The organism is Rhodoplanes sp. SY1, from assembly GCF_046000175.1.
Lineage (GTDB): Bacteria > Pseudomonadota > Alphaproteobacteria > Rhizobiales > Xanthobacteraceae > Rhodoplanes.
Map to the genome: position 1 here is coordinate 1 of NZ_JBEOMB010000015.1, position 40,519 is coordinate 40,519.

36 protein-coding genes and 1 tRNA gene are annotated in these 40,519 nt (G+C 69.6%); 22 read left to right on the forward strand and 15 right to left on the reverse strand.

Annotation, left to right across the window (positions count from 1 at the left end):
• Positions 1 to 14 precede the first annotated feature (14 nt).
• Positions 15 to 1,403, reverse strand: a complete 1,389-nt coding sequence (locus ABTU92_RS05690) for a S49 family peptidase (RefSeq protein WP_408088516.1) — start codon at positions 1,401 to 1,403, stop codon at positions 15 to 17.
• Between the two features lie 111 nt (positions 1,404 to 1,514).
• On the opposite strand from ABTU92_RS05690, the gene ABTU92_RS05695 reads away from it, so the two are divergent.
• The gene (locus ABTU92_RS05695; protein ID WP_408088518.1) at positions 1,515 to 2,207 is read left to right on the forward strand and encodes an endonuclease NucS domain-containing protein; all 693 of its coding nucleotides are present in this window, start codon (positions 1,515 to 1,517) and stop codon (positions 2,205 to 2,207) included.
• Positions 2,208 to 2,245: 38 nt separating this feature from the next.
• Here the strand turns inward: ABTU92_RS05695 and ABTU92_RS05700 are convergent, their stop codons facing one another.
• On the reverse strand, positions 2,246 to 3,850 hold the full coding sequence (locus tag ABTU92_RS05700; RefSeq protein WP_408088520.1) for a phage portal protein: 1,605 nt from the start codon (positions 3,848 to 3,850) through the stop codon (positions 2,246 to 2,248).
• A gap of 125 nt (positions 3,851 to 3,975) precedes the next feature.
• Between ABTU92_RS05700 and ABTU92_RS05705 the strand changes: the two genes are divergently transcribed.
• The 6 genes from ABTU92_RS05705 to ABTU92_RS05730 all read left to right on the forward strand — a co-directional run bounded on the left by ABTU92_RS05705 (position 3,976) and on the right by ABTU92_RS05730 (position 12,710).
• A complete protein-coding gene (locus ABTU92_RS05705) occupies positions 3,976 to 5,958 on the forward strand; it encodes an N-6 DNA methylase (protein WP_408088522.1) in 1,983 nt (660 codons plus the stop codon).
• Positions 5,955 to 7,289, forward strand: a complete 1,335-nt coding sequence (locus ABTU92_RS05710; RefSeq protein ID WP_408088524.1) for a restriction endonuclease subunit S — start codon at positions 5,955 to 5,957, stop codon at positions 7,287 to 7,289. The genes ABTU92_RS05705 and ABTU92_RS05710 overlap by 4 nt, the downstream gene beginning before the upstream one ends.
• Before the next feature lie 2 nt (positions 7,290 to 7,291).
• The gene (locus ABTU92_RS05715; protein WP_408088526.1) at positions 7,292 to 7,948 is read left to right on the forward strand and encodes a DUF4433 domain-containing protein; all 657 of its coding nucleotides are present in this window, start codon (positions 7,292 to 7,294) and stop codon (positions 7,946 to 7,948) included.
• Between the two features lie 63 nt (positions 7,949 to 8,011).
• The gene (locus tag ABTU92_RS05720; RefSeq protein WP_408088528.1) at positions 8,012 to 8,659 is read left to right on the forward strand and encodes a DUF4433 domain-containing protein; all 648 of its coding nucleotides are present in this window, start codon (positions 8,012 to 8,014) and stop codon (positions 8,657 to 8,659) included.
• A gap of 17 nt (positions 8,660 to 8,676) precedes the next feature.
• On the forward strand, positions 8,677 to 9,732 hold the full coding sequence (locus ABTU92_RS05725) for a macro domain-containing protein (RefSeq protein ID WP_408088530.1): 1,056 nt from the start codon (positions 8,677 to 8,679) through the stop codon (positions 9,730 to 9,732).
• Complete coding sequence (locus tag ABTU92_RS05730; protein WP_408088532.1) at positions 9,729 to 12,710, forward strand: type I restriction endonuclease subunit R; 2,982 nt, start codon at positions 9,729 to 9,731, stop codon at positions 12,708 to 12,710. Before ABTU92_RS05725 ends, ABTU92_RS05730 begins: the two co-directional genes overlap by 4 nt.
• A 10-nt stretch (positions 12,711 to 12,720) precedes the next feature.
• Here the strand turns inward: ABTU92_RS05730 and ABTU92_RS05735 are convergent, their stop codons facing one another.
• The 11 genes from ABTU92_RS05735 to ABTU92_RS05785 all read right to left on the reverse strand — a co-directional run bounded on the left by ABTU92_RS05735 (position 12,721) and on the right by ABTU92_RS05785 (position 20,641).
• Positions 12,721 to 12,936, reverse strand: a complete 216-nt coding sequence (locus ABTU92_RS05735) for a hypothetical protein (RefSeq protein ID WP_408088534.1) — start codon at positions 12,934 to 12,936, stop codon at positions 12,721 to 12,723.
• Entirely contained in the window at positions 12,933 to 14,903 is a 1,971-nt protein-coding gene (locus ABTU92_RS05740) for a phage terminase large subunit family protein (protein ID WP_408088536.1), read from the reverse strand. Before ABTU92_RS05740 ends, ABTU92_RS05735 begins: the two co-directional genes overlap by 4 nt.
• An 11-nt stretch (positions 14,904 to 14,914) precedes the next feature.
• Positions 14,915 to 15,631, reverse strand: a complete 717-nt coding sequence (locus ABTU92_RS05745) for a hypothetical protein (protein ID WP_408088538.1) — start codon at positions 15,629 to 15,631, stop codon at positions 14,915 to 14,917.
• Positions 15,632 to 15,840: 209 nt separating this feature from the next.
• Positions 15,841 to 16,386: a transcription termination/antitermination protein NusG gene (locus tag ABTU92_RS05750; protein ID WP_408088540.1), complete on the reverse strand. Its 546-nt coding sequence runs from the start codon at positions 16,384 to 16,386 to the stop codon at positions 15,841 to 15,843.
• Positions 16,380 to 17,723, reverse strand: coding sequence for a helix-turn-helix domain-containing protein (locus ABTU92_RS05755; protein ID WP_408088542.1), 1,344 nt, complete (start codon positions 17,721 to 17,723; stop codon positions 16,380 to 16,382). The genes ABTU92_RS05750 and ABTU92_RS05755 overlap by 7 nt, the downstream gene beginning before the upstream one ends.
• A gap of 34 nt (positions 17,724 to 17,757) precedes the next feature.
• Entirely contained in the window at positions 17,758 to 17,973 is a 216-nt protein-coding gene (locus tag ABTU92_RS05760) for a hypothetical protein (RefSeq protein ID WP_408088544.1), read from the reverse strand.
• Positions 17,970 to 18,146 (reverse strand): hypothetical protein, encoded by a 177-nt coding sequence (locus ABTU92_RS05765; protein ID WP_408088546.1) that lies wholly within the window; start codon positions 18,144 to 18,146, stop codon positions 17,970 to 17,972. Before ABTU92_RS05765 ends, ABTU92_RS05760 begins: the two co-directional genes overlap by 4 nt.
• Complete coding sequence (locus ABTU92_RS05770; RefSeq protein WP_408088548.1) at positions 18,143 to 19,414, reverse strand: MT-A70 family methyltransferase; 1,272 nt, start codon at positions 19,412 to 19,414, stop codon at positions 18,143 to 18,145. The genes ABTU92_RS05765 and ABTU92_RS05770 overlap by 4 nt, the downstream gene beginning before the upstream one ends.
• 131 nt (positions 19,415 to 19,545) lie before the next feature.
• Complete coding sequence (locus tag ABTU92_RS05775; protein WP_408088550.1) at positions 19,546 to 19,986, reverse strand: hypothetical protein; 441 nt, start codon at positions 19,984 to 19,986, stop codon at positions 19,546 to 19,548.
• Entirely contained in the window at positions 19,983 to 20,309 is a 327-nt protein-coding gene (locus ABTU92_RS05780; protein ID WP_408088552.1) for a hypothetical protein, read from the reverse strand. Before ABTU92_RS05780 ends, ABTU92_RS05775 begins: the two co-directional genes overlap by 4 nt.
• 68 nt (positions 20,310 to 20,377) lie before the next feature.
• Complete coding sequence (locus ABTU92_RS05785) at positions 20,378 to 20,641, reverse strand: hypothetical protein (protein WP_408088554.1); 264 nt, start codon at positions 20,639 to 20,641, stop codon at positions 20,378 to 20,380.
• 54 nt (positions 20,642 to 20,695) lie between these two features.
• Here ABTU92_RS05785 and ABTU92_RS05790 point away from each other — a divergent pair, with 54 nt between their 5' ends.
• From ABTU92_RS05790 to ABTU92_RS05810, 5 genes are all read left to right on the forward strand, one after another.
• Positions 20,696 to 21,079 (forward strand): helix-turn-helix domain-containing protein, encoded by a 384-nt coding sequence (locus ABTU92_RS05790; RefSeq protein ID WP_408088556.1) that lies wholly within the window; start codon positions 20,696 to 20,698, stop codon positions 21,077 to 21,079.
• Between the two features lie 349 nt (positions 21,080 to 21,428).
• Entirely contained in the window at positions 21,429 to 21,860 is a 432-nt protein-coding gene (locus ABTU92_RS05795) for a hypothetical protein (protein WP_408088558.1), read from the forward strand.
• Complete coding sequence (locus ABTU92_RS05800) at positions 21,857 to 22,105, forward strand: hypothetical protein (RefSeq protein ID WP_408088560.1); 249 nt, start codon at positions 21,857 to 21,859, stop codon at positions 22,103 to 22,105. The genes ABTU92_RS05795 and ABTU92_RS05800 overlap by 4 nt, the downstream gene beginning before the upstream one ends.
• A gap of 180 nt (positions 22,106 to 22,285) precedes the next feature.
• Positions 22,286 to 22,711: a helix-turn-helix domain-containing protein gene (locus tag ABTU92_RS05805; RefSeq protein WP_408088562.1), complete on the forward strand. Its 426-nt coding sequence runs from the start codon at positions 22,286 to 22,288 to the stop codon at positions 22,709 to 22,711.
• Positions 22,712 to 23,355: 644 nt separating this feature from the next.
• A complete protein-coding gene (locus ABTU92_RS05810; RefSeq protein ID WP_408088584.1) occupies positions 23,356 to 24,975 on the forward strand; it encodes a recombinase family protein in 1,620 nt (539 codons plus the stop codon).
• Here ABTU92_RS05810 and ABTU92_RS05815 read toward each other — a convergent pair.
• Positions 24,932 to 25,008 (reverse strand) — tRNA-Met (locus tag ABTU92_RS05815). The genes ABTU92_RS05810 and ABTU92_RS05815 overlap by 44 nt on opposite strands.
• Before the next feature lie 433 nt (positions 25,009 to 25,441).
• Here ABTU92_RS05815 and ABTU92_RS05820 point away from each other — a divergent pair.
• The 4 genes from ABTU92_RS05820 to ABTU92_RS05835 all read left to right on the forward strand — a co-directional run bounded on the left by ABTU92_RS05820 (position 25,442) and on the right by ABTU92_RS05835 (position 32,749).
• The gene (locus tag ABTU92_RS05820; RefSeq protein WP_408088564.1) at positions 25,442 to 26,074 is read left to right on the forward strand and encodes a DUF2760 domain-containing protein; all 633 of its coding nucleotides are present in this window, start codon (positions 25,442 to 25,444) and stop codon (positions 26,072 to 26,074) included.
• Positions 26,075 to 26,183: 109 nt separating this feature from the next.
• Positions 26,184 to 28,031, forward strand: coding sequence for an Hsp70 family protein (locus tag ABTU92_RS05825; protein WP_408088565.1), 1,848 nt, complete (start codon positions 26,184 to 26,186; stop codon positions 28,029 to 28,031).
• 156 nt (positions 28,032 to 28,187) lie between these two features.
• On the forward strand, positions 28,188 to 31,064 hold the full coding sequence (locus ABTU92_RS05830; protein ID WP_408088567.1) for an Hsp70 family protein: 2,877 nt from the start codon (positions 28,188 to 28,190) through the stop codon (positions 31,062 to 31,064).
• Between the two features lie 155 nt (positions 31,065 to 31,219).
• Complete coding sequence (locus tag ABTU92_RS05835) at positions 31,220 to 32,749, forward strand: 3-hydroxyacyl-CoA dehydrogenase (protein ID WP_408088569.1); 1,530 nt, start codon at positions 31,220 to 31,222, stop codon at positions 32,747 to 32,749.
• 183 nt (positions 32,750 to 32,932) lie between these two features.
• Here ABTU92_RS05835 and ABTU92_RS05840 read toward each other — a convergent pair whose 3' ends face one another.
• Positions 32,933 to 34,144, reverse strand: coding sequence for an ABC transporter substrate-binding protein (locus tag ABTU92_RS05840; protein ID WP_408088571.1), 1,212 nt, complete (start codon positions 34,142 to 34,144; stop codon positions 32,933 to 32,935).
• 593 nt (positions 34,145 to 34,737) lie between these two features.
• On the opposite strand from ABTU92_RS05840, the gene pstS (ABTU92_RS05845) reads away from it, so the two are divergent.
• The 6 genes from pstS (ABTU92_RS05845) (at position 34,738) to ABTU92_RS05870 (ending at position 40,452) form a co-directional block, all read left to right on the forward strand.
• A complete protein-coding gene (gene pstS / locus ABTU92_RS05845; protein WP_408088573.1) occupies positions 34,738 to 35,781 on the forward strand; it encodes a phosphate ABC transporter substrate-binding protein PstS in 1,044 nt (347 codons plus the stop codon).
• A gap of 116 nt (positions 35,782 to 35,897) precedes the next feature.
• The gene (gene pstC / locus ABTU92_RS05850) at positions 35,898 to 36,875 is read left to right on the forward strand and encodes a phosphate ABC transporter permease subunit PstC (RefSeq protein WP_408088575.1); all 978 of its coding nucleotides are present in this window, start codon (positions 35,898 to 35,900) and stop codon (positions 36,873 to 36,875) included.
• Positions 36,872 to 37,783 (forward strand): phosphate ABC transporter permease PstA, encoded by a 912-nt coding sequence (pstA, locus tag ABTU92_RS05855; RefSeq protein ID WP_408088576.1) that lies wholly within the window; start codon positions 36,872 to 36,874, stop codon positions 37,781 to 37,783. Before pstC ends, pstA begins: the two co-directional genes overlap by 4 nt.
• 9 nt (positions 37,784 to 37,792) lie before the next feature.
• Complete coding sequence (gene pstB, locus ABTU92_RS05860; protein WP_408088578.1) at positions 37,793 to 38,623, forward strand: phosphate ABC transporter ATP-binding protein PstB; 831 nt, start codon at positions 37,793 to 37,795, stop codon at positions 38,621 to 38,623.
• Positions 38,624 to 38,642: 19 nt separating this feature from the next.
• Positions 38,643 to 39,704, forward strand: coding sequence for a phosphate ABC transporter substrate-binding protein PstS (gene pstS / locus ABTU92_RS05865; RefSeq protein ID WP_408088580.1), 1,062 nt, complete (start codon positions 38,643 to 38,645; stop codon positions 39,702 to 39,704).
• 79 nt (positions 39,705 to 39,783) lie between these two features.
• Complete coding sequence (locus tag ABTU92_RS05870; protein ID WP_408088582.1) at positions 39,784 to 40,452, forward strand: hypothetical protein; 669 nt, start codon at positions 39,784 to 39,786, stop codon at positions 40,450 to 40,452.
• Positions 40,453 to 40,519: the final 67 nt, after the last annotated feature.

Consider the following 40,519-nt stretch of genomic DNA (forward strand, 5'->3'; position numbering starts at 1 on the left):
GATCGGGAACCGCTCTAGCGCTTCGCGCGGGCGATCTCGACGTCGACCGCGGCGGCGAGGCCGGAGGCCGGCTTCGGGGCGCCGGCCGGCGGGGCGCCGAGCACGGCGGCGGGGGCGACGGCGGCGAGCGCGGCGAACGGATCGGGCTTCTGGGCCTCGGCCTTCGGGGCGGCCTTGAGGGCCGCGACCGCCTGGTCGGCCGGCATCGCGGTCTCGAAGGCGAAGTGGCGGGCGAGCGCGTCGCGGCTCTGCGCCTCGGCGTGGCCGAGAATGCCGGCGATGCGGCTGCGCTCGGCGGCGATGCCGCGGGTCTCGCCCTCGCCGACGCCGATCGCCCGGCCCTCCTCGCGGGCCACGGCGAGCGGATCGCTCGCGGGCGCGGCCGAAAGTGTGGCCGGCTGCGATCCGCCGGCAGCGCCGGGCGGAGCCGCAGCGGGCGCCGCTGCGCCGGGGACCGGCGTCGCAGCCGCCGGCGTGCTGGTCTGTCCTGACATCGAGGCACCTCCTGGTTGGAACCGGCGGCCGGCGCCGGAGAGCGCGCCGATCACCCGGTCGAGGCGCTCGACCCGGTCGGCCAGCTTGTGGGTGATCGCCTCACGGTCGCCGGTACGGGGATCGAGGGCGCGGAACACCCGGGCCTCTGTGGCGAGCGCGAGATCGGCGGTGAGCTCGGGCCGGCCGTCGGCGACCGCGCGGGCGAACATCAGGCGCAGGTCGTCGACCTCGGCCTGGATGGCGGCGCGCACGCTGTCGGGCAGCGGCGCGAACGGATGGCCGTCGACCTTGTGGCGGCCGCTCGCGATCACGGTGACGTCGATGCCGGCCTCGGCGAGCAGCCGGGAATAGTCCATGTGCAGCGTGTAGACGCCGATCGAGCCGACCTGGCTCAGATCGTCGGCGAGCACGATCTCGTCGGCCTGGGCGGCGAGCCAGTAGGCCGCCGACGCGCCGAGGCTGCCGACATGGGCGACCACCGGCTTTGCGGCTCGCGCCTCGCGGATGGCGGAGGCGGCCGCCAGCACGCCTTCGACCACGCCGCCCGGTGACCCGATCGCCAGCACGATGCCGCGCACCGCGGGATCGACGGCGGCGCGCCCGACCTCGCGGACGATCGCGCCGTAGGAGGTGTATGACGCGCCCTCGCCGAAGAAGTCACCGCGCGACAGCAGCACACCGGAGATAGAGACCACGGCGACGCCGTCGACCGCGCGGAAACGCGGCGCGTCCCCCTGCCCCGACGCGGGCGACGCGGCTGCGAGCAACGCCTGGTCGCCAGCGAGCCGGCGCTCCGCTTCGAGGACGGCGTCGCGAACGGCGAGCGCGTGCGGTTCGTAGACGAGCAGCGGCCGCGCCGAGAGCGCCGCCGGCCAAGGCGCGGCGGCTGCCTTATAATCTGGTCCCATGCGTTCAAACCACAATCAAGGAAACTGCGTTCGACTTTGCTTCAGCCATTGGTAATCGTTCACACCCACAATCGCAGAACTCGAAGCTGCCAATCCCGAGCGAGACCTGAAATGTCGATCAAACGCCATTTTGTTGTTCTGCCGCGGCAAGATGGTGGAATCGATACGTATCCGATGAAGGACTGGTTGAGACTCCACCCCGAGCGGATGCCGCCGAACCTCAAGTCTAACCCCACTGACAGTACATCTCACAAAATCAGATCGGAGTTGCGGAAGCTCGGTTGGATCATGGAGGAAACGCCGAGCGAGGTTCGGATGACCCCGCCCCCCGGAATAGACATCGGGGAAGGTGGGTCCAAAGACTCCGAAGAAAATGAAGAACCGACGTTCTCTTTCGAATACCAACTTCGCGACTTCATCGCCGACAACCTGAGCACCATCAACATCAATGGAAAGTCGTTACGGCTCTACGAGGACGACAACGGAGAGGGTGTCGAGTATCGCACCGCCATCGGGCCGATCGACATTCTCGCAACCGATAAGGATGGCTCGTTCTACGTCTTCGAGCTGAAGCGAGCCAACAGCCATGATCGCGCGATCGGGCAGCTTGCCAGATACATGGGTTGGCTGAAGCAAACGATCGGGACCAATAAAGACGTCTTCGGCGTCATCGTATCGAAATCAGTCGGCAATCAGCTGCGGTTCGCAAGAACCGTCGTCCCAAATGTATTCTTGTTCGAGTATCAGATTTCGTTCAACTTGAAGCCGGCCCACGAGATTCCTATCGGCAAGAAGTTCGAATGAGCGCTCCGTCTCCATCGCTCACTCGTTGCCGTTCTGCTCTACGGTGAAGGCGCTTCGTCAGGAACCGCCCCCCTGATCACGTCAGGCCGATCGCGGCGGTTCTCGACCAGCGTCCCCGCCTCCAGCCCATACTCCTCCTCCAGCCGGCGGGCGGCGGCGAGCTCGCGGGCGCGCTGGCGGAGGTTTTCTTCCCAGTCGAGGCCCTGCTCGGCCGCCTCGCGCTCGAGGGTCGAGACGCCGAGTCCGATGCGGACGGCGGCGGCATCGGCTTCCTTCAGCGGGTCGACCCAGCCGCGGCCCGGCATGCGCCAGCGGCAGCGGGTCCACGCCGCTTTCGCTTCCGCGAAAGCGGGGCTGCCGGCCGGCAGCGCGACCCGGCCGCGCACCACCGCCTCCTCCAGCCACCGCACATAGACGGGCTGGGCAAAGTCGGTGGCGTAGAGGGCGGCACGGCGGGAGAAGCCGCGCCAGACCTCGAGCAATGCTGCGCGGGCGCTCGAATAGTTGACCTGCCCCCAGTCGGCCGAGAGCTGTTCGTAGGAGAGCCCGAGCGCGGCGGCGACATGGCGCAGCCCCGCCCGCACGAAGTGCTCGAACACGGCGTTCGGGTGGGTCGGCGGCGTGTGCTCGGCCCGCTCGCCCGGATAGAGGAAGTTGACGGCGGCGCCGGGTAGATGGATCGGCGGGGCGTCTTTCCAGTAGCCGAGCTTTCCGGCGAGATAGCCCGCGATGGCGCCGTCGAGCGCCTTCCCGTCGCCGGCGCCGAGCGCCTCGGCGAGCGCCTCGTGGTCGAACGGCGAGGTGATGAAGGTCGCCATCGAAGCATTGAGGAGCGCGGCCTGCAGCTCGGTCTCGTCGTAGCGGCCGAGCATGCGCAGCTTCTTCACCACCGGCGCGAACAGCGGCACGCCGCGGATCTGCCCGGCCTCGCGCGCCTCGTAGGCGTGCGCCACCAAGCGCCGGCCGTTCACGCTGCGCGGCAGCCGGGCGAAGGTGCCCGACGCATAGCCGAGCCCGTCGGCCGGATGGGCGACGCGGACGTGGTAGGCGACCGGCTCGCCGGTCGGCCCGAGCTCGATGCCCTGCCGGAACGCTGTGGTCTCGGCGGCGAAGTCGGGCTGCGCCAGGCGGGCCGGATGGATCATCTCGACCGCGGTCGCCCAGGCGCCGCCGCGCGGCAGAAACGAGATGGCGGCGAGCGCCTCGCCGTCCCGCACGCCGTGCCGGTACCCGAGCGCCAGGAGGCCGCCGAAGCCGAGGCGCTGGCCGGCGTCGCAGCTCTCCGGATCGCTCGCCCACTCGTCGAAGGCCTCCTCGATCGAGCCGGCGAGATCGGCCGCCTGCTGCTCGGTGAGCCCGAGCCGCCGGCGCGGCAGGGTGACGTTGAGCCCCCACCCCGCCCCGATCACGTTGTCGACCAGCCGGTCCATGCCGGCCGAGGCCCAGCCGTCGTTGCGGGCCTGGTCGGCGATGCGGTCGGTCAGCAGGTCGCGGTCGGCCTGCGGCAGCGCCGTGACCGGCGACACCCGTCGCGGCCACCACGCCACGAGATCCTGATGCGTCCGCGACGCCCCGACGAACGGCGCCTCGGCCCGCGGGCGCAACGGAGCACCGGAGGGGTCGACGAGGGAGTGGAAAGGCATGATGACTCGATCGACCAGCAGCGCTATCACCGGTTACGTTGCGGAATCAAAAGCCTGACGTACGCTTGCACAGTAGTCACAAGCCTCACGGAAGTCGTTCGCAAATAGAACGGACAGCAACCATCATGACCAATGGCGATCTCGGTTGGATCACCAACTTTATCTGGGGCATCGCAGACGACGTGCTGCGCGACCTCTATGTGCGCGGCAAGTACCGGGACGTCATCCTGCCGATGACGGTGTTGCGCCGGCTCGACGCGGTGCTCGAGCCCAAGAAGCCCGACGTGATCGCCATGAAGGCCAGGCTCGACAAGGCGGGCATCACCAACCAGGACGCCGCCCTGCGGCAGGCCGCGGGCCAGGACTTCTACAACACGTCGCGGTTCACGCTGCGGGATCTGCGCGGCCGGGCGAGCCAGCAGCAGCTCAAGGCGGACTTCGAGGCCTATCTCGACGGCTTCTCGCCCAACGTCCAGGACATCCTGGAGAAGTTCGAGTTCCGCAACCAGATCCCCCGCCTCTCCAAGGCGGATGCGCTCGGAACCCTGATCGAGAAGTTCCTCGACCCCGCCATCAATCTCAGCCCCACCCCGGTGACCAACGGCGACGACTCGGTGAAGCACCCGGGTCTCGACAACCACGCCATGGGGACGATCTTCGAGGAGCTGGTTCGCCGGTTCAACGAGGAGAACAACGAGGAGGCCGGCGAGCACTGGACCCCGCGCGACGTCGTCAAGCTGATGGCGCGGCTGATCTTCCTGCCCGTCGTCGACCGCATCGAATCGGGCACCTACCTGCTCTACGACGGCGCCTGCGGCACCGGCGGCATGCTCACGCTCGCGGAAGAGACGCTGGACCAGCTCGCCGCCGAGCGCGGCAAGCAGGTCTCCACCCACCTGTTCGGCCAGGAGATCAACGCCGAGACCTATGCGATCTGCAAGGCCGACATGCTGCTGAAGGGCGACGGCGCGGCGGCCGACAACATCGTCGGCGGGCCGGAATGGTCGACGCTCGCGCGCGACGCGTTCCCGTCGCGGGAGTTCGATTTCATGCTGTCGAACCCACCCTACGGCAAGAGCTGGAAGGGCGACCTCGAGCGGATGGGCGGCAAGGACGGCATCAAGGATCCGCGCTTCGTCGTCACCCACGCGGACGATGCCGAGTACAGCCTCGTCACCCGGTCGAGCGACGGGCAGATGATGTTCCTCGCCAACATGCTCTCGAAGATGAAGCACGGCACGCCGCTCGGCAGCCGCATCGCCGAGGTGCACAACGGCTCGTCGCTGTTCACCGGCGACGCCGGCAGCGGCGAGAGCAATGTGCGGCGCTGGATCATCGAGAACGACTGGCTGGAGGCGATCGTCGCGCTTCCGCTGAACATGTTCTACAACACTGGCATCGCGACCTATGTCTGGGTGCTGAGCAACCGCAAGGCGGAGCCGAGGCGCGGCCGCGTGCAGCTCATCGACGCGACCGCGTGGTCGAAGCAGCTGCGCAAGAACCTCGGCAAGAAGAACTGCGAGCTCGACGAGCCGGACATCGACCGCATCGTCGAGACGTTCCAAAAATTCGAGGAAACCGAGCAGTCGCGCATCTTCGACAACGCGGCGTTCGGCTATTCCAAGGTGACGGTCGAGCGGCCCTTGCGGGCGCGCGGCATCGACGGGGCTCGCGCCTACACGCCGAAGGAGATCAAGGCGCTGAAGGACGAAGGCCGCATCGCGGAGGACGGGCTGCCGGTGATCCGCCGCATCCACAAGGGCGGCAAGGCCAAGGCCGATCCGCTGCACGGACTGTTCCGCCTCACCATCGCCGGCAAGCCGTGCGTGGTCGAGTACGAGCCCGACAGCGAGCTGCGCGACACCGAGACGGTGCCGCTGACCGAGCCCGGCGGCATCGCGGCATTCATCCGCCGCGAGGTGCTGCCGCACGCCCCCGACGCCTGGGTCGACGCCGGCAAGACCACCATCGGCTATGAGATCAACTTCACGCGGTACTTCTACAAGCCGCAGCCGCTGCGCTCGCTCGCCGAGATTCGGGCCGACATTCTCGCCGCGCAGAAGGAGACCGAAGGCCTGCTGGAGCAGATCATCGGAGCCGCACCGTGATCGAGGGACTTCGGCCGTATCCGGACATGAAGCCGACCGGGCTGGCGTGGCTGCCCGAGGTGCCGGCGCATTGGGACGTGCGGCGGAACGGCCGGCTGTTCGGAATTCGTAAGGAGACCAGGTATCCGGACCTGCCCATTCTCGAAGTCTCGCTTCGGACCGGCGTGCGGGTTCGCGACCTGGAGAACGGCCCCCGCAAGCAGCAGATGACGGACCGGTCGAAATATCAGCGCGCGGCCAAGGGCGACCTCGCCTACAACATGATGCGCATGTGGCAGGGCGCCGTCGGTGTAGTGCCGACCGATGGCCTCGTCAGCCCGGCCTATGTGGTCGTTCGGCCGCGAGAGGACACCTTCGCACCTTACTTCGCCAACCTGTTCCGAACAGCGGCTTATATGCGCGAGGTCGAGACCTACTCCCGCGGCATCGTTCCGGATCGCAACCGGCTCTACTGGGAGTCGTTCAAGCAGATTACCTGTTGTGTTCCACCTGCGGAGGAGCAGCAGCTGATCGTGCAATTTCTGGACTGGCACGGGGCACAAACAGCCAAGCTGATCCGAGCCAAGAAGAAACTGATTACGCTTCTGAATGAACAAAGACAGTTGATTATCCGACGAGCGGTCACTGGCGGATTCGACGCTGCTGTCGCGCGCAAGCCCTCGGGCACCGATTGGCTCGGCCAAGTACCCGAACACTGGCAGGTGAAGCGACTCAAGTGGGCAACACGGCTCCAGCGCGGATACGATCTGCCCGCAGAAAGACGAGTTTCGGGGCCTTATCCGGTGGTCTCATCCGGCGGGGTTATCGACCATCACGCAGAGACTCGCTCGCGCGGCCCGGGCGTCGTCATGGGACGATACGGCTCGACAAACGCCGTATTCTACATCGAGAAAGATTTCTGGCCTCACAATACATCCCTCTTTGTAACGAATTTCCATAACAACTATCGACTCTGGTGCTATTATCTACTGTGCACGATTTCAAAGGCAGACCACTCCGGCAAATCAGCAGTCCCTGGTGTCGATCGGAAGGACTTATTCGATATCATCGTTCCGGTTCCTCCTTATGAGGAGCAGATCGCAATCGTCCGGGGAATTGAACGTCTATCTCAAGAGCTAAATGAAACGATTTCACGGTTCGAACATGAGGTTGCGCTAGTTCAAGAACTGCGCATGCGCCTGATCGCCGACGTCGTCACCGGAAAGCTCGACGTTCGCGCGGCGGCGGCGAGCCTACCAGAGACCACAGAGGTTGAGACCGTCGAAGACCTCGACGAGGATGACCTGGAAGAATCCGTCGGCGAAGTCGATACCGAGGAGGCCGCCGTCTGACGATGCCGCAGCCGCCCGCACACCCGAAGATCTACCACATCGTCCATGTCGATAGACTGGCGTCGATCGTCGCTGACGGCTGCCTGTGGTCCGATACTGTGATGGTCGGGCGAGAAGGGACCGGCACGACCATTGGAATGAACACCATCAAGGTGCGCCGACGCTCGCTAAACATTCCGTCGCATCCTGGAATCCACGTCGGCGGTTGCGTGCCCTTCTATTTCTGCCCGCGGTCCGTGATGCTTTATATACTCCACCGCGCGAACGCCCCTGACCTGTCATATCGAGGCGGCCAACAGAACATTATTCATTTGGAAGCGGATCTCCACGCGGCTGTTGCCTGGGCGAATAAGCAACAGAAAAAGTGGGCGTTTACGCTTTCAAACGCAGGTGCTGAAAAGTTTGAGAGCCGTTCCGATCTCAAGCAGTTGAAGGAGATTAATTGGACGGCGGTCAACGCGCTAAAATGGAGCGGTACCGGAGTCTGCTCACTGATGAACGATAAGCAAGCTGAATTCTTGGTCGAAGACTCGTTCGCTTGGAGCCTCGTGGAGCAAATTGGAGTTCACAGCCGAGCGATCGCGCAACGCGTCGAGGAAGCTCTCAAAGGCCAAACGCATCAGCCCTCGGTTTCCGTAAAGCCAGACTGGTACTATTAGTATGCGGTCTATAGCGCCCAGTGGGATCGGTGATCGAAGGCCTCGTGGGGCGAAGCACTGACGATGCCACAGCCTCCTGCACACCCGAAAATCTACCACATCGTCCATGCGGACCGGCTGCCGTCGATCATTGCTGACGGTTGCCTGTGGTCCGATGCGGTGATGGTCGGGCGGCAGGGAGCGGGCACGACGATCGGGATGGGCACTATCAAGGCGCGGCGGTTGCGGCTGCCGGTGTCGTGCCATCCGGGGACCAGGGTCGGTGACTTCGTGCCGTTCTACTTCTGCCCGCGCTCGATCATGCTGTTCGTCATCCACTGCGCCAATGCCGAGGAACTCGCCTACCGCGGCGGACAGGGGCCGATCGTGCATCTGGAGTTCGACCTCCACCGCGTCGTTGCCTCGGCGGAGGAGACCGGCCGCCGGTGGGCGTTCTCGCTGTCAAATGCCGGAGCGACCTATACCCAGTTCCGATCGGACCTCGGGCAGCTCGACGAGGTGAACTGGCCTGCGGTCCACAACAGGGACTTCCGGTCGGCCGACGTGAAGGAAGGCAAGCAGGCCGAGTTCCTGGTCCACGAAAGCGTCCCGTGGTCGCTGATCGAACGGATCGGCGTGCAGTCGCAGGGCGTTGCCCAGCAGGTTTTCAACACAATCCGAGGAATCGACCACAACCCAAGGGTCGAAATCCGCAGTGATTGGTACTACTGATTCGGTATGGTGCCGCGATGATCGAATTCCGGACCGGAGACATTCTTCAGGCGGACGCGGAAGCGCTCGTCAACACGGTGAACTGCGTCGGCGTCATGGGGCGCGGCATCGCGCTCCAGTTCAAGAATGCCTTTCCGGCGAATTTCAAGACCTATGCGGCCGCCTGTGCGCGCGGCGAGGTGCAGCCCGGGCGGATGTTCATCGTCGAAACCGGCCAGCTAGCGCCGAAGTACATCGTGAACTTTCCGACCAAGCGGCACTGGCGCAGCAAGAGCCGGATGGAGGACATCGACGCCGGCCTCGCGGCCTTGGCGGACGAGATCCGGGCGCGAAAAATCCGGTCGATCGCGATCCCGCCGCTCGGCGCCGGGCTGGGCGGGCTCGACTGGCGCGCCGTGCGGCCCCGGATCGAGGCGGCGCTCGGCGGGCTCGACGGCCTCCGGGTCGTCGTCTTCGAGCCGCATGCCGCGGCCGACGCCAAGCCGGTCACGGCCTCCCGTGAGGTTCCGCGCATGACCGAGGGCCGGGCCGCCCTGGTCGGGCTGATGCATCGCTATCTCGGCGGGCTGATGGACCCGTTCGTCACTCTGCTTGAGGTGCACAAGCTGATGTACTTCCTGCAGGAGGCCGGGCAGCCGCTGAGGCTGAGCTACACGAAGGGGCTTTACGGCCCCTATGCTGAAAACCTCCGTCATGTGCTGCGGGCGGTCGAGGGACATCTCGTCTCCGGCTATGCCGACGGCGGCGATGCCCCCGAGAAGCCGCTGGAGCTGGTGCCCGGCGCCGTCGGGGACGCGGACGCGTTCCTGGCGCAGCACGCCGAGACACGGGCGCGGTTCGACCGGGTGGTCGATCTCGTGGAGGGCTTCGAGACACCGTTCGGCCTCGAGCTGCTGGCGACCGTCCATTGGGTCGCCGCCCGCGAGGGGGCCGTGCAGCTCGACGCCGCGATCGCGCACACCTACGCCTGGAACGAGCGGAAGAAGCGGTTTTCAGCCGGACAGATCGAGCTCGCCCTGGACGTGCTCGCCGCGAAGGGGTGGCTCGGTTCCCATGATCCCGTGAGCGGATGACGACGGACACGACCGAGAAGGGGCTCGAAGCCCTGATCGTCGCGCAGATGACCGGCCGGACGGGACCGGACGAGGGCGGATTCGCCGAAGATCCCGAGCCCTATGTCGGGCTGCACAACTGGCGGCTCGGCAATCCCGCCGATTACGACCGAGCCTGGACCATCGACCTCCCGCAGTTTCGCGCCTTCATCGCCGCCACTCAGCCGCCGCTCGTCGAGGCGCTAGACCTCGACCACGACGGTCCGACCCGGCAGAAGTTTCTGGCCCGGCTGCAGGGCGAGATCGGCAAGCGCGGCATCGTCGACGTGCTGCGTCACGGCCTGAAGCACCAGCAGCACGAGATCACCGCGTTCTACGGCACGCCGTCGCCCGGCAATGCCAAGGCGGCCGAACGCTTCGCCTCCAACCGGTTCTCGGTGACCCGGCAGCTCCGCTACAGCGCCACCGAGACCGCCAACGCGCTCGACCTCGCGTTGTTCGTCAACGGCCTTCCGGTCGTGACCTTCGAGCTGAAGAACAGCCTCACCAAGCAGACCGTCGAGGACGCCATCGAGCAGTACCGGCGCGACCGCGACCCGCGCGAAAAGCTGTTCGAGTTCGGCCGGTGCGTCGCGCATTTCGCCGTCGACGACGCCGAGGTGCGATTCTGCACGCACCTGAAGGGCAAGGCGTCGTGGTTCCTGCCGTTCAACCGCGGCTGGAACGACGGCGCCGGCAATCCTCCCAACGAGGGCGGGATCAAAACCGACTATCTCTGGAAAGACATCCTGACGCCGCAGGCGCTGACCGACATCCTGGAGAACTACGCCCAGATCGTCGAGAAACGCGACCCGAAGACCGGCAAGGTGAAGCGCGAGCAGGTGTTTCCGCGGTATCACCAGCTCGGCGTGGTCCGTGCGCTGCTGGCCGATGCGCGGCAGCATGGCGTCGGCCAGCGCTACCTGATCGAGCATTCCGCCGGCAGCGGCAAGTCCAACTCCATCGCCTGGCTCTCGCACCAGCTCGTCGGGTTGCGGAACGAGCAGACACCGGTTTTCGACTCGGTGATCGTGGTCACCGACCGCCGCATCCTCGACGAGCAGATCCGCGACACGATCAAGCAGTTCGCGCAGGTCGGCGCCACCGTCGGGCACGCCGACCACTCGGGCGATCTTCGCCGCTTCATCGAGAGTGGCAAGAAGATCGTCATCTCGACGGTCCAGAAGTTTCCCTTCATCCTCGACGACATCGGCACCCTGCACCGCGACCGGCGCTTCGCCATCGTGATCGACGAGGCGCATTCCAGCCAGGGCGGCAGCACCGCGGCGGCGCTGAACATGGCGCTGTCCGCGGCCGGCGCGGCGGAAGAGGAGGAGACCATCGAGGACAAGATCAATCGCATCATGGAGGCGCGAAAGCTCCTGCCGAACGCGAGCTACTTCGCGTTCACGGCGACGCCCAAGAACAAGACGCTGGAGATTTTCGGGACCGCCGTTCCGGAGGAGGGTGCCGTCAAGCACCGCCCGTTCCACAGCTACACGATGAAGCAGGCGATCCAGGAAGGGTTCATCCTGGACGTCCTGAAGAACTACACGCCGGTCGACAGCTTTTACCGGCTGGTCAAGACAATCGAAGGCGATCCGGAGTTCGACACCAAGCGCGCGGCCAAGAAGCTGCGGCGTTACGTCGAGAGCCACCACCACGCGATCCGCCTCAAGGCCGAGATCATGGTCGATCATTTTCACGAGCAGGTGCTGGCGGCCGGCAAGATCGGCGGTCAGGCGCGTGCGATGGTGGTGACCGGCGGCATCGAGCGGGCGATTCAGTATTTTCATGCCATTCGCGACTACCTGACGGAGCGCAAGAGCCCGCACCGGGCGATCGTGGCGTTCTCGGGCGAGCACGAGTACGGCGGCGTGAAGGTGACCGAAGCGTCGCTGAACGGCTTTCCGTCCAAGGATATTCCCGACCGGATCGAGGAGGACCCGTACCGGTTCCTGGTGTGCGCCGACAAGTTTCAGACCGGCTACGACCAGCCGCTCCTGCACACCATGTATGTCGACAAGCCGCTGTCCAGCGTGAAGGCGGTGCAGACGCTGTCGCGGCTCAATCGCGCACATCCCCAGAAGTACGACGCCTTCGTGCTCGACTTCCAGAACGACGCCGAGAGCATCCGCAAGGCGTTCGAGCCGTACTATCGGACGACGATCCTCAGCGACGAGACCGACCCCAACAAGCTGCACGACCTGAAATCCGCGCTCGATGCGGCCGAGGTGTATGGCACGGCTCAAATCGACCAGTTCGTGGCGCTCTATCTCGATGGTGCCGACCGCGACAAGCTCGACCCGATCCTCGACGCCCGCGTTGCCGTCTACAAGGAGCATCTCGACGAGGATGGACAGGTCGAGTTCAAGGGCCAGGCGAAAGCGTTCGTCCGCACCTACGGCTTCCTGTCGACGATCCTGCCCTATACCAACGCCGAATGGGAGAAGCTGTCGATCTTCCTGAGCTTCCTCGTGCCCAAGCTGCCCGCCCCGAAGGAAGAAGACCTCTCCAAGGGGATTCTCGAAGCGATCGACATGGACAGCTACCGGGTCGAGAAGCGCGCCGCCGAGCAGGTCCGGCTTGCCGACCAGGACGCCGAGATCGACCCGGTGCCGACGGACGGCGGCGGCCGGCGGCCAGAAGCGGAGATCGACCGCCTCTCGAACATTCTCCGGTCGTTCAACGAGATGTGGGGCAACATCACCTGGGAGGACAGCGACCGCGTCCGCCAGCTGATCACGAAGGACATCCCGGACAAGGTCGCCGCCGACACGGCCTACCAGAACGCCAAGAAGAACTCGGACAAGCAGAATGCCCGCATCGAGCACGACAAGGCGCTGTCACGGGTCATCGTCAACGTGATGAAGGACGACACCGAGCTGTTCAAGCAGTTCAGCGACAACCCGGCCTTCCGCCGCTGGCTCGCCGACACGGTGTTCGGGCTGACCTACTGACAGGTTGATCTTACGGCACTACCGCCCTCCCCCTCGTCCGCCCCGCCCTCCCCTCCCGCACCCCCTCCAGTTCCGCGATCCGCTGCCGGATCTCGGCCGGCGAGGCCGGGCGGAGCGTCACCTCGCGCTCGCCGTCGCGGACGCCGGTGATGCTGCCGCCGGTCAGAGTGCGGGAGAGCTCGCCGCGCAGCGCCGCAAGCTCGGCCTCGATCTCGTCTCGATTCATCGTCCCCTCGTCGCGTGCCGGGCGATCTCGGCCATCAGGGCGGCTGCGCCGGAGGCGCCCTGCCCCGCCGTCGCTGCAGCGACCCCAGCGCTCTCGGCCGGCGCCGCCGGCGCGCTGCCCAAAACATCCTCCAGGCTGAGCTGCGCCTCGGGCGGCGGGGTCTCGCGCTCGGCCTCGAGGCGGTCCCAGATCGCGTCCGGGAGCCCGCGGACGCCCCATTTGATCGCCGCGGCCTCGGCCTGCAGGTGGGCGTCGAGCGCCTCGTTGGCCTGGGCGGCGTCCTTGGTCCAGCGATACTCGGTAAAGCCGTGGCGCTTGAACGGGGTGCGGCGCTCGGCCGTGAACTGGCGGAAGAACTCGTCCTCGAGCCCGCGCGGAAAGGCGACGTGGCCGTCCTCCATCGGGTCAGTCTTCAGGGCGTTGCGATATAGCGCCATCTTCAGCACGCTGGTGCCGAAATTGTAGAAGCGCGAGGCGTATTTCAGGAGCTTGCCGGTGCGCAGATTGCGCTCCTTGCGCACGCGGGCGAGCAGCGGGGCGGAGTCCGGCGCGACGCCGCGCACCATGATGAGCTGTGAGGCCGGATGGGTGCGGGCAAAATCCCACACGTCCTCGGTCCAGGCGTTGCCGTCGATGGCGGCGAGGTCGAGGCCGAGGGCGCGGCCGGCGGCATTGAGCCAGGTCTGCTTCAGGAGCGCGTCGAGCCGCGCCCGGCAGGTCGCGTCCGTGATGTGGCCGGGGATCACCTGGTGGTCGATGACGAAACGGCGGTGGCGGCGGCCGAAGCCGACGAGCTGCCACTCGACGCGGTCGCCCTGGCAGTCGATGCCCAGCGTCAGCACCAGGGCGCCGGCCGGCACCTCGCCGCGGGCGTAATGCGACGTCGCGGCACGGTCGCGCAGCGCCTCGAAGGGCGGCGCCTCGCCCTGCGCCCGCCAGGCGCGGCCGACCGTGTCGTTGAGGAAGGTCTGCTCGGCCGCCGGGTCGCCCTTGGCCTTGAACCACTCCAGCGCGATGCGGGCGAAGGACTGCAGCAGCGAATAGGCCGACCAGATCCAGAACGAGCGGTGGGTGCGCCGCGCCGACGGATTGTGGGCGCGCCACTCGCCGGCCCGCACCATCGCGGCGCGGTGGTGCTCCTCGATCGGGAAGCCGCAGGCGACGCAGGTGAAGTGCGCGGCCTCGGGACGGGCGGGATCGAAGGTCGCGAGCATGTTGTCCCAGTCGAGCACCTGGAAGGCGCCGCACTGCGGGCACGGGACGTGGAAGTGCTCCTGCGAGCCCTGCTCGAACGCCTTGGTGATGCGGCAGCCGGGCAGCACCAGCGGGGTCGAGGTCTTCAAGACCTTGGCGAACTCGTGGGCGCGGCTCCGGTTGTCGGCCTGCGCCTCGGGATCGCCGGCGAGGTTCATGTCCCACTTGGCGAGGTCGTCCTGCACCTGGCGGCGGACCGTGACCTGGCTGAGCGAGGCGGGCGAGTTGGCGCCCGAGATCAGGATGGCCCCTAGCCCGTCGGCGCGCTCCTTGTAGAGGACCGAGTCGAGGACGTCGCGCGAGCGCTGCGGGAACAGGGCGCGGAGCGAGGCGGTGCCGCGCAGCATCGGGGCGAGCTTCATCTTCGACCAGCGCCGGGCGTTGTCCTCGGTCGGGTGGGTGAAGAGGAGATCGCCCGGGTCCATCGCCATGGAGCCGAGGGTGAAGATGTTGGCGACCACGGTCTTGCCGATCTGGGCGGAGCCCGCGAGCGTGACGGTACGGCAGGGATCGTCCGGCGACAGGGCGCGGAGGATCTCGTCGAAATACGGGAACAGAGCGCGGTTGTAGGGGCCGGGGAACGGGCTCTCGCGGTCGGAGAAGACGATGTTGGCCTCGGCCCAGGCCAGATAGTCGACCGGCGGCGGCGGCTCGAGCACCTGCGCGGCCGCCTCGGCCGCGAGGCGCGTCGGGTCGGCGAGCAGGATGGGCATGGGCCTGGTCGCTATGGCGCGACGGCGTTGGTGGCCGGTGTCGGTGGCGAGGTCGGCGGCTGCGGGGCCGACGGGTCCGCGTCCTCGATCAGCGGCGGCAGCTCGGCCGCGCGGGCGCGGGCGGCGGCCGCCGCCTTGGCGCGGATGGTGCGGAACTCGGCGCGGAGCGCATGCAGCACGTCGCGCTGCTGCAGCTGGTGGCGCGCCGCGATGGCGGTGGCGAGGTCGACCAGCGCGCCCTCGAACACGGTGAGCATGTCGCGGGCGAGGCGCACCATCTCGGCGCGGGTCTGGTCTGCCAAGACGTAGCGGCCGGCGCGGGCGGCCTCCTCCTCGGCGCGCTTGCGGTTCTCGCGCTCGATGCCTTCGAGCTTGGCCTGGCGGATGCGCTCGTCGATCGGATCGACGGCGGAGCCGACGGGCGCGGTCGGCGGAGCCGGTGGGGCCGCGAACGGCAGCACGTCCGCGGGCGCCGCCGTCGCGTCGGTCGCCGCGGCCGGCGGAGCCAACCGCGTGCCGATCCCGTTGCCGAGCCGCTGCCCGATGTCGAGCCGCCGGCGCAGCTGCTCCTGCGCCACCGCGACCCGGATGCCGGCACCCCGCCCCTCGCCCACCAGCGCGGCGCCGTCGAGCTTGCCCTCGCGGATGTACTGGCTGACGCGGCCAGCCGACACCCCGATCAGCTGCGCGAACGCCCCCTTGCTGATCACCTCCGGGGCAACCGTCATGACGCGACCGAGACTTGAGGCCTCGAGGCTCCGACTTGAGCCGAGTTGAGGCTCGTAAACGCCCCTCAAACTACAGACCCGCCGCGGGTCGCCCGGGCGCGGGCGTTTGATTGGCCGGAAGGACCCGTGGCTTGCGGTCGGGAGAGAGGGAAGCGGTTCGAGGCGGCGGGCGATCTCGCCATGCGTCCGCCGGTAGCGAGACTCGATCGCTACGTCGGCGAGACCTGGTCGGTCGTGAGACCCTTCACCAGGGTCGGGCCGCCGAGAATGTCGAGAAGGACGGCGATTCGGCCGGTGTCGTCAAGCGACACCAGGCGCGCCCACAAGCCGGCGAACGGTCCGGTCACGAGCCGGACCGGATCACCGGGCGCGATCCCGAACGCCTTGCGGGCGGCGCCGAGATTGTGGGCGAGCTCGTACTCGTGCCCGACCAGGGCGGCGAGGAAGGCGCGGTCGATCACGGCCGGCCGGTCGTAGGCCGCCTCCAGCACCCGCCGCTGCCCCGGCACGGTGCGGATGATCCGCCACGCCTGCGGCCGCGCCGCCGGCCAGCCGGCGAAGACGTAGCCCGGGAAGAGCGAGCGGCGCACCTCGCGGGTGCCGCTCGTGTGATTGCTCCGCCGCGCCACCGTGAAGCGCGGCCAGTAGGCCGACAGCCCGGCCCGCACGATCTCGCTCGCGCACAGCGCCTCGCGGCCGCCGACCGTCTGCACGCATCCCCACACGAGATCGTCGTCGTCCGTCAGCCTCAACATGACGATGCCCCGTCGAGCTTCAGAAACTCCTCGCCGGCCGCCTCGGCCTGCGCCTCCAGCGACGTTCGTGATGGTGACACTCGCCCGGGCGGGCCGGTCGCGGCGACGGCGTTGCCTCGGGCGGGCGGCCACGGGTCGGGCAACCGTGCGCCGTGCCACCAGACCGGCGCCTCGAACGGACGGCCCGACCCGTCGCGATGCGTCGTGAAGGCGCCGGGCACGCGCTCGCGGTCGGCGTCGAGCCTCACGCCGAGATCGCGCAGCCAGTCGGTCCACCTCGCCCATTGCGGCGAGCCGCGATCGACGATCGGCCAAGTCTCGCGCGGCGTCCCGGCGAAACGCGCCAGCGCGAGCGCAAAGGCCGGCAGCGGCGGACACCAGGCGCCGGTCGTGCCGGCGTGCTCGGTCGGCCGCGGCATCGCGCCCCGCCGGATCGCGGCGAGCACGCTGCGCGCCTGCCACTCCGGCGAGCCGACCACGACCCAGACCGGCCGCGGCTGCTCGGGCGGCGCGTGGCGCCCATATTCCGGCCACAGCGCGCGGTCGCGCAAGTAGCGCTCGGGCGACACCAGGGCGGGCGGCCGCTTCGGGCTGCGGTCGCGCAAAGCGCGCGCACCGCGGGCGCCGCGCAGGGCGACGGCCCGCTCGGCGTCGTCGAGCGCGGACGCCAGGCGCACGACCTCGGCGGGTCGGTTGCTGACCACCGGATAGGTCGCTCGGAACTCGCTCAGCCACGTCTCGATCGCCGGATCGTCCTGCGGCGGCTCGGCGTCCTCCCCTCGGACAGCCTGCGGCGTCGCCCCGCCCGGGAGGGGGGCTTTGGGGGGAGAGTCTGGTGGTTCAAGTGATGGTTCTCGGGGTCGCACCAGTGACACCCTCCCCGTGTCACAGCCGTGCGACCCTCCCCGTGTCAGATCGATACCCTCCCCGTCGCAATCTGCGACCCTCCCCCCCGTGTCAGATTGCGACCCTCCCCCCGCGCCCGGGGAGGCCTGCTCGGCGGCCGGCGCGACCGCCTCGTCCGGCTCGTCGACCTGATCACGATCGCGCCGCACCACCTGGTCGGGCCGCACGTCGAGCCGCAGCCGGATCTCGTCCGAGGTCCGGCGGCCGTCCGGCTCGTAGCGGGCGAACCGGACCAGGAGCTGATCCTGCTCCAGCTCCTTCAGACGGCGCTGCACGGTCGCGCGCGATTGCGAGGTGTCGGCCGCCAGCCGGTCGATCGACGGCCACGCCCGGCCGTGCTCGTCGGCGTAGTTGCCGATCGCGACGAGGGTGAGCTTCGGCGACGGTCCCACCGGCAACGCCAACGCCCATGCGACGGCCTGAACGCTCATCGCAGCCTCCCGTCCTCGAACGACGATGGTCCGCTCATCGCGACGCGGTCCGAACCGACACGCACTCGCACGGCGGCGTCCGATCGCCCGCGATCCGGATGCGCCGGCCGTCCCGCCAGAACTCCGTCCACGGCCGCAGGCCCGGCTCGTGGCGCGTCACCTTGACCAGTGCGCAGGACCAGCAGACGCGCTTGGTCGCGTAGATCTCGCGATAGGGATCCGACCAGGTGTGGCGCGCCTCGCCTCTCATCCGGTCGGTCCGTCGTGCTCGCAGTCGCGGCAGCTGCCGTCGCACCACCACATCAGGCTCGACCACGCGCCGTGCACGGCGCCGAGATCGGCGATCCATCGCCAACCCGCGGCGAGGCGGGCGATCAGATCGTCGTGGCGCACGAACCGGAAGACGCCGGTCATGATCCTCACGACACCGCCCTCCCCGCCTCCGTCGGCGCCCGCATGAACGGCGCCTGCCCGTCCGGGCGGCGGCGCAGGAAATCCGGGATGTCGAGCGGGTCCGCCGCGTCGACGGGATCGCGCGACGTCACGCGAGGTTCTGCCGGCGCGCCGTCGGCCTCCGGCTCGACCACCTCGCCGGTCTCCGGATCGAACGGCGCGGGCCCCGTGGTCGTTGCGGCGTTGCGCTCGGGCTCGCGGAACGCGAGCTCGTCGCCCCAGGTCAGCCAGCCCGGACGCTCGCGGCGGGCGAACAGCTCGAGATACGGCCCGTCGACCAGACGCCCGATCCGATCGTGCACGGCGTCGGGCTTTCGCGAGTGCTCCATCACGGGCGCGACGATCAGCTGGGCGACGCCGGCGTCGCGGCGCCGCGGCGCGCCGCGGGTGGCGAGCCACGCCTGCTCCGGATTGGCGCGCGTCCAGTAGCCCTGGCCGAAATGCCAGGCCTCGCCGGTCTCGCTCTGCTTCACCCAGGTGAAGGCGCAGGTCTTGTGGACGAAGCCCCAGGCCTCGATCAGATCGAGCGCCAGCCGCGGCGCCCAGTCGACGATCCACATCACGAGCAGGCAATCGTCGGCGGCGAGCGCGGCGACCGGTAGCGTCGCCATGGCGGCGAAGTCGTCGGTCGTGTAGTGGGCGCTCGCCGAGCGGCCTTCACCACGCGCCGAGCGGGTGACGAACCGCCAGGCCGGATCGGCCAGGATGGCGCCGGCCCGAAAGCCGCTCGCCGCCAGCCGGTGCAGATCGTCGACGGTTCCGCCCCGCAGCGTGCGGGCCGCATGGGCCGCCTGGCGATCGGCGACGGCCTGATCGCGCGACAGATCGAGCGCGACACGCGCGCCGCGGCGCGCCATGTCGGCCCGCATCCGCTCGACCATCGCCTCGAACGCCTGCTCGGCGATCCCGGCGACCTTCTGGGCGCGCGACGACAGTTTCCGGTCGATGCCGACCGCGTCGAGGGTCACACGCGGGAATTGTTTCGTCTCGGCACATTTCTTCGGCGGCTGGCCGCGGCCGATCTGACCGGCATCCTTCGCCGCGCGGAGAAGCTCGCCGAGGCGGCGCTCGGCCCGCACCCGGATGGTCGCCGCGTCGATCTCGAGCTGCAGGTCGCGCGCCTGGCGGGCATAGACCCGCATCGCCTCGGCGGTGTCGCGGATCGTCTTGGCCTCGTCGACACGCCGGCAGTCCGCCAGCGCCCGGCGGGCCGCCTCCCAGCGGGCGAGCGCCGCCATGGCGGGTCAGCTCCGGCCATCGGGGTGGAGCGACGCGGGCACGGCACGCCGCGTGCTCCACCCCGACCGCCGCGCCCGGGCCGGCCTCGGGCCGGGCAGCGGGACGATGGGGCGCCTATACGGCGCCGAGGTCATGGACGGTCTCCGCGCCGGCCCGGCGCGGCCTCCGCGATCGCGTCGTCGGGCGCGCCGCTCTCGACCCGGTTCACAGCTGCATCGGCCTGGGCAGTGGCCGCCCGGCGCGCATCGATCTTGTCTCCGATCCGCGCATCGGCGGTGCGGACCGCTTGGTCGAAAACCTTGCGCAACGCGCTCAGCGCCGGCCGGTTGGCGGCGAGCTGGTCGGCCGTCAGCCCGCCCAGCATGAGGACGCCGCGCGAGAGATGGCTCACCGCGGCGGGCGCCCCCCGGTTCCAGTCGCGCACGAAGCGGCCGAAGAACGTCTCCACGGCGGCCCGCATCGGCGGGTTCTGGTCCGCGGCCTCGTCGGCCGCGCTTCGGCCCGAGCCGCAACCGTCCATCAGATCCGGGGCGACCGGGCGGACGGCACCGTTACGGCGCGGCCGGCTCACGGCTCGTCTCCGCGTTCGAGCCGCTCCAGCTCGCGCTTCGCCAGGATCACCCGTTCGCGCGCCCGGCCGATGCGCTTCTCGCGGCGATGGACGATCCAGTGGAGCGGCGGATGCGGCGCCGCGTTCATGCCGGCCTCGTAGAAGGCGTCGCCCTGCTCGGACCACAGCAGCGCCCAGAACGCCTCGAAGGACGGCGACTCGCCGGCGAGCCAGAGCTCGGCGGTGCGCGGATGCACGCCGGCCGCGGCGGCGAGATGCGCGGCGGTGTTGCGGGGCCACAGGCGCTTCGCCGTCCCGGCGACGATGGCGGAGGACCGAACCATGCTGCGGAGCTTTCCGCAGCCCGCTTCGGTCGATTTCTTGGACCTCGGCCGCGGATCGGGGTTTGTCTTCACGCCGCGCCCTCCCGCAGGAAGGGGGTCAGATCCGCGGGCGCCGGCACCATCTGCCACAGCGCGGGCGGCGCCGTCGCGCCGCGCGCCGCCAGGACGGCCGTCAAGGCCACGTAGGTTCGCGGCGGCATCCGGCCGGCGACGATCCAGTTGCACACCCCCGAATAGGAGATGCCGATCAGCCCGGCGACCGTGTCGTGTCCGCCGACGGTGCAGACGACGTCTTCGACGGTGGTGAGGATTCGCGCCATGACGAGCACCATTCCTCAAACATTTTGAGTCTACAAGTCTCAAGAATGCGAACTGGAGCCTCAAGAATGCTGAGCCGCATAATGCCGGCCATGAAGTCTCGCCAGCCATTGGGGAATCGGCCGGAACGCCGGACCCGCGCCCCTGTGAATCCCGAGGATCCGCGCGAGGTCGGGCGGCGGCTGCGGCTGATCCGCGAGCACGTCCTGAGGTACCGGACCATCAAGGAGATGGCCGATCGGCTCGGGATCGCCGAGAACCGCTACGGCAATTACGAGCGCGGCTCGCCGTTCCCGATGGACCAGGCGCTCAAGCTTATCAAGGTGGTCCCGGGACTCGACCTCAACTACATCTACACGGGCCGGTTCAGCGCCGGCCTCGACTACGGGCTGGTGCGATTGATCGAGGAGACCGAAGCCTCCGAGCCCGGCACCGCGGCGAGGCGCGGCTGACGGCGCGTCGACCGGAAGTAGTCCCGCACCAGCTTTTCCGCGATCGCCAGAACTTCGAGCGCCCTGTCCCGGTCCTCCGGCAGCTGCGTGACGAGAGCGAACGCGATCCGCTCCAGGCCCATTGCCCCTCCCCGCGACGATTGATCACCTTCTCCATCGCCGGCTAGCCGACCTCACGATCGTAGCATCGGTCGGGCAAACAACCCACCTGAACGCATTAGTTGTGGCGCAATCTCACAATCGAGGTGAGCGGAGGCTTAGCACCGGTACTCAAAATTTTTTAGAGTCCGTCTTCACAACTAAAATTTTTTGAGTGAAGATCGTCGGACCGCCGAAGCGGGAGCCCGCCATGCCTCCTCGATCACGTGTCTGCGCCACGCCGCATCCGATCGCGTCTCCGGCGGACCAGGCTCCGGCCGCTCCGAACCGGGTGCCGCCGCTCGCCGCCCTGTCCCCGGCGATGCGGCGGACGCTCGTCACCCTGCTCGCCGGGCCGCTGGAGCGGCGCCCGCGCGGCTGGTGCCGCCCGGGCTCGACCCATGTGGTCGCGTTCCCGGCCGCGATGGAGCCGCTCGCCCGCAAAGCCCTGGTGCTGGTGACCCGGCCCGGCGTCCACGAGCGGGCGCGGCTCACCGCGCGGGGAACCGCGTGGGCGCGCGCCGCCGCGGCCCGCGAGGCCGACCTCCTGCTGGCCGGCGCGCTCGCCGGATACGACTGGCTGTTCGAGCGCGCGCTGAAGAGCCTCGCGGCAGCGACGCCGGACGCGAGGCGCGCGCCATGACGCCCGACGAGATCGTCGAGATCGGCCAGGACATCGCCGCGGCGCTCTATGCGCGCAGCCGGGAGGTGTGCCGCGAGGCCCGCGCCGCCGGGTTCGACGACGACTTCGTGCGACAGATCGAGGCCCTGTTCCGGCTCGCCGCCGAGACGGCGGTGTTGCGCGCGGTCCGTCGCGGCGCGCTGGAGCGCGCCGAGGTCGGCCCCCCCGGAGTCCCGGCCGCGCCGGTGCCGGAACGGGTGCACTGATGGCCGGGCGCCCCGCCCGCACGGTGGCGAGGATCGCTCCCCAGCGAACGCTTGGTCTTGGACCGCAGCGACGGATCTCCTTGACCACGACGGGAGACTGGCGCCAGTTCGCCTCACATTTCGCGTTCAATGCGAATCTACACCTTTTACGTCGAAAAAGTGCATTTACGAGGTCCAGCCATGCCGAAGAAGTCTCCCAATCCGATCGATCAGCATGTCGGCAGCCGGGTGCGGATGCGCCGGCTCATGGTGGGTATGAGCCAGGAGAAGCTCGGAGACGCGCTCGACCTGACGTTCCAGCAGGTCCAGAAGTACGAGAAGGGGACGAACCGGATCGGCGCCAGTCGGCTGCAGCAGATCGCCGGCATCCTGCATGTCCCGGTCGCCTTCTTCTTCGAGGGCGCGCCGGAGCTCGACGACGACGACCGGCCGACCGGTGTCGAGAGCGTCTCGCCGGCCGTCGTCTCGGACTTTCTGGCGACCGTCGACGGCCTCGCCCTGACCCGCGCCTTCATGCAGATCGCCGACCCGAAGCTCCGGCGCAGCATCGTCGCCCTGGTCGAGGAGATCGCCGGGCCGTCGCCCGAGACCGCCCGTGCCTCGTGAGCGAGACAGGTTCGAGCCACATCCCTCAGAGGCGCTGAGATGGGCCGGCCGCGCACCGTTCCCGAGCGCGGCGACGTGCCGGCCGGCATCGTCGCCCAACGGCTCGGGCTCACCATGATGCCCGAAGAGATCGCCGAGGTCGGGCAGGATATCGAGTCCGCCCTCTACGCCCGCGGTCGTGAAGAGCACCGACGCGCCATCGAGGCCGGCTTCGGAGGCGAGTTCGCTGAACAGATCGCGACCGTGTTCTTCCTCGCAGCCCGCGTGGCGTTGCTCCGATCGCTGCGGCTCGCGAACTTGTCGATCAGCGGGGACGGGGCCGTGTCATCCGTGTCATTCCCGCCGTCGACCTTGCCCGAACAGGTGCACTGATGGCGGCGGGCTCGCACGTCGGACGGCAAGGAGCACCGTGTCAGGGCACACCGCACCGCCGGCGAATCCAACGTGCCGCGCTGTTGCCCGCACAGCGCGGCCGACCGCGGTTCGATCGAGATCGCATAGGCGTCCGAGGCTGACCCCGATGCCCCTTCGGCCCTGCCGCATAGCGCCTCCGCCCGACCTCGAGCCCGAGGTGGCCCGGGTGGTCGAGGCGCTTGCACGCATGGCGGTAAGGCGGGATACTGCCGCCCTCCGAGGGTTGTACGATGGCGCGGCGCGGAGCGATTTACGCACGGTACTCCAGCGACCTGCAGAGCGACCGGAGCGTCGACGACCAGGTCGCGCTTTGCCGTGACTTCGCAGCCCGCAACGCTATCGACATCGTCGGCACCTACGACGACCGCGCCCGCTCGGGAGCCAGCGTGCTCGGCCGCACCGGCCTGCTGGACCTCTTGAGCGACGCGCGTACCGGCGCGTTCGAGGTCGTGATCGTCGAGGCCCTCGACCGCATCTCCCGCGACCAGGAAGACCTCGCCGGCATCTTCAAGCGGCTGTCGTTTCTCGGCCTCGAGATCGTCGCGGTGCACGAAGGCGTAGCTGATCACATCCAGGTTGGGATCCGCGGCCTGGTCGGCGCCCTCTATCTTCACGACCTCGCCCACAAGGTCCGGCGCGGCATGGCCGGCGTCGTCCGCGAAGGACGGCACGCCGGCGGCCGCGCCTACGGCTATCGGCCGATCCCCGGGAAGCCGGGCGAGATGGAGATCATCGAGGCCGAAGCCGCAGTCATCCGTCGCGTATTCGCCCGCTACGCTGCGGGCGATACGCCGCGGGAGATTGCCGCCGCGCTCAATGCCGATGGCGTGCCGCCGCCGCGTGGCCGCTTCTGGCGGGCTTCGGTGATCAACGGGAACAGGAAGCGCCAAAACGGGATCCTGCAGAACGAGGTGTACGCCGGAAGGCTGGTGTGGAACCGGGTCAGGATGATCAAGGATCCGGACACCGGCCGTCGCGTGTCGAGGCCGAACCCGGAAAGCAAATGGCAGCGCACCGACGCGGCGCATCTCCGGATCGTCGACGACGAAGCCTGGCAGGCCGTGCGGGCTCGCGACTCCTACAGGCCGCAAGCGCCGCACCTCGCCCGCCGGCCTCGCCGAGTGTTTTCCGGTCGCTTGAAGTGCGGAGCGTGCGGCGCCGGGATGTCGATCAAGGACCGGGACAACGGTCGGCGGCGCATCATGTGCAGCCAGGCGAAGGAAGCCGGCGCGTGCGACCATCGCCGGGCCTATTACCTGGACGACATCGAGAACCGGGTGATCGAAAGCCTGCGCCGACGGCTCGGCAGCAAGTCTGCCATCGAGCACTTCATTCGGGTCTATAACGACGAGCGGAGCCGCGAACATGCCGTGGCCTTCGCGGCGCGCTCGAAAGCCGAGGCGCGCCTGGCCGAGGCACAGCGGACGCTCGACCGGGCGATCGACGATCGCATTGCCGGCCGCCTCAGCGACGAGGAGGCCGACCGGCGCTTGCCGGCGCTTCGAGCCGAGCGGGACGGGTTCAAGGCGGCGCTGGCCGCCACCGACGAACCGCCCAAGGTGGTGTCCCTGCATCCCACGGCGGTCGAGCAGTATTTGCGGGACATCGACCGTCTCGCGGACCTGATCGCGAACGATCCGGACGCCCACGACACAGATCTGGCGGACGCCGTCCGGTCGATGATCGACAGCGTCGTGGTCGAGCCGGCGCCCGCCCATACGCCTCCAGAGCTTGTGGTGAACGGCTCGCTCGCCCGGCTGACCGGTACCGGTTTGTTCCCACAGGCGAGGCTTACGGGGGGATCGATGGTAGCGGAGGAGGGACTCGAACCCCCGACACGCGGATTATGATTCCGCTGCTCTAACCAGCTGAGCTACTCCGCCGCCGTCGGCCGGACCTCGCGAGCCGGGCCTCGATGCGCGAGCGCTGCGAGGCACGGGACGCCGGTCGATCCCCGTCGAGCGATGCCCGATCGGGCCGGCTCCCCGGACGATCCGCGCGGCGTCGTAGCCTGACGGAATCGCATCGGGGACGGCTCCTTAGCACACCGTCCGGACCGCGCGCCACCCCTAGGACATCGGATTCGATTTGCCAAGAGGTTTGCCAAGGGGGATGCGGCCGAGCTCGGCGCGTGGCCGACTTGCTCCGCCGGTCCGGGGGGCGCACCCCGCATGGGCCATGCGGCTCCCTCCGCCGCGCCCGCATTCCGCGCGAAATGCCGCGCCGGGCGTGCCCGCCCGGCCGTGCGAGCCCGGTGGCTGCACGGCCCGCCCTGGTATAGATTTCGGAGGAATTTCGTCCGCCAAAGGTCATACCATGCGTAAGGTCTCGATCATCGTCGCCGCCGCCCTGGCGGTGCTGACCATTGCGATCCTCGTGCTCGATATCGTGCTGCCGGCCTACACGGGGATTCTTCACGCCGTCACGCTGCCGCTGATCGCCGCGCTCGCGGTGTTCCTGCTGATCGCCATCCTGCTCGACCGCGGCCGGCGCACCGCCGTCCCGGCCACGGCACCCGCCCCTGCCCCGACGCCCGCCGCCGCGCCGGCGCCGCCCGACAACCGGCACGCGGCCGAGGTGGTGAGCTTCCTCGCCGTGCTGCAGGAGAAGGGCCGCCTCGTCGATTTCCTGATGGACGACATCACCGGCTACTCGGACGCCCAGGTCGGCGCCGCGGCGCGCGTCGTCCACGAGGGCTGCAAGGCGGCGCTGGCCGAGCATCTCGTCGTCAAGCCGATCCGCACCGAGAGCGAGGGCGACAAGGTGGTCGTCCCGACCGGCTACGCGGCCGACGACTACCGGCTGGTCGGCAAGATCACCGGGCAGGCGCCGTTCACCGGCACGCTCGTCCATCACGGCTGGCGGGTCGAGCGGGTCGAGCTGCCGCGCCTGATCCGCACCACCGACCGGCTGCCGACCATCGCGCCCGCCGAGGTCGAGCTCTCCTGACGCGGCCCCGGCCGCGCGCCCTTCGGCGACGCCGCGGTAGCGGCATCATCGGCGCCGTGCCGATTGCCCGTCGCGATTTCGAAAAGACCCTTTCCATGGATTCTTTGCCATGACGAACCCGACCCCGCGCTACAGCCTGGGCATCGATCTCGGCACCACCAACAGCGCCATGGCGCTCGCCGAGGCGGACGGCGCCGGCACCGACGTCGTCGCCGTCACCCAGATCCTCGGGCCGAACCAGATCGGCGAGGCGGCGACGCTGCCGTCCGCCCTCTACATCCCGCATCCGGACGAGTTCCCGAAGGACGCGTTCCCGCTGCCCTGGCGATCCAAGAAGGACAGCGATCCGGTCGTCGTCGGCCGCTTCGCCCGCGACCACGGCGCCCTGGTGCCGGACCGGCTGATCACCTCGGCGAAGTCGTGGCTGTCCAACCCGCACATCGATCCGCGCCAGCCGGTGCTGCCGTGGGGCTCGGAGATCGCCGAGACGAAGCTCTCCGCCTTCGATTGTGCGCGCCGCTGCCTCGCCCACATCCGCGAGAGCTTCGCGGTGGCGATGGCGCCGCGCGGCATCGCGCTCGCCGACACCCAGGTGGTGCTCACCGTGCCGGCGTCGTTCGACGACGTCGCCCGCAACATGACGGCCGACGCGGCGGCGGCCGCCGGCTTCGGCGACGTGGTGCTCTTGGAGGAGCCGCTCGCCGCCTTCTACGCCTGGACGGCGCAGACCGGTAAGGACTGGCGTGCCCAAGTGCGGCCCGGCGACATCGTGCTGGTCTGCGACATCGGCGGCGGCACGGCCGACTTCAGCCTGATCGCCATCGCCGAGAAGGACGGCGTGCTCGACCTCGAACGCATCAGCGTCGGCGAGCACATCCTGCTCGGCGGCGACAACATGGATCTGGCGCTCGCCTACACGCTGCGCGCCGTGCTGGAGGACGCCGGCAAGACGCTCGGCGACACCCAGTTCCTCGCCCTCTCCCACATGGCGGGCCGCGGCAAGATCGCGCTGTTCGAGGACGATGCGCTCCAGGAATTCCCGATCTCGGTCCCGGGCCGCGGCTCCAGCCTGCTCGGCAAAACGCTGTCGGTGACGCTCGACCGCGCGACGCTGGAGCGCGTCGTCGTCGACGGCTTCTTCCCGCTCACCGCGATCGACGATCTTCCACGCACCACACGACGGACGGGGCTGCAGGAGTTCGGCCTGCCCTACGCGTCGGACCCGGTGATCAGCAAGCACCTCGCCCGGTTCCTCACGCGCAGCCGCGAGAACGTCGAGGCGAGCGAGGCGCTCCAGACGCTGGTCGGCGCGGGCGCGTTGTCACGTCCGTTCATCGCGCCGACCGCGGTGCTGTTCAACGGCGGCGTGTTCAAGTCGGCGGCGGTGCGCAAGCGGCTCCTCGATCTGCTCGCGTCGTGGACCGGGGGCGCCGCGGTGCGCGAGCTCGCCGGCGATCAGCCCGACCTCGCGGTCGCCAAGGGCGCCGCCGAGTACGGGCGCAACCGCATCACCGGTAAGGGCCTGCGCATCCGCGCCGGCGCCTCGCGCTCCTATTACATAGGCCTCGAGACCTCGATGCCGGCCGTACCGGGCTTCAGCCCGCCCCTGAAGGCGCTGTGCGTCGTGCCGCAGGGCATGGAGGAAGGCACCGAGGCGTTGATCCAAGGCCGCGACCTCGCCCTCGTCACCGGCGAGACGGCCGAGTTCCGCTTCTTCTCGTCGGAGGTGCGGTCGGGCGACGTGCCGGGCCAGATCGTGCCCAACGCCGAGCGCGAGCTTCTGGAGATCGCCTCGCTCGAAGTCGACCTCGCCGCCGCCGGCGACATCCCGCTCGGCCAGGCCGTGCCGGTGCAGATCAACGCCGTGGTCACCGAGCTCGGCAAGCTCGAGCTGTGGATGAAGCACACCAACTCCGACCGCCGCTGGAAGGTGGAGTTCGTGGTGCGGACGGAGTGACGAAGGCCTCGCGCCTCATGGTGAGGAGCGCTCCGCGGGAGCGCGTCTCGAACCATGAGGCCACCGCTTCGACGTGGCCGCCCCCGCCCTTCGAGGCGCCCGCTGCGCGGGCTCCTCAGGACGAGGGCGGAGAGATGATCGTGTGAAAGTATCGCGATGGCCCAGCCTCGGTTCTGCATCGGCATCGATCTCGGCACCTCGAACTCGGTGCTCGCCTTCGCGCCGCTCGGCGACGATCGCGAGGCCGCCGTGCTGGCGGTGCCGCAGCGCGACACGCCGGCGACCGAGGTCGACGCGGCGACGTTGCCGTCGTTCCTCTATCGCCCCGAGGCGGCCGTCGCGGCGCAGGTGACGGGGCAAGGGCAATGGCGCGGCGACACCGGCGACTGGATCGTCGGCCGGCTGGCGCAGCGGCGCGCCGGCGAGGTGCCGGGCCGGGTGGCGCACTCGGCGAAATCCTGGCTGTGCCATCACGGCGCCGACCGCACCGCGCGCTTCCTGCCGTGGGGCTCGGACGAGCTGAGCGAGGCCGAGAAGATCTCGCCGGTCGCCGCCTCGGCCATGATCCTCGCCCATCTGCGCGCCGCCTGGAACCGGCGCTTCGGCGAGCGCGGCGCGAGCTTCGCGTTCGACGCCCAGGACATCACGGTCACGGTGCCGGCCTCGTTCGACGCCGCCGCCCAGACCCTCACGCTCGACGCCGCGCGCGAGGCCGGCTTTCCCGCGCATGTGCGGCTCTTGGAGGAGCCGCAGGCGGCGTTCTACCGCTGGCTCGACCGCCACGCCGAAAGCGACGCCGCCTGGCAGGCGCTCGCCGGCACGGACACGACGACCGGCACGACAACCGACAAGACGGGCGCCGCGCCCCGCCATGTGCTGGTCGTCGACATCGGCGGCGGCACCTCGGACTTCTCGCTGTTCTCCGTGACGCCTCCCCAGGACGGCGGCGCCCCGGCGATCGAGCGCATCGCGGTCAGCGACCACATCCTGCTCGGCGGCGACAACATCGACCTCGCCATCGCGCATCTGCTGGCGCCGCGCTTCGGCGCCGGCACGGGCGTGGTCCCGACGACGCCGCGCGAGCTGTCGGCGCGCCAGTGGGACCATCTGATCGCCGCCTGCCGGGCCCTGAAGGAGCGCGTGCTGTCGAGCGACGGCCCGCCCGACGAGGCGTTCCCGGTGTCGGTGCCGGGCCGCGGCTCGGGGCTGCTCGCCGGCGCACTCTCGGCGACGCTGACCCGGGCCGAGCTCGACACGCTGCTGATCGACGGCTTCTTCCCGGACTGCTGGGCGACCGCCAAGCCCAAGCGCACCGCCGGCGGCGTGAAGGAGTTCGGCTTGCCCTACGCGGCCGATCCGGCCGTCACGCGCCATCTGGCCGCCTTCCTGACCGGGCGCCCCGCCGTCGACGCCGTGCTGTTCAACGGCGGCACGATGAAGCCCGCGCATCTGCGCCGGCGGCTGGTCGATCAGATCGCCGCCTGGCAGGAGGGCCGCGCGCCGGTCGCGCTCGACAGCGACGACCTCGACCTCGCCGTCGCGCTCGGCGCCGCCTCGGCCGGCCGACGGCAGCGCCGCGGCGCCGGCGGCATCGCGGCCGGGGCGGCCCGTGCCGTGTTCCTGGAGGTGCATCGCCGCGGCGGCGACGGCATCGCGGGCGGCCGCTCGCTGGTCTGCGTGCTGCCGCACGGCGCCCCGACCGACGCGAGCTACGAGGTGGGCGATCTCGATCTGCGCCTGCGGCTCGACCGGCCGGTGCGCTTCCAGGTCTACACTTCGACGCGCGAGGAGGACCGCGAGGTCGGCGACGTGGTCGCGCCGACCGAGGACTTCGAGACGCTGCCGCCGCTGGAGACGGTCGCCACCGTGAAGCGGTCGAACGCCGGCGACGCCGGCGCGACCGTGCCTGTCGCCCTGAAGGCGCGGCTCAACGAGCTGGGGCTCCTGCAGGTCGCCTGCCGCAGCCTCGACCCGCGCATCCGCGAGACCTGGCCGCTGGAGTTCAATCTTCGCCCGGCGCCCGGCGCAGCAGGCCCGGCGGCGTCCGCGTCCGCGAGCAGCGCGTCCGTGGCGGACGAGGCCCCTGCCCTCGGCGTCCCGCCGGAGAAGCTGACGGAGGCGAAGCGTGCCATCGGCGCGCTGGCGCAGCCGGCCGGCAAGAAGCAGAAGATCTCGGCCCAGCGCATCCTCGACGCCTTGGAGAAGGCGCTCGGCCGGCCGAAGGGCGAGTGGAGCGGCGTGCTGCTGCGCGAGATGTGGGCGACGCTGGAGCAGCACGAGGCCGCTCGCGCCCTCTCGGCGGATCACGAGGAGGCGTGGCTGATCCTCGCCGGCTTCCTGCTGCGCCCCGGCTTCGGCGTCACCATGGATGCGAGCCGCATCGATCGCCTGTGGGCGATCGTGCGCGGCGGCCTGCGCTTCGCCGGCAAGCGCAGCAAGCTGCAGGAGTACATCCTGTGGCGTCGGCTCGCCGGCGGGCTCGACCGCGCCCGCCAGGAGGCGCTGCTCGACGCCGAGCAGGACCGGCTGCTGCAGCCGAAATCGGCACCGGCCGAGCTGATCCGCATGGCCGGCGCCTTCGAGCGGCTCGGCCAGGAGCAGAAGGCGGCGCTGGTCGAGGCGATGCTGACGACCGTTGTGGAGCTCGCCGCCGAGCAGAAGGATTGCGCGCCGTGGCTCGCGGCGCTCGGGCTGCTGCTCAACCGCACGCCGTTCCATGCCGGCCCCGAGACCGTGGTCCCGCCCGATCTGGTCGAGGCGACCTGGGACGCGCTGCGCCGGCTCGACTGGGCGAGCCCGAAATTCGAGGAGGCGCAGACCCTGTTCCTGCGCGCCGCCCGCGCCGTCGACGATCCGCGTCTGAACCCGCCGCGCTCGTTGCGCGAAGCAATCGCCGGCAAGCTGGAGAAGAGCGGCGTGCCGGCCGCCCGCACGGTGCGGCTGCGCGAGGTCGTCCCGGTCCAGCAGGCCGACCGCGCGAGCCTCTACGGCGAGGCCCTGCCACCCGGCCTCATCCTCGGCGACGGCGGGTGATGATCATGTCCGCGCGGGACGATCCGATCGGTTCTCCGCTGGTCCCCGCGAAGGCGCAGCTCGGCAGGACAGGACCTGCCGGATCCTGATAAGGAACGTCCCGCTCGTCGCTCGCCGTCCGGGCGCAGCCAATCAGAACATTGGGGAGGAAGTCGATGAACCAGGATGGAGCCGCCCTGCCGTCGAACGTGCCGGTCGCCGTGATCGGGGCCGGGACCATGGGCAGCGGCATCGCGCTCGTCGCCGCGCGGGCCGGGCATCCGGTGCTGCTGCACGATGCCGCGCCGGGCGCGATTCAGCGCGGCGTCGACGGCCTGCGCCGCGATCTCGACCGGCTCGTCGACAAGGGCAAGATGTCGGCACAGGAGCGCGACGCCCAGCTCGGCCGCATCACGGCGCTGCCGAACATCGACGACATCGGCCCGGCCGGCTTCGTCATCGAGGCGATCGTCGAAGACTTCGGCGTGAAGCGTGATCTGTTCCGCCGGATCGAGGCCGCCGTCGCGCCCGACGCGATCCTCTCCACCAACACCTCGTCGCTGTCGGTGACGGCGCTCGCCGCCGTGCTGGACCGGCCGGAGCGATTCCTCGGCGTGCACTTCTTCAATCCGGCCCCGATCCTGCCGCTGGTCGAGATCGTCAGCGGCCATGTCACGACCCCGGCGGTCGCCGCGACAGCGTTCGCAACCTGCCTCGCCTGGGGCAAGACGCCGGTGCATTGCCGCTCGACGCCGGGCTTCATCGTCAACCGCGTCGCCCGGCCCTTCTACGGCGAGGCGCTGCGGCTGATCGCCGAGGGCGCGGCGACGCCGGCGACTCTCGACGCGATCCTGCGCGAGGCCGGCGGCTTCCGCATGGGGCCGTGCGAGCTGATGGATCTGATTGGCCACGACGTGAACTACGCCGTCACCCGCACCGTGTGGGAGCTCCTGTTCCAGGATCCGCGCTACAAGCCGTCGCTGGTGCAGAAGGAACTGGTCGACTCGCGTCAGCTCGGCCGCAAGACCGGCCGCGGCTTTTATGATTATTCGAAGGGCGCGGCCCCGCCCGTCGCGGACGACGCGCCCGCCGGCCCGCGGCCGAGCCGCGTCGTGATCGAAGGCGACCTCGGCCCGGCGGCGGCGCTCGCCGGCCTCGGGCAGGCGGCCGGCCTGAGCGTCGAGACGCGCGACGGCGCCGGCGTGATCAGGATCGACGGCGTCGCGCTCGCCCTCACCGACGGCCGCAGCGCCACCGCGCGCTTCGCCGCGGAGGGAGGGCCCGAGGTTCTGTTCGATCTCGCGCTGGACTACGGCACGGCGAAACGCATCGCCGTCGCCGCGGCCGACCAGGCGCCGTCGGGGGCGTGCGCCGCGGCAGCGGGGTTCTTCCAGGCGCTCGGAAAGCGCGTGTCGGTGCTCGACGACGCGCCCGGCCTCGTGGTGATGCGCACCGTCGCCATGCTGATCAACGAGGCGGCCGACGCCGCGCACCAGAAGGTCGGCAGCGTCGCCGACATCGACCTGTCGATGCTCAAGGGCGTCAACTATCCGCGCGGCCCGCTCGCCTGGTGCGACGCACTCGGCGCCCCCCGTGTCGCCGCCGTCATCGACGCGCTCGCGCACGCCTATGGCGAGGACCGCTACCGCACGGCGCCGCTCCTGCGCCGCCATGCGCTGACCGGGCGCCGCTTTCACGCGGCGTGATCCCTTCCCGGACGATCTGCTCGGGGCCGCACGAGGCTTCACCTCTCCCGAGGGAGGCTTTGCGCGACTCGATCATTCCGGGGCGGCGCGCAGCGCCGAACCCGGAATCCAGCCAAGGATATGGAACTCGCCGCTGGATTCCGGGTTCGCGCGCTGTCGCGCGCATCCCGGAATGACCGGGGATCACGGCGTCGTCGGATCCGTCACGGCCTCGAAGCGGTCGAACTCGACATTGATCAGCGCGCCGTTCACCCGCTCGGTCCTGCGGATGTAGACGGTCTGGACGATATCGCGGGTTCCGGCATCGATCGTGATCGGCCCGCGCGGGCTCTCGAAGGACAGCCCCGACAACGCCTTCATCACCGCCTCGCCATCGAGGCTGCCGCCGGTCTTTTCCAGCGCCAGCGCGAGCGCCTGCATGCCGTCATAGGCGGCGACTGAAAAATAGCTCGGCCGCATCGTCGTGCCGGCGATGCGCGCAATGCCGTCGACGAAGGCGCGGTTCTTCGCGGAGTCGTGCGCGAACGAGTAGTGGTGCGACGTGATCAGGCCGAGCGCGACGTCGCCGGTCGCCTCCAGATAGCTGTCGTCGGTCGCCTCGCCGGTGGCGATCAGCCTGATGCCCGCCTCCTCCAGCCCACGATCTTTCGCGGCCTTGAGAAAGGCGCGCGGCATCGGGCCGGACGGGAAGAAGAAGAACACGGCCTGCGGGGCCTCGTCCTTGATGCGCTGGACGTAGGCCGAGAAGTCGGGATTGGCGAGCGGGACGCGCAGCCGGCCGACCACGTTGCCGCCCGCCGCCGCGAACGCCGTCGTGAAGGCGCTCTCCGCGTCGTGGCCGGGGCCGTAGTCGGCGACCACCGTGAAGGCGCGAACGATGCCGTTCCTCGCCGCCCACCGCCCCATCGGGTCCGACACCTGCCGCACCGTGAAGGAGACGCGCGCGACGAAGGGCGACTGCGTCGTGATGCCGGACGACGCCGCGTTCATCACGATCGCAGGGATGCGGCCCTCGCGCGCGACGGCGCCGACCGCGAAGGCGTTCGGGCTGAAGTCGAGCCCGGCGAGCACGTTCACCTTGTCCCGCACGACGAGCTCCTGGGCGAGCCGCTTGGCGAGCTCCGGCTGGGCGCCCGGCGCATCCCTTCGGATGATCTCGACCGGTCGCCCGGCGAGCCGGCCGCCGTTCTCGGCGAGCCACAGCGCCATGCCGGCGTCGAACTGCCGGCCGTAATCCGCATAGGCGCCGGAATAGGACGCGATCACGCCGATGCGGATCGGTGGATCGGCGGCACCGGCACGCGTCGCGACGGCCGCGAGCGCCGCGAGCACGACGACGGCGGCAGTCGCGATGATGAGGGCGGCCGGCCGACGGCGGGCGGACGGACTGGACATCGTCAAGATCGAGGCTCCCGTGTGAAGCTCTGCACCCGCGGGGGTGACGGTGTGTCGTTCGGTGCTCCCGCCGGACGAGCGCCGGCGTCGAGGATCCGCAGCCGCGGACCGAATCCGCGAGCCGCACCGTAGCGTATCCCCGTCGCCGCGGCCGCAGCCGCGGCATCTCGGCACCCTCTCCGATCACGCGGGAGCGCGGACGCCCCGCCGACGCTGTGTGCTTCACGTCCCCGTGACGGGCCGGAAAAGGGCCGTCCGTCCGACGTCGCGGCGCGGTCGTGTCATGCCGCTGTCGCGTCACTGTCACGCATCGTGAAGTACGTATTAACCGGACCGCGGACAGGCGCGGACCCGGGCCGGTCGGCCCGCCGAAACGATCCGTCGCAGCCGCTCATGGGCGCTGCGGGGAGAAGTTTGCTGTGCCGTCGTCTGATGTGCCGTCTCGGTGCGAGGAGGGGTCCGTGCGTGGCCTGTCGACCCCGCGAGGACGTCCGGTCCCGCCCGAAACCCACACCGAGCACACCCACCGAGCACACCCACCGAGCACACCCGCCGAGCCGCTCGAATCCCATGTCGAAGCAAAGGACATCGTCGTGATCCATCGTTCGTTTCGCGCGCCGCTTCTCGCCGCCGCCCTGATGGCGGTCGGCCTCGCGGCACCCGGCCCGCAGGGCGTCGCGACCGCGCAGGAGATGCGCCTGATCGGCTCGGGGGCGAGCTTCCCGTTCCCGATCTACTCGGCCTGGTTCAAGCAGTTCAGCAAGGACAACAAGGTCATCGTCGACTACCAGGCGAAGGGCTCGGGCGCCGGCATCAACGACTTCATCAACAAGACGGTGGACTTCGCCGCCAGTGACGCGGCCATGACCGACGCAGAGATGGCCAAGGTCGAGGGCGGCGTGGTGCTGATCCCGATCACGGCCGGCGAGATCGTTCTGGCCTACAATCTGCCCGGCAATCCGATCGGCCTGAAGCTGCCGCGCGACGTCTACCCGCAGATCTTCGCCGGCAAGATCACCAAGTGGAACGACCCCAAGCTGGTCGCCGCCAATCCCGACCTGAAGCTGCCCGACCTGCCGATCACGGTGGTGCGGCGCTCGGACTCGAGCGGCACGACCTTCGTGTTCACCAAGCACCTCGCGGCGATCGACGCCGACTTCGCCAAGGCGATCGGCAGCGGCACCACGGTCGAGTGGCCGAAGAGCGACAAGATCGTCGGCGCGCCGAAGAACGACGGCGTCACCGCGACGGTGAAGCAGACGCCCGGCGCGATCGGCTACATCGAGTACGGCTACGCCAAGCTGACCAAGACCAACGCCGCGTTGCTGCAGAACAAGGCCGGCCAGTATGTCGCGCCGAGCGACAAGTCCGGCGCCGCGACGCTCGCGGCCGCCAAGCTGGGGCCCGACCTGCGCGGCTGGATCGAGGATCCGGAGGGCGCCGAGTCCTACCCGATCGCCACCTTCACCTGGCTCCTCTTCTACAAGAAGCAGGATCCGAAGAAGGCCGAGATCCTGCGCAACCTGGTCGAGTACGCCGCGACCAAGGGCCAGACGATCGCCGACAGCATGGGCTACATCCCGCTGCCAGCCCCGGTGGTCGAGAAGATCAAGGCCGCCGCCAAGGACATCCAGTAGCCGCCGCCCGCGCCCCGGCGGTCCGCATTCCGGCGGACCGCCGGCCGTGAGCTTGCGTTTCAGAGCCCGATCGGTTCCGCCGCACCACCGGACGCCGAGCAGTACGGACGCCGAGCATGTCGAACCATCCCTTCGCCCTCGCCGCCCCGCCCGGCGCCGTGACCCAGGCGCCGTCGGGGCCCGAATACATCGTCGACCGCGCCTTCCGGTCGCTCGCCTGGCTCGCCGCCGCGCTGATCCTGGTGCTGGTCGCCTACATCGTTTGGAAGATCGGCGGCCAGGCGCTGCCGGCGATCCGCGAGTATCACATCGACTTCCTCACCAGCTCGAGCTGGAACGTGCAGGAGAAGCGGTTCGGCATCCTTCCCGCGATCTGGGGCACGCTCTACTCGTCGCTGCTGGCGCTGGCGATCGGCGGCTTCTTCGGTCTGACCGTCGCGATCTTCCTCACCCAGGGCTTCCTGCCCGCCCGCGTCGCCTTCCTGTTCCGGCTGATCGTCGAGATGCTGGCCGCGATCCCGAGCGTCGTGTTCGGCCTGTGGGGCATCTTCGTCGTCATCCCGGCGATCCGCCCGGCCGCCAACTGGCTCAACGAGACGCTCGGCTTCATCCCGTTCTTCGGCACCTCGCTCTCGGGGCCGGGCCTGCTGCCCGCCGCCATCGTGCTCGCCATCATGGTGCTGCCGACCGTCGCGGCGATCTCCCAGGACGCGCTGAACGCCGTGCCCTACCGCACCAAGGAGGCCGCCTTCGGCATGGGCGCCACCAAGTGGGAGGTGATCCTCAAGGTGATGGTGCCGACCGCCGCCGGCGGCATCTTCTCGGCCATGGTGCTGGGCTTCGGCCGGGCGCTCGGCGAGACGATGGCGCTCGCCATGCTGATCGGCAACTCCAACCAGCTCACCCTGTCGCTGTTCGCACCGGCCGAGACGCTCGCCGCCCTGCTCGCCTCGCACTTCCCCGAGGCCGGCCCCGTCGAGGTCGAGGCACTGATGTACGCGGCGCTCGTCCTCCTCGCCATCACACTCGTCGTCAACATCGCCGGCATCGGCCTGCTCACTCTCACGCAGCGAAAGATCTCGGGTAAGGCATGACCGACCTCGCCGCCCCTTCCGGAAGCGTCCCGCCGATCGCCGGCGGCCCCGCCTCCACGCCCGACCTCGCCCATTCGTGGTCGGATCGTCGCGCCGTCACCAACGTCCTGCTCACCGCGGGCGCCTGGTCGATCGCCCTGCTCGCCGCGGTGCCGCTCGTCTCGGTGCTCTACATGCTGATCGTCGAGGGCGGCTCGCGGCTCTCGCTCGAGCTGTTCACCGAGCTGCCGCCGGCCGGGTTCGAGATGGGCGGCGGCTTCGGCAACGCCATCCTGGGCACCGTGGTGATGGTCGGCATCGCCGCCGCGATCAGCATTCCGTTCGGCGTGCTGGCCGCCGTCTACCTGGCGGAGCTCGGCCCGGACGACCGGCTCGGCCGCACCGCGCGCTTCCTCTCCAAGGTGCTGACCGGCTTCCCGTCGATCCTGGCCGGCGTGTTCTGCTACGCCGTCGTGGTGCTCGCGATGGGCACCTATTCGGCGCTCGCCGGCGGCATCGCGCTGTCGCTCCTGATGCTGCCGACCGTCATCCTCACCGCCGAGGAGGCGATGAAGATGGTGCCGCGCAAGATGAAGGACGCGGCCCTCGGCATCGGCTGCACCCGCACCCAGATGATCTGGAAGGTGGTGCTGCCGACCGCGCTGCCCGGCATCGCCACCGGCGTGATGCTGGGCGTCGCCCGCGTGTCGGGCGAGTCGGCGCCGCTCCTGTTCACGGCGCTGTTCAGCAACTACTGGCTGAGCCGCGTCAGCGAGCCGACCGCCTCGCTGTCGATCCTCATCTTCAATTTCTCCAGCATGCCGTTCGAGAACCAGATCCAGCTCGCCTGGGCCGCGTCGCTCGTCCTCGTGCTGATCGTTCTGGTGTTCAACGTGCTCAGCCGCCTGCTCGGCCGGCCGAAGTACTAGGAGGTGATCATGAGCGCCGTGGAAGCCATCCGGGATCAGGGTCCCTCCGCCGCACCGGCCGCGGCGAGCGAGATCGCCATCGACTGCCGCGTCTCGAAGATCATGTACGGGCAGTTCCTCGCGGTCCGCGACAGCCACGTGCCGATCCAGAAGGGCAAGATCACCGGCTTCATCGGGCCGTCGGGCTGCGGCAAGAGCACGGTGTTGCGCAGCCTCAACCGCATGAACGACCTGATCGACGGCTTCCGGCTGGAGGGCAACGTCCACTTCCTCGGCCAGGACATCTACGACAAGGCGGTCGATCCGGTCGTGGTGCGGCGCTACATCGGCATGGTGTTCCAGCAGCCGAACCCGTTCGCGATGAGCATCTTCGACAACGTCGCCTTCGGCCTGCGGCTGAACAAGTTCAAGGGCGACGTCGCCGAGCGGGTCGAGCACGCGCTGCGCCGCGCCGCGCTGTGGGACGAGGTGAAGGACAAGCTCAAGGCGAGCGGCCTGTCGCTCTCCGGCGGCCAGCAGCAGCGCCTGTGCATCGCCCGCGCCGTCGCCACCGAGCCGAGCGTGCTGCTGATGGACGAGCCCTGCTCGGCGCTCGACCCGATCGCCACGCGGCGCATCGAGGAGCTCATGCTGGAGCTGCGCAAGGACTACACGATCGCGCTCGTCACCCACAACATGCAGCAGGCGACCCGCGTCGCCGACATCACGGCGTTCTTCGCCGTCGACATCTCCAAGGGCGGCCGCACCGGCTATCTGGTCGAGATGGACGAGACCGCGCGGGTGTTCGAGGACCCGCGCGAGCAGCTCACCAAGGACTATATCGGCGGCAAGTTCAGCTGATCGTCGGCAGGAGGCTTCCATGGATGCGTCACGTCGCGCGGTGCTCGCCGGCGGGGCCGCGGTGCTGGCCGCCGTCGCCGCCCCGGTCGCCGCCCTCGCCCAGCAACCCGCAGCCGGGCCGACCGGAGTGGCGATCGCCGGGGCCGGCGCCACCTTCCCGGCGCCGCTCTATGCGAAATGGATCGCCGCCTACAAGGCCGAGCGCGGCGTCGGCGTGAGCTACCAGGCGGTCGGCTCCGGCGAGGGCGTCAAGCGCTTCCTCGCCGGCACGGTCGACTTCGGGGCCAGCGACGAGGTTCTGTCGGCCGCCGACGCCGCCAAGGTGCCGGGCGGCGCCGTGGCGGTACCGATCACGGCCGGCATGATCGTGCTCGCCTACAACCTGCCGAACCTCGGCGGCGCGCTGAAGCTGCCACGCGACGTCTATGTCGGGATCTTCGCCGGCACCGTCACGCGCTGGGACGATCCGCGCATCAAGGCGGCAAATCCGGGCCTCGCGCTGCCGGCCCGCGACATCGCGCTGGTCGCGCGACGCGACTCGAGCGGCACCACGGCCGCCTTCACGCGCCACCTCGCCGCCGCCGACCCGGCGTGGCGGAACGCCGGACTGGTCGCCGGCAAGATGGTGGCATGGCCGGGCCGGGCCATGCTGGCCGCCGGTAACGAGGGCGTCGCGGCGCGCATCAAGATGAGCGAAGGCGCGATCGGCTATGTCGAGTACGGCTTCGCCAGGCGGCTCGGCCTGCCGGTGGCGGCGCTGCAGAACCGCTCGGGCAGCGTCGTCGCGCCGTCCGCCGAGGCGGCGCAGCTCGCGCTCGCCGCCCGCTCCGACAAGGCGGGCGAGCTCGAGGCTTCGGTGATCGATCCGACGGCGGCCAACGCCTATCCGATCGTCTCCTACAGCTGGCTGTTCCTCTACCGGGACCCGCGCGACGCCGCCAAGGGCCGGGCGGTCCGCGACTTCGTCGCCTGGGGCCTGGGTCCGCAGGGCCAGGCCCTGGCGCGCGAGCTGGGCTATGTTCCACTGACCGCCGACATCGTCTCGCTCGGTCGCGAGGCGCTCGGCACCCTGTCGCAGTAACCCGAACCGAAGAGAGCCTCCCATTTCGGACGCCCTCGACCTGTCCAGTCCGGCGCCGTGCGCGCCGGGCACCGGAGCCGTGCTCGACCTCGCCGCGATCGAGGCGTCGCTGCGCGTCGTCGCGCACGCCTTCGCCCGGCTGAACCTCTCCCTCCAGGATCCGCGCGAAAACCCCGACGAGGGCTGGATCGACCGGATGATGGCCGGTTACGCCGCGGTCGACGATCTGCTCGAACGCAAGGTCGACCTGTTCGCCTTCGGCCATCTGCGCGAGTGGCTGGAGCTCAACGCGCTCGTCCTGTGCGGCACCGACGCGGCCGTGCGGGCCGACGCCGCCGGCCACCTCGCCGCCACCGAGCAGCGCTTCTACGAACGGGCCGACGGCGGCATCCGCGACATCGTCGAATGGCACGCGCTGCACGCCCACGAGTCGCCGTGGCGGCGGGCCGCCGGCGTCTATGTCCGGATGCTGAGCACGCCCGAGCTGTTCGTCGAAGGCAACCACCGCACCGGCACGCTGATCATGAGCTGGATGCTGGCCCGCGAGGGTCTGCCGCCGGTCGCGCTGACGCTCGACAACGCCAAGACGCTGCTCGACTGGTCGGGCGTGTTCAAGGCGCGCAGCAAGACCGGGCTGCGGCTGCGCCTGGAGATGCCGTGGCTGAAGAACCGCTTCGCCGCGGTCCTGGAGCGGAGCGCCTGTCCGGCGTTTCTCCGCACCGGTGTCCGCCCCGGCGCCGCGGTGTGACGATCCCGGCGCTCGGCCGCGTGCCCCGGACAAGGCGCGGCAGGCCACAGGCCTGATGCGCCGCAGA

What these genes read in the sequence shown, in the direction of transcription:
- pstB (WP_408088578.1), top strand. Translation starts at nt 37,793, where the DNA reads ATGAGCGCCGTGGAAGCCATCCGGGATCAGGGTCCCTCCGCCGCACCG.
- ABTU92_RS05805 (WP_408088562.1), top strand. Translation starts at nt 22,286, where the DNA reads ATGCCGAAGAAGTCTCCCAATCCGATCGATCAGCATGTCGGCAGCCGG.
- ABTU92_RS05740 (WP_408088536.1), bottom strand. Translation starts at nt 14,903, where the DNA reads ATGCCCATCCTGCTCGCCGACCCGACGCGCCTCGCGGCCGAGGCGGCC.
- ABTU92_RS05785 (WP_408088554.1), bottom strand. Translation starts at nt 20,641, where the DNA reads ATGGTGCTCGTCATGGCGCGAATCCTCACCACCGTCGAAGACGTCGTC.
- pstC (WP_408088575.1), top strand. Translation starts at nt 35,898, where the DNA reads ATGTCGAACCATCCCTTCGCCCTCGCCGCCCCGCCCGGCGCCGTGACC.
- ABTU92_RS05735 (WP_408088534.1), bottom strand. Translation starts at nt 12,936, where the DNA reads ATGAATCGAGACGAGATCGAGGCCGAGCTTGCGGCGCTGCGCGGCGAG.
- ABTU92_RS05835 (WP_408088569.1), top strand. Translation starts at nt 31,220, where the DNA reads ATGAACCAGGATGGAGCCGCCCTGCCGTCGAACGTGCCGGTCGCCGTG.
- ABTU92_RS05730 (WP_408088532.1), top strand. Translation starts at nt 9,729, where the DNA reads ATGACGACGGACACGACCGAGAAGGGGCTCGAAGCCCTGATCGTCGCG.
- ABTU92_RS05820 (WP_408088564.1), top strand. Translation starts at nt 25,442, where the DNA reads ATGCGTAAGGTCTCGATCATCGTCGCCGCCGCCCTGGCGGTGCTGACC.
- pstS (WP_408088580.1), top strand. Translation starts at nt 38,643, where the DNA reads ATGGATGCGTCACGTCGCGCGGTGCTCGCCGGCGGGGCCGCGGTGCTG.
- ABTU92_RS05825 (WP_408088565.1), top strand. Translation starts at nt 26,184, where the DNA reads ATGACGAACCCGACCCCGCGCTACAGCCTGGGCATCGATCTCGGCACC.
- ABTU92_RS05800 (WP_408088560.1), top strand. Translation starts at nt 21,857, where the DNA reads ATGACGCCCGACGAGATCGTCGAGATCGGCCAGGACATCGCCGCGGCG.
- ABTU92_RS05695 (WP_408088518.1), top strand. Translation starts at nt 1,515, where the DNA reads ATGTCGATCAAACGCCATTTTGTTGTTCTGCCGCGGCAAGATGGTGGA.
- ABTU92_RS05790 (WP_408088556.1), top strand. Translation starts at nt 20,696, where the DNA reads ATGCTGAGCCGCATAATGCCGGCCATGAAGTCTCGCCAGCCATTGGGG.
- ABTU92_RS05700 (WP_408088520.1), bottom strand. Translation starts at nt 3,850, where the DNA reads ATGCCTTTCCACTCCCTCGTCGACCCCTCCGGTGCTCCGTTGCGCCCG.
- ABTU92_RS05760 (WP_408088544.1), bottom strand. Translation starts at nt 17,973, where the DNA reads ATGAGAGGCGAGGCGCGCCACACCTGGTCGGATCCCTATCGCGAGATC.
- ABTU92_RS05705 (WP_408088522.1), top strand. Translation starts at nt 3,976, where the DNA reads ATGACCAATGGCGATCTCGGTTGGATCACCAACTTTATCTGGGGCATC.
- ABTU92_RS05725 (WP_408088530.1), top strand. Translation starts at nt 8,677, where the DNA reads ATGATCGAATTCCGGACCGGAGACATTCTTCAGGCGGACGCGGAAGCG.
- pstA (WP_408088576.1), top strand. Translation starts at nt 36,872, where the DNA reads ATGACCGACCTCGCCGCCCCTTCCGGAAGCGTCCCGCCGATCGCCGGC.
- ABTU92_RS05810 (WP_408088584.1), top strand. Translation starts at nt 23,356, where the DNA reads ATGGCGCGGCGCGGAGCGATTTACGCACGGTACTCCAGCGACCTGCAG.
- ABTU92_RS05780 (WP_408088552.1), bottom strand. Translation starts at nt 20,309, where the DNA reads ATGGTTCGGTCCTCCGCCATCGTCGCCGGGACGGCGAAGCGCCTGTGG.
- ABTU92_RS05770 (WP_408088548.1), bottom strand. Translation starts at nt 19,414, where the DNA reads ATGGCGGCGCTCGCCCGCTGGGAGGCGGCCCGCCGGGCGCTGGCGGAC.
- ABTU92_RS05715 (WP_408088526.1), top strand. Translation starts at nt 7,292, where the DNA reads ATGCCGCAGCCGCCCGCACACCCGAAGATCTACCACATCGTCCATGTC.
- ABTU92_RS05690 (WP_408088516.1), bottom strand. Translation starts at nt 1,403, where the DNA reads ATGGGACCAGATTATAAGGCAGCCGCCGCGCCTTGGCCGGCGGCGCTC.
- ABTU92_RS05840 (WP_408088571.1), bottom strand. Translation starts at nt 34,144, where the DNA reads ATGTCCAGTCCGTCCGCCCGCCGTCGGCCGGCCGCCCTCATCATCGCG.
- ABTU92_RS05745 (WP_408088538.1), bottom strand. Translation starts at nt 15,631, where the DNA reads ATGACGGTTGCCCCGGAGGTGATCAGCAAGGGGGCGTTCGCGCAGCTG.
- ABTU92_RS05750 (WP_408088540.1), bottom strand. Translation starts at nt 16,386, where the DNA reads ATGTTGAGGCTGACGGACGACGACGATCTCGTGTGGGGATGCGTGCAG.
- ABTU92_RS05795 (WP_408088558.1), top strand. Translation starts at nt 21,429, where the DNA reads ATGCCTCCTCGATCACGTGTCTGCGCCACGCCGCATCCGATCGCGTCT.
- ABTU92_RS05720 (WP_408088528.1), top strand. Translation starts at nt 8,012, where the DNA reads ATGCCACAGCCTCCTGCACACCCGAAAATCTACCACATCGTCCATGCG.
- ABTU92_RS05830 (WP_408088567.1), top strand. Translation starts at nt 28,188, where the DNA reads ATGGCCCAGCCTCGGTTCTGCATCGGCATCGATCTCGGCACCTCGAAC.
- ABTU92_RS05755 (WP_408088542.1), bottom strand. Translation starts at nt 17,723, where the DNA reads ATGAGCGTTCAGGCCGTCGCATGGGCGTTGGCGTTGCCGGTGGGACCG.